Raw genomic sequence first — 56,882 nt, 5'->3', positions numbered from 1 at the left:
CCCACACAAGCGGATTGCTCGAGGTGCTGCCGTGGTCAAATCGCTCTCTCGGTCTTGGCGTCGAAAATCGAGGCCCGGTTCATGTTGATGTCGATCGGCAGTCTCTCGCCGGGACGACTGACGTCGTGCGCCTGCAGTTCCGCCATCACCGGCGCGCCGGCCAGGCGGAAGGTCGCATAGCTGCGCGAGCCGGTCGGCTGCAGCAGGTCGATCGTTGCGTCGTAGCGAAACGTGCCCTGCGCAGGTGTCGCAGCATGCGCGCGCGTCAGATGTTCTGGCCGCAGTCCAAGCAGCACCGCCTGTCCGTCAATGGCGCCATTCAGGCTCCGGCCGGGGGCGACCGGAAGCAGCGCCTCGGAGAGCCGGATGGCGGCAGCGCTGCCGTCCAACTTCAGCGTGCCCGGCAGGAAGCTCATCCGCGGCGAACCGAGAAAGCCAGCGACGAAGGTCGAGGCGGGGCGCTCGAACAGCTCGAGCGGCGCGCCCTGCTGCTCGATCATTCCGTCGCGCATCAGCACGATGCGGTCAGCCAGAGTCATCGCTTCGATCTGGTCATGGGTGACGTAGATCATCGTTGTCGCAATGTCCTGGTGAAGGCGCTTGATCTCGCCGCGCATCTCGTCGCGAAGCTGCGCGTCGAGGTTGGACAGCGGCTCGTCGAACAGGAAAATGCGCGGGCTGCGGACAATGGCGCGGCCGATGGCGACCCGCTGGCGCTGCCCGCCGGACAATTGGCGCGGAAAGCGCCCGAGCAGCGGGGTGATGCCAAGCATGCGCGCCGCCTCGGCGACGCGCGTCTCCACCTCCGATTTCGGCATTTTTCGCGCCTTTAGGCCGAAGCCAATGTTTTTCGCCACGTTCATGTGGGGATAAAGCGCATAGTCCTGGAACACCATCGCCACGTCACGGTCGCGCGGTCGGAAATCATTGACCACTTCGCCGCCGATCTCGATCGTGCCTTCCGAACTCTCCTCCAGCCCTGCAATGGTCCTCAGCAGCGTACTCTTGCCACAGCCGGACGGGCCGACCAGCACGGTGAACTCGCCGTCGCGAATGTCCAGGTCTATGCCGCGCACGGCATGGAAGGCGCCGTAGCGCTTGTGCAAGCCGGTGATCCTGACTTCGGCCATGCCGACCCTTTCTATCCGCGAACAGCGCCGAGCGTGAGCCCGCGCACGAGATGTCGTTGGGCAAGTACTCCCAGCGCGATCGACGGCACGAGGGAGACGATGGCCAGTGCTGCCGCCTCGCCATATTGCGCGCCCTGGAAACCGATGAAGGCGCGAAACACCGTTGGCAGCGTGAAAGCAGTGCGGCTGGTCAGAATCAGCGCGAAGAAGAACTCCGTCCAGCAGGCGATGAAGGCGAAGACCGCCGCCGCGACGATGCCTGGCGCGGCGAGCGGCACTGCGACGCGCCAGAACGCCTCCCACCGCGTGCAGCCGTCGACAAGGGCCGCCTCCTCCATCGATTTCGGCATGCCGCGGAAATAAGCGAACATCATCCATACCGACACCGGCAGCGTGAACACCGTATAGGCGATGATCAGGCCAATATGCGTGTCGTAGAGGCCAACGCCGCGGTAGATCAGGAACACCGGCAGCACGATGCCGATGGGCGGCAGGAAGCGCTGCGACAGCACCCAGAACGACAGATGCTGGCCGCCGGTGTTGTAGCGCGCCAGGCTGTAGGCCATCAGCGTGCCGAACAGGGCCGAGAGCACCGTTGCCGACAGCGAGATGATCAGGCTGTTGATCAGCCCGTCGAGGCCGCGATAGGCGAACAGCGCAGCTTCATAGTGGACAAGGGTGGGTGCGGTTGGGAACCAGACGGGCGGCACGGTGAGATAGTCGTCGCTCGGCTTGATCGAGGTGTTGAACATCCAGTAGAGCGGCCACAACACGAAGACCAGGAAGAAGCCGAGCAGCAGGATGCGGCCGACCGGTATCGACCGGCGTTTCGGGCGACGGACAGGCGCGACGGCCGCCATCAGACCGGCTCCGTCTTCAAAAGCCGTCGCACCAGCAGCATTACCACGAGCGCGGTGAAGATCAGGAACAACCAGCTTCCGGCGGTCGCCTGCGACAGATGGAATTGGGTGAAGCCGACCGTGTAGAGATAGTAGGAAGCGGTGTAGGTCCGCGTGCCTGGCCCGCCGCCGGTCATGATGAAAATAGTATCGAACATGCGGATTGCATCAAGCAGCCGAAAGGTCAACGCCAGCAGCATCATTGGCGCAAGATGCGGCAGGGTTATCGCCCAGAAGGCTTGCCAGGCATTGACCCCGTCGAGTTCCGCCGCCTCGTAAAGGTTCGGGGGAATGGCGGTAAGCCCGGCGAGCAGGATGACGAACATGAACGGTGTCCACTGCCAAACATCGGCGATAATCAGCGAAACATAGAGCCATGGCGATTCGGTCATCCAGCCGATCGTCACCTCCTGTCCCAGAAGTTGCGTCAAAATGTAGTTGGTCGGCCCGAAAGGCCGCTGCAGCAGCAGCGTCCAGGCCTGGCCCACGATGACCGGGCTGATGAACAGCGGCACGATCAGGATCGACATGATCACGCCGCGGCCCGGAAAGCTGCGAACCATGGTCAGCGCCACCAGAAGGCCGAGAACGAATTCGATAGCGACGCTGATCCCCGACAGCCACGCTGTCAGCAACAGCGACCAGCGCGCGACGGGATCGAACACCACGCGCTCGAAATTCTTCAATCCGACAAAGGCGTGGCCCGGCACCTGGAAATCATAATTGATGAAAGACACGACCAGCGAGAACAGCAGCGGATAGACCGACAGCGCCAGGATCAGCAGTACTGCGGGCGCCACCAGCAGCCATTTGAAGTGGCGGTCCGCCCATTGTGCGAAGCCCGACAGTCGTGGCGGGGCGCCAGCGGCCTTCAAGCGACTGATGGTTGCGGTATGCTGCATCGATGACATCCCAAAACCTGTCTGGCGGTTGCGACGAGGTGTTGCGGACCAAGCGCCCGCAACACCGATTTCGGTCAAGAATACCGGCCGGCGTCCCTGATGCAGGCCGAACTCAGAGGGTGACCGCCATGCCGAGCTTCTCCACCGTGTTGTCGGCAGTAGCGCCCGGCAGTTTCAGGAACTCGGTGTAGAATGCCTTCTGCGAATCCACGCCGAGCCGGTCGGTCGTCTCATTCCACTCGGCCGCCGCTGTTTCTAGCGACGCCTTCGGATCCGCACCGGCCCACACAGCTGTGCACATGCGGTCGATGCTCAGGAAATAGTCCTGCGCGCCTGGCATGATCGGGTCGAGGAGGCCGACATTGGCCGAGTTGTTAAGATTGCTCAGATACTCCTTGGCGCTCGGGAACAGCGCGCCGTAAAGCTCGGATTTGAAGTGGGAGATGCGGTAGGGATCGCGCAGGGCGTAGGGCAGCATGCAGCGCGCAAGCGAGACGGGTGGCGAGCAGGCCCATTGCATGAAAAGATAGGCCGCTTCGTGGTTCGCCGAATCCGCCGACAGCGCCTTGTTGTAGCCGGTCGCATGTTCAGGATTGCCGGGCACGACCGCGTAGCCGACCTTGCCGGCGATCTGCGATTGCGGGATGAAGTTGATTGCGGTGGCCGACTGCGAATAGTTCGCGGCCATGCGGCCAGACGGCGGCCAGGAGTAGATCATCGCTACCTTGCCGGTCAGGAACGCCGCCCACAGCGAGACGGCGTCGAGTTCATTGTTGCCGGGAATCGACGCCGCATTGGCTGCAATCATGTTCCGCAGCGTCTTCACGCCGGCATCCGAAACCAAGCCGGCCTTCATGTCGTCGCCGAACAGTTTTCCACCGTTGGCGCGGTACTGCTGCAGAAAGTCGAACTGGTTGCCGGGACTGCCCGCCTTGCGGAAATGGCCAGCGCCATAAACGTTCGGCGCCATCTGGTCGGTGATGAACTGGGCGATCTGGGCATATTCCTCCCAGGTCTTCGGCGGCGCCAGCTTGGCGTTGAACTTGGCCTGGTAGGCCTCCACCATCTTCGGATCCTCGAAGATGTCCTTGCGGTAGTAGAGAGCGAACATGTCGCCGTCGTCGAAGAAGCCCCAGATCTTGCCCTTGTAGGTCGGCAGCGCCTTGTAGAGCGGATGATAGTCCTCGAGGTCGGCCGGGTTCATGTATTTGGCGATGTAATCGTCGAGAGGTGCGATGACGCCGCCATCGGCCAGCGACGGCGTCCAGGCTGGCGAGATGTCGAGGACGTCATAGGCGCCTGAGCCGGCAATGTGCTCGGCAACGGCCTTGGAGTACTGGTCCGGGTTCGACAGTTCGACCACGTTCGACTTCATGCCCGTAAGCTGCTCCCACATCGGTCCACTGAAATTGCGCGGGTCGAGAGCCTGCAGGCCTGCCTCGTAGGTCATGTTCAGCGTGACGCCCGAATGCGCTTTGGCCGCCTCGACGGCGCGGAAGGCGGAACCATCCGCCGGGCCTTCCATCGACGCCTTCATGGCCGCCGCCTGCGCCTGGCCGAGCGGTGAAGCGGCGTCTGCCAGTTCGAGCTTCTGCTGCGCCAGCGCCCAATCCGTCATCATGGCGAGGATCGGTCCGGACGCCGCCAGCATGCCGGTCATCTGGCCGAAGCGGGTTATGAAAGTTCGGCGGGTGGTTTCGCCGCGCATAAAGGCGTCGACCTCTGCTTCGAGGCCTGCCTGAAAGTCACGTTTTTCATGATCGTTCATAGTACTTGGTCCTCCCATTTTCGTTTGCCTTCACTCGTCCGCGGGCGCGGCGGTCGAGCATTCCTCTCGTGAAGCCGCCGCGAAGGCGCGGCGGCGCGCCGAATGCTCGTACTCCTATGTCCCGAAGCGGGCGGCGAAACCGGCCAGCCGATTCTTCCATGCCTCGCTTGAAAGCACCTCGCGATTGACCACGCCGCGCGGCTCGCGGCCGTGCTGCACCTCGATGACCGCTTTGACGTCCGCAGCACCGTTTCCGGCAAAACACTGGTCGGTCCAGCAGAGCGCGTGCGGCGTCAGGATAACGTTGTCGAGCTTGAGGATCGGGTCGTCGGCATCCGGCGGCTCCTGCTCCAGCACATCGAGCCCCGCGCCGGCGATGCGGCCCTCCTGCAGCACTTTCGTCAGCGCCACCTGGTCGACGATCGGACCGCGCGCGGTGTTGATCAGGTAAGCCGTCCGCTTCATCAGCGCGAGCCGCTCGGCATTGACGATGTGGTGGGTCTGAGGCGTTAGCGGACAGCTCACCGACAGCACATCGGCGCGGCGGAACACATCCTCCAGCCCGACCAGTTCGATGCCCAGTTCGGCAGCGACCTTGCTGTCGGCGAATGGATCATGGGCGACGAATTTCATGTCGAAGGGCTTGGCCAAGCGAAAGACCTCGGCGCCTATATTGCCGATGCCGAGCGAGCCCAACGTACGCCCGACGAGACCAACGCCCATATGTTCCGAACGCTGATTGAACCCGGCAGGCCCCTTGCGGGTCAGCGCGTCCTTGGTGAGCAGCTTGCCGGTCAGTGCCAACATGAAGGTGATGACGGATACGGCGACCGGCCGCCGCACCCCATCGGGCGTGATGACCAGGGCGATGCCGGCGGCGGTGCAGGCCTCGACGTCGACGGTATCGTAGCCGACTCCGAAACGGGCAACGACGGCCAGTCGGCCGCTCTTCGGGACACTGGTCGCATCGAAGCGATGGGTGAGCAGGATCAGTGCATCGAAGTCCTCAAGCTGATCGCCGCGCAGCGGATTGTTCGGCTCCAGGAACGCCATCTCGATGCCGGGCGCATTGCGCAACGGCTCCAGGTCGAAGTCGGGATAGGTCGGCGCGCCGTCCGGCTTGCGAAAATCACCGGAGAGCGCCACCCTGAACATTGCGTTGGCCATCGTCTCCTCCGCCTCACTCGCACCCGGCCCGGATCTTTGAGACCGCGTCGGCCATCGCATCGTGCAGGACCCAGACGTCACCCGAATAACAGATGAAATCGAAGCCTTGCGCGTAGAAATCGTGACCCTGCTGGACGCTGGGTACCAGGCGTCCCAGCGATTTGTTGTGCGTCTTGGCGGCGGCAACGATCTTGTCCATCGCCGCGGTGAAGGTGGGATGGGCGAAGTCGCCGGGAACGCCGAGTGAGACCGACAGATCGAAATGTCCGACCCACAGACAGTCGACCTCGTCCAGTCCCGCGATGCCGTCGATGTTCTTGACGCCGTCGGCGGTCTCGATCAGGCAGATGAACACCGAGCGCTGGTTGGCCGTTTCGAATTTATCTGTGACCGAGCCCGGACGGTAACGGTCATGCGCGATCTGTAGCGCTACGCCGCGAGCGCCAGCAGGATGATACTTCATCGAGTTGATGATGTGCTGCGCCTGTTCGACCGTACTCACCATCGGCGCGATCAGCCCTTCAGCCCCCATGTCCATGGCGCGGGCGAGGAAATGATAGTCCTGCGACGGCACACGCACCATGACCGGCAGGTCGGCTGCCTCGAAATAGCGGATCGCGCTCTTCACCGTTTCCAGGCTGAAGCCCGAATGCTCCATATCGAAGAAGACGAAATCGCAGCCGGCGGATTTCAGAATGTGCCCGATTCCCGGCGTCGCGAATTCGGCGACGAGCGTGCCGAGCTTGACCCGTCGGTGCGCAGCCAACCCCTTGAGACTAGACTCTAACATGCGCTTCCCTCCCCTTCGCCCCGAAGGGCGCAATCCAATTATGCTTTGTTCAAGGCGTTGCCTCGAGAACGAGGTCGCAGATCGTCACCAATTTGGTGTTAACGAGCGGCGCGCTTTGCGTGTTGAATTCATCGAAATGCGCCGTCCGGCAGTGTTCATCGAAAGCGGCCTCGCTGTCATAAATCTCGTAGAGCACGAGCCGGTCCGGTTCGCCGCGCGCCTCCGTCACGTCAAAGCGGCGGCAGCCGACCTCGTTGCGTACCGACGCGGTCGCATTGGCGTCAACGAGCTTTCGGAAGCTGTCTCGGGCGCCCGGCTTGAGGCGGAAATCGACCCAGACGACGAAGCTGGTCATCACATGGGCCTCGCGATTTCCAGATACCGCCTCGACACATATTCCAGATGCCTGCGCATCGCCGCTTCGGACCCGTCCGGATCGCGCGCGGCGATCGCCTCGAAAATCTTTCGGTGGGCCTCGTAGGCCTTGCGGTCTTCACCTTCGGCCAAAGTCGTCCGCCGCTGTTCGAGCAGCCATTCGGCCAACGCCGCATGGACAGCTGTGAAGATCCGATTGCGGGTGATCACCGCCAGCACGTAATGGAAGTCCACGTCAGTGCGTTCGAAGCGCGTGAGGTCGCCGATCGACTGCCGGTTCATCTCTAGCGCCGCCTTGAGGCTTTCAATGTCCTCTGGCGTGGCATTCACAGCGGCGTTGCGGGCAAGCCCGACCTCGAAAAACAAACGTGCGCTCTGGAAGTCCTGAACCCCGCCCGGGGCCGAAATCATGTGTCGCGCCGGGCCTGAGAGGGCGTCGAGTACGAATTGGGGTGTGGGGCGGGTGACGCGGGCACGCTCACCGGACCTCACCTCGACAAGGCCCATCTTGCTCAGATGCAGCAGCGCCTCACGGATTGAGGGGCGCCCGACCCCGAATTGCCGCATGAGTTCCCGTTCCGACGGCAGCCGCTCGGCTTCGGCCAGTTCTCCCTTGCGGATCATCCGCTCGAGGTGTTCTGCAACCTCGTCCGAAAGCTTCCGCTGCTTGATCTGAACACCAATCACTTGGCATACCTTTGATACCAACACGCTATTGCCATGTTGCCCCCGTGTCAAACACAACTCAAATCGACAGACGCCCGTCTTCAAGCGCAAAACAAGCGAGCGAGGCTTTGGCTCTTTTTCTACAAGCAACTTGCTCACTAGCTGAGCGATCAGCCAACGCTGTCAGTTCGCGTCAGGATCATTTCGGATCGAACGAGATTGATCGGCAGCGGACGTCGACAATTCCGGTCGGTGGCATCGCAAACCTTGCGGACTAGCCGAAACACCCCTCCACTTCGTCATCCCGGGCGGCGCAAGGAGCGAGGCGACGCGGCGCAGCCCTGGGATCCATCATGCCGTTATCTCAGCCGAAGAATCCAGCAGACCAGAACCGAACGCTACCACCCCATGAAAAAGCTCGAACCACTCTGGATTGGACGGTCCGTTGCGGAAGAATATATGGACAGCCCTGTTCCAGCCGCCGCCGACTCGATTTGCAAATCGGCGCAAAAGCTCCCAATCTGGTCCCCGCCGCAGCAATGCTTGATACTTGTTAGACGGCGAAACAATGGGAGGAAACTCGCACATGAAAAAGACCTGTGTCCGTCTGGCGGCAACGGCAGTAATGCTCGTCTGTGCCGCCAGCTCGGCTTACGCCGACAGCCTCACCCTCTATTGCGCCGCCGACGAGGCCTGGTGCCAGCAAATCAAGACCAGCTTCGAGGAAAAGACCGGCATCACCGTCGACATGACCCGCAAGAGCTCAGGCGAGACATATGCCCAGGTGCGCGCCGAGGCCGGAAACCCAAAGGGCGACGTCTGGTGGGGCGGCACCGGCGATCCTCATCTCCAGGCCGCCGAGGAAGGACTGACCGAGGAATATATGTCCCCGATGCGCGGCGAACTGCACGACTGGGCGATCAAGCAGGCGGAAGCCGCCAATAACAAGACGATTGGCGTTTACTCCGGTGCGCTCGGCTTCGGCTACAACAAGGATCTGTTGGCCAAGAGCACCCTGCCGGAGCCGAAATGCTGGGCCGATCTGACCAAGCCGGAATACAAGGGCCACATCCAGATGGCCAACCCGAACTCATCGGGCACCGCCTATACAATGCTCGCGACGGTGGTTCAGCTGATGGGCGAGGACAAGGGTTTTGAGTACCTGAAGGCGCTCCACGCCAACATCAACCAGTACACCAAGTCCGGCTCCGCTCCGATCAAGGCCGCGGGTCTCGGCGAAACGACCCTCGGCATCGTTTTCATGCATGATGCGGTGGCGCAGACGGCAGCCGGCTTCCCGATCGTCACGGTGGCGCCTTGCGAAGGCACCGGCTATGAGATCGGCTCGATGTCGCTGATCAAGGGCGCCCGTAACCCGGAAGCAGCAAAACAGTTCTACGACTGGGCGCTGACCGCCGAGATGCAGTCGAAGGCCAAGGACGCGAAGTCGTTCCAATTGCCGTCGAACAAGAATGCCACCGCGTCCGAATTGTCGCCCGACCTGTCGACCATCAAGCTCATCGACTACGATTTCAAGAAGTATGGATCGAGCGCCGAGCGCAAGCGCCTGCTGCAGAAGTGGGATACGGAGGTTTCGACCCTGCCGCAGTGATCATGCGCGTCCGCACTGCTACGAGCGCGCTTCACCCGACCGTCGTCCTGTGGACGGCGGTCGGCTTGCTCGGCTATGCGCTGCTGCCTTGGTACGGGCTGGACAGCAATCTCTTCACGCTGTCCTGGCTGTTGGACGGCTATCCGCTTGACGATGACGTCGCGCCGGCGCTTTTCCTTGTGCTGCAAGGCGACAAACTCTGGCTCGCACCCCTCGGCCCGCTGCTTCTCGCGCCGCTCATGCTATGGGGGCGGCGCAAGTCCGACCCTTTCTTTGGCTATTTGCTGATCGCCGTCGGCGCGACCGGCGGCGCCTATTTCCTGCTTCAAGGCTTCGGCATTGGCCTGCGTGGCTTCCAGTGGCAATGGCTGAACTCGCTCTTTGGCGAGCTTGACGACCGCCAGTTTGGCATGGGCTGGGGCGCACTGCTGGTAGGCTGCGCGTTCTTGTTCCTGTTCACCCTCGGGCTTGCGGCGCGCGGCGCGGTGGCCGGCGACGAATTCGTCGCCGGCTCGATCGGCTTCGTTGTCGCCGTGGTCGCCATCTTCATCTTCATGCCGATCGGTCAAATGCTGGGGAGCGCGCTGCTCACGCAGGAGGGCGACTATTCGCTTCCCGTCTTTCTCGCGAAACTCTCCAGCGACCGGCTCTGGAGCCTCGGCTGCCTCACCAGTGGCCCGCGCTGCGGCGTCGCCTGGAATTCGCTCCTTCTCGCCGTGCTCGTCGGCGTGACGACCACCGCGCTCGGCCTTGTCTTTGCCTTGGTGGTGACCCGCACCGGCTTTCGCTACGGCGCACTGTTGCGCGCGCTGACCGTGCTGCCGATCATCACACCACCCTTCGTCATCGGCCTCGCCATCATCCTTCTGTTCGGCCTCTCGGGCGCCATCAATCTGGGTTTCGCCGAGCTGATCGGCGCCCAACCGACGCGATGGGTCTACGGCCTGCCTGGCCTGCTGATCGCCCAGGTGCTCGCTTTCACCCCGATCGCTTTTCTGGTGATGATCGGTGTGGTCGAGGGTGTGAGCCCATCCATGGAGGAGGCAGCGCAGACCCTGCGCGCCAATCGCTGGCAGACATTCATCACCGTCTCCCTGCCGTTGATGCGGCCGGGTCTGGCCAATGCCTTTCTGCTCGGCTTTATCGAGAGCATGGCTGATTTCGGCAATCCGCTGGTGCTCGGCGGCAATTTCGATGTGCTGTCCACCGAGATCTTCTTCGCCATCGTCGGCGCGCAATACGACCAGGCGCAGGCGGCGATCCTCGCGCTCGTGCTCCTGTTCTTCACGCTCGGGGCATTCTACGCCCAGCGATTCTGGCTTGGGAAGAAGTCTTACACGACCGTCTCCGGCAAAGGCGACGCCGGCGTTCACTCGCATCTGCCGGCAAAATTGCGCAACGTCGTCTTCGCGGTCGCCGCCGTCTGGACGCTGTTTACCTTGCTGATTTACGTCACGATCTTCTACGGCAGCTTCGTCAAGCTGTGGGGGGTGGATTTCTCTCTGACTTTTGAACACTACGTGACGGCGTTCTCCATCGGCTGGAACGAGTTCGGCATCCACTGGCGCGGGTCGGCCTGGAGTTCGTTCTGGACGACCATGGAAATAGCGTTGATCTCCGCGCCGTTGACCGCGGCTATCGGGCTGTTGACCGCCTATTTGCTGGTCCGCCAGGACTTTGCCGGCAAGGACACCTTCGAATTCGCAACGATGCTGTCCTTCGCCATTCCCGGCACTGTGATCGGCGTGTCCTATGTGATTGCGTTCAATGTGCCGCCGATCGAGCTCACCGGCACCGGCATTATCCTGGTGCTCTCCTTCATCTTCCGCAACATGCCGGTTGGGGTCCGCGCCGGTGTCGCGTCGATGTCGCAGATCGACCGCAGCCTCGACGAGTCGTCCCTCACTCTGGGAGCCAACTCCTGGCAGACCTTCCGCAAAGTGGTGCTGCCGCTGCTGCGGCCGGCCATCCTTGCCGCGCTGGTCTATTCCTTCGTTCGCGCCATGACCGCCATCAGCGCCATCATCTTCTTGGTCAGCGCCCAGTATGACATGTCGACCAGCTATATCGTCGGCCGCGTCGAGAATAACGAATATGGCGTCGCCATCGCTTATTCCGCCGTCCTTATCGGCGTCATGCTGGCGGTGATCGGTCTGATGCAGCTTGCCGTTGGCAGCCGCATGATCGGCCGGCGCGGTCTCGACGGCGATCTGGCGCAGTCGCGCACCAATGTCAGCCAGGCGGTCGTGGCGCGTCCACAGCCGGCGATCTCGGGAGGCGGATGAATGGCCGAAATTCGCGGCAATGCCGCCTCAGTAGAATTCAGGAATGTCACCAAGATCTACGGCAAGAGCAAGGCGCCCGCCGTCAACGACATCTCGCTGTTCATCGAGGCCGGGAAGCTGGTCACCCTGCTTGGACCGTCGGGCTGCGGCAAGACGACCACCTTGCGCATGATAGCCGGACTGGAAATGGTAACGAGCGGCCAGATCCTGATCGGGGGCGCCGACGTCACCCGGCTGCCGGCCACTGATCGTGATGTCTCCATGGTGTTTCAATCCTACGCGCTTTTCCCGCACATGACCGTGACCCAGAACGTCGAATACGGCCTGGGCTTTTCCGGATTCGACAGGAAGGAGACGGCCGAGAGGGCCAGAGCCGGGCTTGAACTGGTCGGCCTCTCCAATTTCGGCGACCGCCTGCCGAGCCAGCTTTCGGGCGGACAGCAACAGCGTGTCGCGGTGGCGCGGGCGTTGGTTCTGGAGCCGCAGGTGCTGCTCTTCGACGAGCCTTTGTCGAACCTGGATGCCAAGCTCCGCCGGCGCGTGCGCGAGGAAATCCGCGAGATCCAGCAGAAACTCGGCCTGACCGTCGTCTACGTCACCCACGACCAGGAGGAAGCGCTCGCCGTCTCCGATCGCATCATCGTCATGAACAATGCGGTGATTGCCCAAGACGGCACGCCACGCGACCTCTACGAGCAGCCCGCGAATGCTTTCGTGGCCGACTTCATCGGCGAAGCCAACATGTTCCAATGCGAGGTCGTGTCGGTCGAGGGCGACAGCGCCACTGTGCATCTGGGACCTGCCGTGCTGAAGCTGCCGGCTCGCGGCCGCAAACCGGGGCCGGCCAAGCTGGCGGCGCGACCGAGCCGCCTCGAGATTGGCGAGCCGAATGCGCCAGGCGCCTTGCCTGGCACGCTTGAAAAAGTGACCTATGTCGGCAGCCACCTCGAGTTCGTAATTGCCACGCAATTCGGCGAAGTCTTCGTGGTCTCGCCGGATGTCGATACCGCGTTTCGAGCGGGGCAGCCGGTGAGCATCGGCTTTCCCGAACGCGGACCCGTGCTGATCACAGACTGAACGCCTCTTTGCAGAGCGCGTGGACCTTGTCGAACACGCCCTTGCCGCCCGCGATGACCAGTGTTCCTTCCTCGAGAACCGTTTTCGGGTCGGGCGTGACGACCGACCCGCCGGCCTCTTCGACCAGAAGCATGCCGGCGAGGCAGTCCCAAGCATTCATATGCTCCTCGACATAGGCGAGCAGCCTGCCCGAGGCGACGTAGGCAAGCATAAGCGCACCGGATGCATTGCGGAAAAACACGCCGCCCTCCTGAAGCAGGAGATCGATCAGCTTGGCGACGGTGCGCGCTTCACGACGATTGGAGAAGCCGGTTCCGACCGAGCCTTGCGTCAGGCTCTTCGTCGGGCTTGTCTTGATGGGCCGGCCGTTGAGGAAAGCGCCACCGCCGCGGCGTCCATAAAATGTCTCGCCGGTAGAGGGTTCATGGATAACGCCCACGACCGCCACACCCTCCTTGACGCAGGCGATGACGACGGTCCAGGCCGGGATGCCGCGCAGAAAATTGGCAGTGCCGTCGATTGGATCTATCACCCATGTGTAACCCGATCCGCCGGCGAGTGCGGCGTGTTCCTCTCCGATAACACCGTCTTCAGGATATTGCGCCGCAAGCTCCCGGCGGATGAACGTCTCGACATTCCGGTCGGCCTCGGAGACCAGGTCCTGATGACCCTTGCTCTCGATTGTGAGTGTCTCCAGTTGTCGGAAATATTGCAGGCCGAGTTCGCCGCCGCGCCGCGCCAGCGCAGTCGCAAACAGCATCCGATCGTTATCGTCACCATTCACGCAGTGAATTCCGTCATTGTTTCTGCTTTCCATTCGTTCTCTGGCTCTTTGTATTCAAGGCCCAGTTATGCAGCGAAAGGTTGAGGTTAACGCTCGGCGACAGGTTGCCATTCGTGGATGATCTTGAAACCCGGCAAATCGAAAGCGAAGAAATGACCTTGGAAAGGTTGATCCCGACTGCGCGAAATTGGCGCATTCAGCAGCTTGCAAAGCAGGAGCGTGCCCACGCCGCCATGCGAGACGAAAGCAATGTCGCCGTCGTGATGGGTCGCAAGAATGCGAAACACGGCCCGCGCGACGCGATCCTGGGCATCGAGCGCGCGCTCCCATCCGCAAACGCTCTCATGTGGATTGGCGAAGAAGGCGTCAGCAACTCGTTCGAAATCGACGGGTGGAAGGAAACCGGTCGCGGAGCGGTCGTTCTCGCCAAGGTGCTCATCCACTTGGACGGGCAAACCAAATCCCGCCGCCAGCAGGCCAGCCGCTTCAATAGCCTTGGCCTCGGAGCTCGACCAGATGGACGTCAGGCCGGACAGCACCGCACAGCCCACGAAAGCCCTCATCCGGGTGACGCCGCGGTCCGAAAGCCGCCAAGCTGGAACTGGCGTGGCGGGATCAACGGAAACTTCCGGATGAGTGATAAAGAAGGCCGTCGGCATGCCGTTGCGCTCCGATAAAATCCTTCCGACGCCTAACAGAGCTGATCAAGCGCAGGAAGTATCAACACACACCAACCACATCATTGCACGGGCACTTTTCACAGCCTCAATGGATATCAGAAACAGGAACGTCTGTATCGCGCTGCCATGAGCGGACCTCCGGCCATCATAACCGCTACATTGTCTCCAAACTCGTCGCAGTTCATTCCGCGCACCGGTCTGCGATTGGCGTAGCGCCCGATCAAGGCGCCGAAATAGGGGGGCAAGGATTCGTAGTCGGCGAGTTCCTTGAAGCCGAGCACGACGTTGTCGAGCTTGCCCCAGCGGTCGGGCACATTGATCGCGGTGATTATACCCGCCATAGCGATGAACTTGATGGACGCGCCTCTGTCGTTGATGAGCGTGTAGAGATCGACGGCTTTGCCGTCCTGCGTGTTTCAGAATGGGGACTTGTCCACAGAGCCGATGCCGACGATCCCTCCTACCCGGGCTTGTAACAAAGTCGATCGAGCACGTCTCGAAGCGCAGTTGCGGCTTGGTCACGCTCGTCAGCAGACATCAGCTCGGGCTCAGCTTCCAGTCTGAGATGCGGCAGTTCGGTTCGAACGGCGCGACGGGCAGCGACAAGATTGGCCTTCACATCGATGACGCGATAAGTGGCGACCGGATAGGCGATCCCTTTGACGTGGATGCGCCCCAGTTCGTCGCAGTCAATCGTGTCCTTCACTTGCGCAAACGTCTCATAAGAAATGAGCACGGTCCCTGGCTGCGCCTCCTGCTCAAGACGTGAGGCGAGATTCACGGCGCCGCCGATTATCGTGTAGTCCATCCGGTCCTCGCTGCCGAAGTTGCCGACAGTGCAGTAGTCGGTGTGGATGCCGATGCGGCAGCGCAGTGGTGTTTCAATTCCAATGTCGCGCCAGACTTCGGCAAGTTCGCTCATCCGCTTCTGCATGGCGAGAGCCATCTGCACACCGGCGAGCGCGTCCTCCTTGACGCCGCGAGTTTCCGGATCGCCGAAAAACATCAGAATCGCGTCGCCGACATACTTGTCGATCGTCGCGCCATGATCCGAAGCAATTTTCGACATTTCCGTCAGATAGTGATTGAGGAGCTGGGTGAGGTCCTCCGACTCCATCTTGTCGGTGGTCTCGGTAAAGCCGGCGATATCCGAGAAGCATATTGTCAGCTTCTTCCGCTGGCTGGCGATCCTGACCTCCTGACGGCCGGTGAATATCGAGTTGTACACCTGGGGCGCCAGGTATTTCGCCAGCTTGCTGGAAAGCGCCTCGAGAGCCGCGGATTTCTCGGCGAGGTTCTCCTCCCGTAGCTTCAGCTCGGTGATGTCCGAGTAGACCGCGACTGTGCCGCCGCCGGTGATCCGCCGCTCGCTTATCATGATCCATCTTCCGTCGCCTCGCCGCTGCTCCCACGGTTCGCCAGGGTTGCGGTGCCGGGAGAGCCGCTCGGCGACCCATTCCTCGAATCGTCCCTCGGCATCCCTGATGTAGCCGCGCTCAGCGGATCGGCGGATGATGTGCTCGAATGTCGTACCGGGCGTCAATTCGATCGCAAGGTCGCTGTAGAGCAGTTCGCGGTAGCGGCTATTGCTAAGGATGAGCCGGTCCTCGCGGTCGTAGAGAGCGAATCCCTCGGAGATGCTCTCGATGGCATCGATGAGCCGCTGGCGCGCTTCGGCGACCTCGCGCAGGTTCTTTTCTTCGACCTCGACTGCAGTGTCCCGGAAGAGCCTGAGCGCCTCGGCCATGCGGCCGATTTCGTCGTGGCCCGCGGCAGGCAATGGCGCACGAAGATTGCCGCCGGCGATTGCGAGCATGCTTTGGCTCACCCCTCCCAGGCGGGCGAGGAGGCTGCGGTCGACATAGAGCCAAACAACAAGAACGGAACTCAAGAGGCTGAGAAAGGCGGAGCCAAGGACAACTCCGGTCCCGAATCGCTGGACGACCGCGGCTTCGAGACCAGATGCGGTGATCTCGCGGTCTGCCGCGGCGACCAGGCGATCGACGGCAGCGGTAAGACTGCGCGACAGCTGATTGTTTTCGGCCAGAAGCTCTTCGCCCTGCGCCAGGACGGCGAACTCGTCCTGCCGCGCCTTCGGGATGCTGTTTCCGCCGTCGATCAGTGCCTTGAACTCGTTGACCCGCTGCTGGAAACGGGTTCGCAGCCTATCGTCGATCTCGTTGGAAATCGTGTCCAGAACGGCGAGTGACCGGCGCAGCGGAAACAGGATCAACGCCAGATCGCCTGGCGTCGGCGCGTCCGCCGTGTTGACCAGCGCGTCATTGACCGCCGAGATCTCCTGCTGCGCCTTCTGCTGCGGGATGTAGGCCGCTATCGACTGGACCAGGTCGGCCGTCGCCTCCGCGCCTCGATCGGACGCGAGCGGCGTGTCGGCCGTGACCGCCCGCCATTGCTGGAGTTTGGAATTCATCACGAGCATGCCGGGCGCCACAAGGCGCTGGCTTGCATTTGTCGTAGCCGACAGGCGACGTAACAGTTCCTCTTTGCGCGCCACCACGGTGAGGCGGGCGGCGACAAGGTCGTCGAGGGCGTTGAGATTGCGCCGCAGACCAAGCACCGCAGCCTCGATCTCAGCCACTACCGCCGTGCTAGGCTTGGCGCCTTTGAGAGCGGCAAGCAGTTCCTCGAGGCGCGTCATCTCTGCCGCGATCGCAGTCGAGACCTCGTTATGCTGAGCCTTGCTGGTCGAAGCAAGTGCGGCGGGCGCAGTGGCGGCGACCCGCTCAGCCTGGCGCGACAGCTGGAGGGACGCGAGCGCCGACGGCACACGCTCCTTGGTGATGTGGTTGACGACCTCCCCCACCTCGAGGAAGGCATAAAGAGCGGCTGTTGTCGCGAGCACCGCGAAGGTGCTGATACCGAAAAAAGCGAGCAACAGACGGCCGCGTATGCCGAGACGCTTAAGCATCGCGGCGACGCATTGATTCAGGTGGCGCGGCCGATATGGTCTGCACAGATTGGCTCAAGGCGATTCGCCGGATCGGTGGTCCATTACTCCAACGGCACGTATTCGCCACCCTTCCAGACATACCATACCCAACTCTGAACAGTGAGGTCGCCTTTATTATCAAAGTCCATACGGCCCAACACAGTGTTAAATTGATTGCCGCGCAGCGATGCAATCACGGCTTGGAGTTCTAGTGAGCCTGCCTTCTCGACCGCCTGCGCCCAGGTCTGGGCGGCGCCGTAACTGTGCAGCGTCCAGGAATCGGGTTCGAAGTTCTCGGCTCGGAATCGTTCGACGACTGTGGCCGCTTCGGCGTTTCGACGCGGGTCGGGGACAAAGGTGAAGAGCGTGCCCTCGGCGGCAGGGCCGGCAATCAGCCCAAATGCCTCGGTCGCTGTATCGTCACCCGAGATCAGCTGAACCGAGTAGCCCCGGTCGCGCGCCGCACGAACCATGAGCGCGGCCTCGGTATGGTACCCGCCCAGATAGAGCACGGCGATATCCGCAGCCTGCAGCGTGGCGATCTCGGCCGAGTAATCGTCTTTCCCGGGAGCGTAGGCTTCGAAAATCGCTTCGGTCGTGCCGCGCTTGTTCAGCTGCTTCCTGGTTTCATCGGCGAGACCTTTTCCGTAGATCGTGTTGTCGTGGAGGATCGCGATCTTCTTGTCGCTCCAATGATCGGCCAAGTAGTTGCCGGCCTCGAAGCCCTGCGCATCGTCGCGACTGCAGACGCGGAAAACGTTGTCGCGGCCTTGTTCGGTCAACATCGGATTGGTCGAGGACGGCGAAATCTGCAGAATTCCCGCCGCCTCGTACACCTCCGATGCCGGAATCGAGGCTCCAGAGCAGTAGTGCCCGACGACGAACACTACACCGTCAGCCACCAGCTTTTGGGCAGCAGCCACCGCTTGCTCGGGATCGCAGAAGTCGTCGACCGTGATGAGTCGCACCGGCTCGCCGAGGACGCCGTCCGCCGCATTGATATCGGCCACAGCCACCTCTGCGCCGCGCTTCAATTGCGTGCCAGTCCATTCGAGCTTTCCGGTCATCGGGCCTGCGACCCCGATCAGCACCTCCGCCCGCGCAGGACAGCTAAGCGCCGCGGCCACGAGCGCGACAATAGCTACGGTGATGATACGGTGCATGGATGCACCCCAAAGGCCGTAGCTTACGCCAATCCCGTCAGCGCCGACAGTCTTTTTCCGCGAGCGTCGCATGCGCCCCGACAACCAGAGTCGAGGAAGATACTCGCGTCCCGTCCTGTGCCTCTGCATGTGCGAGCAATCAGCGAGCAGCTGAGGGGCATCGTGGAACCGCGTTCCCCGCCGCTCGTTTCTTGGTCAAACCGAGGTGGGAGTATCCAATTGTCGGCACGTTGTTGAGCAGATGACCTAGGATGCAACTGGTTGTGAAACCAAGCAGCAGCAGAAGGAGTTGGATCGATGAAGCTTTATTCTGCACCCGGGTTCACCAGCCTGGCCGACCATATCGCGATGCTGGAGGCTGGAATTCAGTTCGACGTGGTCACGGTCGATATCGAGACCAAGCAGATCGAAGGGGGTGGCCGCTATATCGATATCAATCCGAAGGGCTATGTGCCCGCTCTCGTGTTCGACGACGGTGAGGTGCTGACCGAGAATGTCGCGATCCTGGCTTGGGTCGCGGATCGCGCGCCGGAGCTCGCGCCGCAGGGTCATCTGGGCCGCTATCGCCTGCTTGAGATGCTGAGCTTCATCGCGACCGAGATTCACAAGCGCTTTCCCACCTACCTAATGCTTCCTGAAGACGTCAGGGAGCCGATCGCCCAGGAAATACTGCGATGGTTCCGCTTCGCCGCAGGCCGGCTGGAGCGGGGGTATTTGTTCGGAAAGACTTTCACCGTCGCGGATCCCTATCTCTTCCAGCTGGCGCGCGGCGCGGCGGAGATCGGATTTCAACTGCCCGAGCCGCTTCGCGATTACATCGCGCGCATCGAAGAGCGGCCTGCCGTACAAGCGGCTCTGCGCCGCGAAGGACTGGCATGAACGAGCTGGTGATCCGTGCCGATGGGGTCGAGCTCGCAACGCAGAGCTTCGGCAATCCGGCCCAGCCGCCGATACTTCTCATCATGGGCGGGATGGCCTCGATGCTCTGGTGGCCGGAGGAATTCTGCCGCCGACTCGCCGCACGGGGCCGCTTCGTCATCCGCTACGACCAGCGAGACTCCGGTCTTTCGACCAAATATCCGCCCGGTCGGCCGGGCTATGGCTTTGACGATGCGGTCGAAGACGCCCTTTGCGTGCTCGACGGCTACAGGATCACGGCGGCGCACGTCGCGGGCTTCTCCCAAGGCGGAATGGTCGGCCAGGGTACGGCGCTCAAACATCCAGAGCGGGTGCTTTCACTGACGGCGATCAGCACCTCGCCGATCGGGGTGGACCGGTCCAGCCTCCCCAAGAGCGGTAAGGCCTGGTTGGAACATATGGCTGTGGACGTGGACTGGTCGAACCGGGCGGAGACCGTCGCATATTGCGTCGAGGACGCGCGACTGATCGCAGGAACAGCACACCCGTTCGACGAAGCCGAGACCAGAGCCTTCATCGAGCGGGACTTTGACCGTTCTGGCGGCTATCTCAGCGCCACCAACCACAGTGTTCTCTTCGAGATCGGCAAGGCCTGGCAGGGCAGGCTCGCCGAGATCAAGGTACCGCTGCTCGTCATTCACGGCACCGCCGATCCAGTCTTTCCGGTTGAGCACGGCGCAGTACTGGCCGAGGCAGTCGCGGGCGCACGGCTCCTGAAGCTCGAAGGCGGCGGGCACGAGCTGAACCCCGGCGATTGGGACCGGATCGTCGAGGCGATCGCCGAACACACGGGTTCGAAGCGAGCCATCGACCGGCGCTGACAAGACTCTGCCATGCGGCGCGAAGCGGAAATCCAACGCGAACGCAGGGAAGACGGCAATGGGTCATCATCGTTGGTTGCGCCCAATGATAGCTATCGGGGAAGGAAATCGGCACATAAAGGTCCGGACCGGAGACAATCCTTCGCGTTCGGCAAGGACTCGGATGCGCGCCAGAAGGAGCCTTCAGTGGAAGGCAATCACGCTCAGGATGACGCACACCTCCAGACTAGGTAGTCGGGCCGGGCCACGTCGGGGTCAGGGCTACGAGACTGCGTCATATGGGCAGGCCTGCCTTGCGGTAGCCCTCAAGCCAGCGTTCGCGGTCTTCTTGATGAGCGATCATGCGCATCTGCGAAGCAATCATGGTCTTTGGGTCCGGCTTGGGGCCTGGACTTCGATGGAAAGCCGCGACAGCCGCTTTCGACTCCTCGATGCGACCCAGCTGTGCGTACGCTGCAGCTTCGATCAGGTGCATATAGGCCGGCACATCGTGCCTGTGCCTGAGGATCCCAATTACTGTCTCGTATTCTCCCAACATGAAGTGGCAGTCGCACAGCACCTCTGATCTGGCATCATCCGGCGCCAAAGGGTCGATCCTCTGCATTTGGGAGAAGATTTCGATCGCCTCGGATGGTCGACCCAGATGGGCGAGAACAAATCCGCGGCTGAAGAGAGCCGATGCATCATTCGGATTGCTCGCCGTTGCACGCGCGGAGTGAAGATCGGCAAGCTCATGCATGCCGCTCGTGATATAGGCGGAAGCGGCAGCCGAATTGACTTCGGTATCGCCGCCGTCGAGCGCCACTGCGCGCGCCGCATGATGGCACGCGCGTTCGATCGCAATCTCCGGTTCAAGGCCCAACGCATAGATGCCATAGGCAAAGGCGGTGGCGATCTGCGCGTGCGCGGCCGCATAGTTCGGATCGGCCTCGATCGCTTTCTCCAGATGAACCAAGGCACTTTGCAGACCATCAGTGGAGTGAAACAGAGCCCAACGTCCCCGCAGCAAATGGTCGAAGGCTGTGAGGTTCGCCGGCGGCCTCCGGCGCGCGTGCTCGACTGCGATTCGACCAAGATGCCCCGGTATTGTACCGACGATTGCTTGCACGACCTCGTCCTGGACCTCGAAAATGGAGTCGAGCGTGCGGTCATAGCGTTCCGCCCACACGTGCGCCCCAGTCGTTGCGTCGATTAGCTGGGCCGTTATGCGTACCCAGTTCCCGGCCTTGCGCACGCTGCCTTCGACTATCCAGCGCACGCCGAGTTCGTGCCCGACGTCCTGGATCCTAGGCGACCGCCCTTTGTATAAAAATGAGGAATTGCGCGCGATGACCAAGAGGCTCTTGAAGCGCGAGAGTTCCGTGATGATGTCTTCGGTCATGCCGTCCGCGAAGTACTCCTGCTCGGGATCACTGCTCATGTTCACAAACGGCAAGACGGCGATGGCAGGCTTCTCGGCTGTGACTCGGGGCGTCACGACCGCAACAGCCGGTGTTCCGGCGACCCGATAGATCCGAACCGGCTCGGCGATGTTCTTCAGGTTCTGCGTACCGAGATCGTCGAAGCCTACTTGGACTTTGTTCCTGATGTGGTCATGCGCGGTCCCGGAGACCAGGATGGAACCCGGTTCGGCGATGCTTTCGAGCCTCGCGGCGATGTTGACGCCGTCGCCATAGAGATCACTGCCTTCGACAATGACGTCACCCAGATTGACGCCGATGCGCAGCACGATCCGCCGCTCCTCAGGCTGATCGCTGTTTGCGGCGGCCATGCCCTCCTGGAGCTCGACCGCGCATTGCACGGCGTTAACAGCGCTGGCGAACTCCACCAGCACGCCATCGCCGGCGACCTTGAAGATGCGTCCGCGATGCTTGGCAACCAGGGGCCTCAGCACCTCCTTGCGGCGGATCTTGAGGGCAGCCAGCGTGCCGGCTTCGTCGACCTCCATCAGGCGGCTAAAACCGACTACATCCACTGCCAGAATCGCGGCCAAACGGCGTTCCATGCTTATCCCTGGAAAGGCTGACCAGACGGGCACCATACCATCTAACCGTCGTGCTGTGTGCACCGATGCGGTGGGCTCTCATTCTGTTTCGATCGCCACGTCCGCCTCAGGTCACGGCCTGCCGTCGGGCGGCCGCGAAGGGAAGTAGAGAAGCGTCATATCGTCTCGTGGGACTGGTTGTGATGGATGGCGACCCGGCACCCCGGGGCGGCCGCCGATCCAGCGGGTACTATCCGGCGACAGTCCCCCGCCAGGCACGATAATGTGAACATGCGGGTGATGCGTCAGCGCCGATCCCCAGGTGTGCAGCACGCTGGTCATGCCGATGCGTGCGCCGAGGCGCTTGGGATCGGCCGTGATCGTGGTCAGCGTCTCGGCCGATGCCCGAAACAGCAGGTCATAGACAGCCTTCTTGTTCCAATAAGTGATCTGCGCGATCTCGGCAGGCAGGGTGAAAACCACGTGGAAATACTCCACGGGCAGCAGGTCTTCGGCACCGGCGGCCATCCAGTCCCGCGCCGCAAAGGACGCTCTTTGAACTTTGCGCACGGTCCTGTCCGGACCGAAGGTAAGCACAGCAAAGCCGGTACCGGCTTCCGGCGTCAAGCGCCAGGCAGTCTGAACCGGTATTCCGTCACATGGTGGTAGATCTGGCCCGGCCATAGCGTGGCCTGCGGGAAATACGGCCGGTTCGGTGCGTCCGGCCAGACCTGCGGCTCCAGGCAGAAGCCCGAATAAGCCTTGTAATGAACTCCCCCGAGCCCCGGCGAAGCTGGCGCCAGATACTGGCCGGTATAGAGCTGCACGCCCGGTTCCGTGGTCCACAGCTCCATCTCGACGCCGGAATTCGCGCCTTGCGCCCATGATGCCAGCTTGAGTGACCCGCGCGTCGAGGCAAGACAGAAATTCTGGTCGTAGGGGAGCTGCCTGCCCTCGCTCTCCATGCGCAGCGGCCGCGCCTGACGGAAATCGAACGGCGTGCCGTCGACCGGCTTCACGACGCCGGTCGGGATCAGGTCGCCATCGACCGGAAGATAGGCGCCGGCGTTCAGCATCAGCCGGTGATCGAGGACATCGCCGGCGCCGCCGTCATCCAGGTTGAAATAGGAATGCTGGGTGAGATTGCACAGCGTCGGCTCCTCGCAGGTGGCGGTCAGCTCGACGCTGAGCGTGCCTGGGATTTTCAGCCTATAGGTGCGCTGTTCGCGAAGATCGGCAATGGTCAGCTTGAAATTGGTGTTACGATGGAACCCAAAATGCGTTCGGCGACCAGACGCTGTAGCCGCCATAGATTGCTGTCGTGGATGCCGCGCTCTTCCAGATGCGTGATGGTATTATAGAGATACTCGGCGCACGAGCCCAAGTGGCCGCATGCCTTGGCCATAATGTCCGCCACCTCATCAGGCGGGAGCCTGCCGGTGTATGCGCCCGCCTCTCGGTTCATCACGAAGGCTAGGGCGCGGACAGGCCCCTGATCCGTCTTGACGGCAAGCCAACGGGGCGGGTTGCTGGGTGGTTTCGCCTTCATCTCTCGGCGGACCAGCTTGCCGAGGTGCCATTCCACTGTGTTGCCGGCGAGCCTATAGAGCATCCCCCGGCACTGGCCGCCTCGGTCGAGGGCCATCATCAGGCCAGGCTGCTCCCTCGTGCCCCGCCACCGGGTCATCTTTAGGCAGAATGAACGATGCCAGCCGTGAGCCGTGCCAATGCGCTCCTCAGTGTGCTCAACTTCCGGCTTCCAAATCAGTGAGCCATAGGCGAACAACCAAAGGTCTTCGCCTCGGGGATGCGAGGCGAGCGTCTCATGCACCGCCGCATCGTAGTCCTCCTCGGTGTGGTAATCGAGACCAGGTGCCGAGCCGGGGTCCTCTAACACCCGATGAACGCGCGCAATAATCTCCGGCGTAAGCGCCATCTTCCGAGCCAGCCTGGGCATCTTCTCCCTCATATGCCGTTCCGTTCTTTTGCTGCCCCGCGCTTCTTGTAAGAGCCACGTTTCGCTGGGCTTGCTTAGCAGTCCAAGAGCGCCATGATATCATCAGTCTCCCAACGGCGAACCGTCACCAAAAGCCAGCTGGTGTCGCCCAGCTAGATTTCAAACTGACCCACTACCGAACATTGCGGTTGGGTGGATTCGCCAGTTTGGTTTCAGGTAGAAACGTGCCCCGCTCCCCGTCATCAGGTGCGCCGCGGCCAAGCATCATGAATCCAGTTTCATCAGCGCCAGCGCTGCTCGGCCGTTGGGCCAGTAGGGGTTGCCGAGCGATTCCGCCATCTCCTGATGGTGGTAATTGAGTGCCTCTATTATCCCGACCGTCTTTCCTGCCGCCTCCGCTGCAGCGGCAAAATCGCGACTTTGGTGCTGGAACTCCGGCGTTTCGTAAGTGCCGTAAGTAACAACTACCGGCGCGTTCAACTCGTTGATATGCCGCTGCGGGCTCATTTTCCTCCGCCATCTCATCGGTGAAATTGACATAGCCGCCACGCCATGAAAGTCGCACCGGCTTCATCTCAAACAGGCCACTCATGCAGAGACCGCCTTTGATCGTGCCGGTGGGCAAGCCGAATTCCTTCATCCAATCCGTAGTGAGAGCAACGCCGCACAGATGGCCGCCGGAGGAATGACCCCCAACGTAGAGGCGATCTGGATCGCCGTCGAAAGTTGCCGCGTTTTCGTGCACCCAGGCGATCGCTCGGCGCACCTGCGCAGCGAGCACGCCGAGATCGCCATTCACGTTGGTCACTGAGGCGAAATCGATCGCGATAAAGTGCGCACCGGCCTTGACGAACATTTCCGCAGCATAGGCGCAATCCCTCGCCGAGCCGCCGCGCCAAGTGCCCCCGTGAACAAACAGGAAGATTGGCGCCTTGGGGCGATCGGTACGGAAAATATCGAGCTTCTCGACTTCGCTTGGTCCGTAAGCGACGCGAAGTGGCAAGCCAATCCGGTCCCGGGCGGCTGCGCTGTTCGCGAAGATCCGATTGGTTGTCCGGCCTTCCAGCGGCTCGTAATGTACTTGGCTGTACGCTGCGTCGAGCTCGACCTGGTCATAGTCCCTGAAAACGAGCGGACCCTTCTGGTGGGATGGTGGTCCGATCTGGCAGCGCTGCGCCGCAGCTGGTGTCGCGACTGTGGCAACGGCAACCGCGAGCAGTGTCCTGCGCGTGATATTTCCATTGTATGATCCGAATCTGATCTGCATCATATCCTCCCTGTGCACGGATGGTCCGAGAGCTACGGAAGCATACTCGACAAACCCGTGCGCTCCCCTCGAACTCTACGGCAGCACTCACTCCCCCAACGCCGCCGGGGTCGGCGCCACGTCCACGAGATCGACCACCGCAGCGGGAATGGCGTCGCTGACAACGAGCGCATCACCATCGCGCAGAATCTCGAAATCGATCGACGGCTGGCCGGCCGACTGGGGCACGGAAATGGTCACGCGCTGCCCGGGGGCGAGCGTGGAGATCATCCGCAGCGGCAGCGCGTCTGCTCCCGATGCCAACGTCGTCACGATCCGGTAGCCGTCCCGCTCGACTGTATAGTAGACGATGCCGTCGAAGGCGGCGAGATGAACGCTATGCCCGTTGCCTGGCGCCAGTTCGGCCGCAGCCGAGATCCCGGTCCAGGCGAGGCCGGCGAATGCGAATGCTGCGAAAAATCTGGTCATGGTCATTTCCTCCATCGGGCGGACGCACACAGACAATCGTTGCGTTCCGCCTCTTTCTCGACTCCACGCAGGATGAGCCCGACGGCACCATTCGTAACGAGAGCAGCACGATGGGCTGACGAAATCGGACGAAATCTTCCGATCGCCGACTAAATCCTCGACGATTGCTGGAATGACGGCGGGCTTTGCTGTAGATTGACCGCAACGAGACCCAACCGGCCTCGCCCCGCGGGGAACGTTCCGATGGACAGTTCGGCGCTGACGCCGATTCGCCTGAACGGCCGCACGGTCGACCTTCAGCGCGGCTGCATCACGGACCAGAGCGGGCATGTTATAGCCCTGCGGCCGCAGGCCATCGAGGTACTGAAGGTGCTGGCCGCCCGGCCAGGAAAAATCGTCACCAAGGATGAACTGATGCAGGCGGTGTGGGGAAACCTCGCCGTCACCGATGATAGCCTTGTCCAGTGCGTCATCGAGATCAGGAAAGCGCTCGGCGACGAGCGGCACGAGATCGTCCGGACCCTGCCGAAGCGCGGCTATGTGCTAGAGGCGGAAAAGGCGATCGAAGATAGCAGGAAAGTTGCCGGCGCTCGGTTGCGCGGGCTACGCAGCAAATCCTGGCTGGGCCTCGCCGCCGGTCTCATGATCCTGATCGGTGCAGCCGCCGCCTATCTCCTTCCGACAACGAAATCTGGCGCCGAGGCACCGGCTATCGCCGTGCTGCCCTTCGAAAACATCAACGGCGACGACAGGTGGGACCGTTTCGCCACCGGCGTGACTGAGGACATCATCACCGATCTGGCCCGCTACCGCGATATATCGGTAATCGCCCGGACCTCCGCCGAATTCTATCGCGGCAAGGCCCACGATGTGCGCGAGATCGGCGAAGCGCTTGACGTCAAATATGTGCTGGAAGGCAGCCTGCAAGTAGATGGCCACCGCATGCGGGTGACGGCACAGCTGATCGATGCCGAGACAGGAGCACATGTCTGGTCGGAGCGCTACGATCGCCTCGCAGCGGAACTGCTCGAAGTTCAAGACGAGATCACGCAGAAAATTGCGACCACGCTTACCGGCTGGCAGGGTCAGGTGACGGAGGCCGAGCGCACGCTGGCGCGACGCAAGAATGCAACTGGCCTCAATGCGTATGATTACTGGCTGCTGGGCATCGAAGCGAAGCACAAGATGACCGTGGCGAGTCAGCTCGAGGCGCGGGCGTATTTCGAGAGGGGGCTGAAGCTCGCTCCCGATTTCATGCCGCTGGTGCGCGACATGGGGATCACCTATGCGATCGAGATGGAAATCGGCTCGGTCATCGACTTTCCAGCATGGGTCGATGCCCAGCGGAAGTATGCAGAAAGAGCGCTCGCCCTAGACCCGAACGACTCCACCGCAAATTTCACGATGGCGGTGGCCTACGCCTACCAGAACGACAGTGAACAGGCGGAACGCTATCAGAAGCTCGCGCTGCAGTTTGGTCCTAATAATGCCGACACAATGATGCAGCTGGCCTGGACTTACGCCGGCTGGCAGACGGAGCGCGCCCTGGAGCTTGTGGAACGGACGCTGAAGCTCAACCCGCGCTATCCCTCCTGGTGGAATTTTCCGATCACGCAAACCTATTTCGCGGCGCGCCAGTTCGATGAAGCTTACACGACGGCGAAGCAGCTCGGCGAGTCGCCCAGTCAGGCCGCCTTTGTCGCCATGAGCGCCGCGCAGATCGGAAAGAAGCAGGAAGCAGCCGCCGCCGCGGCCAAGGTGCTGCGTATGAAGCCCGACTGGACGGCGGAGAGCATGTTTCCGTATCCAGCCTTCTCGGACGAAACCCTACTGGCCGAAAGCGCCGCCAAGGCCGGACTTCCGGTCTGCATGACGGTCGAGCAGGCCAAGACCGATACCGGCATGTTCCGCATGAAGCAGTGCGAAGCGGAGCGCGTGAGGACCGCGCTGAATTAGCGCCGGTCTCGCTGTATCTGGGAAAGACTGGCCCAGACCGACACAGACGGCGGACATGACCCTTTCCAAACCGAAGGTGGAATCGAAAGACCGGCTTCCAGCGTTAGGCGTCAGGCAGTCGGAACCGGTATTCCGTCACATGGTGGTAGATCTGGCCCGGCCATAGCGTGGCCTGCGGGAAATACGGCCGGTTCGGCGCGTCCGGCCAGACCTGCGGCTCCAGGCAGAAGCCCGAGTAAGCCTTGTAATGAACCGCCCCGAGCCCCGGCGAAGCTGGCGCCAGATACTGGCCGGTATAGAGCTGGACGCCCGGTTCCGTGGTCCACAGCTCCATCTCGACGCCGGAATTCGCGCCTTGCGCCCATGACGCCAGCTTGAGCGGCCCGCGCGTCGAGGCAAGGCAGAAATTCTGGTCGTAGGGGAGCTGCTTGCCCTCGCTCTCCATGCGCAGCGGCCGCGCCTGACGGAAATCGAACGGCGTGCCGTCGACCGGCTTCACGACGCCGGTCGGGATCAGGTCGCCATCGACCGGAAGATAGGCGCCGGCGTTCAGCATCAGCCGGTGATCGAGGACATCGCCGGCGCCGCCGTCATCCAGGTTGAAATAGGAATGCTGGGTGAGATTGCACAGCGTCGGCTCCTCGCAGGTGGCGGTCAGCTCGACGCTGAGCGTGCCTGGGATCTTCAACCTGTAGGTGCAGGTCACGTCGAGCGCGCCGGAAAAGCCCATCGTGCCGTCGGGATCATGCAGCGTCAGCGTGACAAAATCCCTGCCATGCAGCGAAACCTCCCACGGCCGGTGCGAAAAACCTTGCGAGCCGCCATGCAGCGTGTGCTTGTCGAGGAAGTTGCGCTCGGTCTGGTAGCGCTGGCCGGCGATGGTGAAGCGGCCATCGCGGATACGGTTGGCATAGCGTCCGACGACGGCGCCGAAGAAGGCCGTATCCGTTTCATAGGGCTCAAAACTGTCATAGCCGAGCACCAGCGGCGCATCGTGGCCGGCCAGCCGCAGATCCTGAATGATGGCGCCAAGCCCGATGATGTTGGCGGTGAGGCCGCCGCCGCGGATGCTGAAGCGGCGGATGGCCTCGCCCGCTGGCGTCGTACCGAAAACCTCGCCGTCCTTCATCGCCATGCCCGAAACGCCAGTTGGTTGATCGATCCCCGCCCGGCCTCTCGGGCCGGTTTGGGTCCATTGGCAGTCAATGGACCCCTGCCCGATCAGAGGCCGAGGCCGCCGATGCAGACATATTTGGTGTCGAGATAATCCTCGATGCCCTGATGTCCGCCTTCCTTGCCGAGGCCCGATTCCTTGACGCCGCCGAACGGCGCCTCGGGCGTGGTGATGAGGCCTTCATTGACGCCGACCATGCCGTATTTCAGCCCTTCCATGACCCGGAAGGCGCGGCCGAGATCGCCGGTGTAGAAATAGCAGGCGAGGCCGAACTCGGTATCATTGGCCAGCGCGATCGCCTCCTCTTCGGTTTCGAACTTGAACACGGGCGCTACCGGGCCAAAGATCTCTTCCTTCATGAAGCGCATCTTCGGCGTGGCATTGGCGATCACCGTCGGCTGGAAGAACGAACCGCCGAGCGCATGGCGCTTGCCGCCGGCGACGATCTTGCCGCCCTTGGCGGTGGCGTCGGCGATCAGTTCCTCGACCTTCTCGACCGCCTTCTCGTCGATCAGCGGCCCCTGCTGCACGCCGTCATCGAGGCCGGAACCGACCTTCAGCCCGTCGCTGGCGGCGGCGAGCCTTTCGACGAACTTGTCGTAGACACCAGCCTGGACCAGGAAGCGGTTGGTGCAGACGCAGGTCTGGCCGGAATTGCGGTATTTGGCGGTGATCGCGCCGGCGACGGCGCGCTCGATATCGGCGTCGTCGAAGACCAGGAACGGCGCGTTGCCGCCGAGCTCCATCGACACCTTCTTGACGGTGACGGACGACTTCTGGATCAGGATCTTGCCGACCTCGGTCGAGCCGGTGAAGGTGATCTTCTTGACCAGCGGGTTGGCGCAGATCTCGTCGCCGATCTCGCCGGCGGCGCCGGTCAAGATGTTGATGACGCCCTTGGGGAAGCCGACTTCCTCGGCGAGCGCGCCCCAGGCGAGGCCGGAATAAGGCGTCTGCGACGCCGGTTTGACGACCGCGGTGCAGCCGGCGGCAAGTGCCGGGCCGAGCTTGCGGGCCAGCATCGAGGACGGGAAATTCCACGGCGTGATGGCGGCGATGACGCCGACCGGCTCCTTGGTCACCAGGATGCGGCGGTCCGCCCAAGGCGACGGCACGACATCGCCATAGGTGCGGCGGCCTTCTTCGGCGAACCACAATATGTACGAGGCCGCCGAACCGATCTCGCCCTTCGATTCGAACAGCGACTTGCCCTGCTCGATGGTCAGCAGCTCGGCCAGCACGTCCTGGTTGTCCATCATGGCGTCATGCAGCTTGCGCAACAGCTTCGAGCGCTCGAGCGCGGTGGTCTTGCGCCATGTCTGGAAGGCGGCGTCGGCAGCTTCGATGGCGCGGCGCGTCTCGACCTTGCCCGACTTCGGCACGGTGCCGATCTTGAGGCCGGTGGCCGGATTGTTGACGTCGACCGTCTGGCCGCTGTCGGCCTGCACCCACTCGCCGTTGATGAGATTGGCCTGGCGCATGAAATGGCTGGTTTTCTGAAGCATGGTCTAGCCTCCGTTCGGCGCGCTGACGGGCCGCTATCTGGATTTCCTTGACGGGCGTGCGCACTGGCATCGATGCCGGCACGCCTGGAGCCACTGCTCTTTACCTAGGGCAAGCCCCGCAATCAATCGCAAGATGGCATATAGGGTTTGGGCCAGCACAAGGCGAGGCCGATTTGCGCTCCCGTTGTTGCTTGAGGGTGTGTGGGAAACGACCGGACCGGTGGCTCCCGAGAACCGGAACGGAGCGTAACGTTTGGGTATATGAGTACCGGAAGTACCAGGAAACCGCCCTTCGCAGGCATCAATATCGATCATACCTATCCAAACACGTGGACCACCACCGTCAGCCAAAAGGCCGTGGTGACGACCGCGCAGGCGGTGGCGATGGTCATCTGGTTCGATGCCAGCGCCTGGCCGGTGTTGAACTGCGTCGCAATCAGGTAGGAATTCACCCCGGATGGCAGCGCGGCGGCCACGACCGCAACTTTCGCCGACAGCGGCGGCAGGCCAAGCAGCCAGACCAGGCCGAGCGCGACGGCCGGCATCAGCATCAGCTTCAGCGCCGACAGCGCCAGCGCCGGCCGCACATTGCCGGAGATGCCGAAACGGCACAGGCCCAACCCCATAGCAAACAGCGCGACCGGTCCGGCGATGTTGGCCAGCGCGTCGACCAGCCGGACCGCCAGCGCCGGCAATGGCAGGCCGGTGATACGCCACACCCATCCGGCCAGGATGCCGATGATCAGCGGATTGGAGAGCAACTTTCGAAAGAAGCGCCGGATGATGCGCAGCGGATGCACATGCTCGTCACCGCGGCCAAAGATCTCAAACAGGATGATCGATGCCATGATCATCGTCGGCAGATGCACGGAAATCAGCAGCGACAGCACTTCGAATCCACTTGGCCCGAATGTGCCGAGGAAGAACGGGATGCCGAGCAGGACGAGGTTGGAAAAAGCCGACGACACGCCGCCGACAACCCCGGCACGCGAGTCGCGCCCGAACACCCGGGTGATGACCAGGTGGCCTGCGGCCCACGTCACTGCGGCAGCCGTAAAATAGGCTCCCCAGAACAACCAGGGCGCGGTGCCATGGAAATCGGCGTTGACCATGGTGCGGAACAGAAGCAGCGGCATCGCCACCCCGACGGCGAATTCGGCGATGGCCCCACCCGCCTCGGCCTTCAGATAGCCGGTGAGCCCGGCCAGATAGCCGAGCGCGACAAGGCCGAAGACAAAAAGGACGGTTTCGATGAGTGGGGACATTTTTCCCCTGATAGGCGAGCCGGGATTTGAGCGCAACCGCCCCGCCTGGCAAAGCGGTCGGTTCTCGCAAACAGCCGGGATAGGTGATGCCTTGTTTTTCAGCCCGCTTTGCCGTCCCTATATGCGGTCACCGGAACCCACCTCCGGTGACCGGAAAAGGACGCCTGATGCTTCGATCTGTGCTGGCTCTATTGCTGCTCGTCATTCCCGCCGCGGCCCACGCGACCGAAGCCGGTTGGGCGCTGTTGCGCGACGGCGGACATGTCGTGCTGCTTCGCCATGCCATGGTCACCGGCACCACCGATCCGGCGAATTTCGACATCGAGAAATGCGCCACCCAGGTCAATCTCTCGGTGCGCGGCAAGCAGCAGGCACGCAAGATCGGCGCGCTTTTCGACGCCCGCGCGGCGCCGGTCGAGCGCGTGCTGTCCAGCCGCTATTGCCGCGCCCTCGACACGGCTCGCACCGCTTTCAGGGAAGAGCCCGAACCCTTCGCCCCGCTTGACCTGCTGAAGACCGACGCCAGCGGGAAAGCCGCCCAGCTCGAGGCGATCATGAACGAGATCAGCGCCTATTCCGGCTCCGATAATGTCGTCATGGTCACCCATCTGGAGAACATCATGGCGCTCACCGGCATCTCGCCGCGCGAAGGCGAAGCCGTGATCGTCGAGCCGCAAGGCGACGGCCTGCGCGTGCTCGGCCGCGTCACTTTTTGATCAGCGCTGGAGCCGGTTTAGTTTAAACGTTCGCCAGTGGTGAAATCTAACGCTTGGTCCCTAAACGGAATACCGGTTCCGACCCCTAGCGGAAGCTCGTTCGTTCGGCCTCGGCCGAATCCATAAGGCGACCGTCATGGCGCTTCCTCAAAGCTGCCTTCGCGCAACGGCTCGAGTCGGACCTATAGCTGACCTTGGGCGAGCGGTTTGAAGACGTTGTCATTGCCAGCCGCCTACGCCTCGTCCGCGATCCATTCGAGCGAGGCTCCATGCGGGTCGGTCCAAGCGACAGGGGAGCCGTTCACAGATAGGAGGAAGCGGCCTGGCGGCCAGCTTTTTCCGACGCGTGTGGCGATGGACGGGAATACGCGAGGGAACTCGTTCGATACCCAATACGGAGAAAGACGCATCACCTGCTCTGCGAAGGCCTCTCTGTCTGCCGGATCGGAGACATAGTCGAGGACGGCCGTGTGAAAGACAACGAGGGTAGCGTCCTTTGGCGCTTCGCTGCAGAGCCGCACGAGGTCGCTTCCGCGCAGGTCGCCCTTCACCACCCGAGGCTTGACTGTGGCAGCGATCTTTAGGGCCGCCCGCAGATTGGCAAGCCGCGCCGTCTGCTCCGGCCAGACCAGCGTCTCAAGCCATGCGACTTGCGAGGGGTTTGAAGCATCAATCGGACTCAGGTCCAATCCCGCTCGCCAGACGACATGCGGCGGGGCCGTCGGCAATGGCGTTGTCTCGCTGGCCGAGCATCGGAAGACAGGCGGTTCCGGGGCCATGACGGGTGCGCGGAGCACCGTGCGCCCGTAGTCGTAGCTGTAGAGGTCGGGCATAAGGCAGAGCCCTGCGGAAGTCCCGACCTCTAGGAGGGCCAGCGGCTGCGGCAGGCGCGCCAGGACGGGCAGCAGTGTGGCGCACCTTCCCGGCTCGTTGGTTTGCGTCGAGCGCTCGAGCATGAGCGAGCGGACAAGCTCGGGGTGCGCCAGAAGCGCATGGCGAAACTCGGTCCACCCTGTCGGTGTGCCGAACAGGTGACGCACCACGGCAAGCAGAAGATTCGGTTGCCGCTTCACGTCCGGGAGGGTCGACAGGAAGCCGAGTGTCTCACGGTCCCCTGCGACAGCACGAGCCAACTCCTCATAGAGCGGTGAGCGACTGCGAGCTTCCGTGTCGGCGAAGCGAAGATACCGGGTTGAGATCTCTGCCAAGCCCTCCTCGCCCATGTCCGCTGATCCCCGATCCCGACGTCTCGTCGCAGTACACGATCTACGGATCAGATTGGAGCCAGGCGCGGGTCCCGTCGTCAAGATGGCGGGTGTTACGCTTTTGCGGCAGCCCAATGCCTCGTCACTTCCGGCTGCCCCTCGAAAGAGGCCTCGAAGGTTGGCGCGGCCAGTATGGCCTGCATGTGCAATGTCGCGCTTCCGGTATTGCGAAAGCCATGCCAGCGGCCAGCCGGCACGATGACTGACTGTCCCGTCGATACTGTTTCTCGTTCATCATCCACAGCTCGGCTTGGCCTTCCAGCACGGTCAAGACTTCCTCGACGGGATGGGTGTGAGTACGTGTGCCACTTCCTGGTGCGACCCACTGTTCGAATATGCACAGCGTGGCTGCCTCGGTGACCGCAGAAACGCGCATTCTGGTCGACAGGCCGGGACGCCACTCTTCTGTCGGCTGAAGGTTATGATCGATAATCTGCATGATCCCCTCTGTTGGCAGAGTAGCACGCCGCCGTCAGCATGAAGCCGGCAACCGGTGGTTCATCAAGTTAGTAGAGCCGGTCGCGATTACCCGTGTCGATGATCGTTTGCATCTCCTCAACCGTCTCCGCGAGTTTGCCGTGGGCGACCAACATCTCCGCAAACGAGGGAAGGTTGCTGGTATCAGGCCACGCATCCGGCTGCCACAAGCCCGAGCGGACCATGCACTTCGGGCAATGAGAAAGTACGTGCGAGATCTCGATGACGAGTATGTGCTCAGGGAGCTTGCGGTTGACAGCCATGGCCTCACGCAGTTCAGCATCGCGGACAATGAGCGCCTTGCCGGCCACGCGAAGGGCGTAGGTCACACCGGGGATTACGAAAATCAGGCCGACATTCGGGTTGCTCAGGACGTTACGGAAAGTATCGAGTCGACGATTGCCGGGGCGGTCTGGAATGGCGAGAGTTCTCTCGTCCAGCACCTTGACGAAGCCGGCGGGATCACCCTTTGGCGAGATGTCGAGCATGCCATCGGCGCCGGCGGACGCTACGAACACAAAAGGCGCATGAGCAATGAAGCGGCGAGCATGTTCGTCAATTACTCGAACGACCTTGGCAACCGCTCGATCTGTGGGGGCCCCCAAAACCGCTCGCAATTGCTCTTCGCTCGTGATGACATCGCGGAAACGGCGCCGAGGACTGCTCTCGTCGTCTTGCATGATGCCGGCCCCTTTCCGCGTACCTGCGTAGTATGACGCAAAGGATCGCGCGTGCGCAACTCCATTGACGAGCCATTCCCTGCCGGCGTCGCGTTCTGGCATTGAGCCGTTCAGCCGTGCGACTGAAAGTCGGTTCACCACCCCAGCCAGTCGTCCGACGCTCATCTCGGGCGTTCTGCGGCTCAGGTATTTGAACCACGGGACGCGCCATTTGCTGACATCTGTGGCGCTTCTCAAAAGCTGCCCTTCGCGCAAGAGCTCAGGTCGACCCTCCTTGCGCTTCCCATTGAGATGACCTTCGGCAAGTCTGACCCAATGGATGTTCCCAATTGGGAACAGGATATCCCTGAACTTCTGTGTTCATTTGAAATTCAATCAGCTACGTTCTAGCCGACCATCAACCCTCCGTCCGAAAGCAGGCCGCATGGCGTGTATCTGGCTGATTACCACCGGAGGTACCATAGCTTCGCGGCGTGTTGATGCTGAAGATCATGTCGTATCGACCATCGACGGCGAAAAACTTCGGGGCACGATTCAAGACATTCCTCCCGGCGTCGACATTAGAGTTGACGACTTCATGAATATCGTCAGTTGCGCAATGACGCTGCCAATGGCGTTTGGTCTGGCTCAGCGGATCAACTTGCATCTTGTTGAAGACGATTGCATCGGCGTGGTGGTCACCCACGGTACCGATACGATGGAGGAAAGCGCCTATCTCGCGGATTTGCTTCTAGCGAATGAAAAGCCAGTGGTGTTCACTGGCGCACAGCGCAGCGCAGATGATTCAGCCAGCGACGGACCGCGCAATGTCACCGACGCCGTCCGGCTTGCGGCATCGCCGTTGGCGAGGGCTCTCGGCGCGGTTGTGCTCCTGGAACAACACTTCCACGCCGCGCGTGACGTCACAAAGGCTCATACGTCCCGGGTCGACGCATTTGTTTCGCGAAACCACGGCAAGCTCGGCGAAATCGACGGCGCCGCTGTAAGCGTATCGCGCCGACCTATCCTTCGGAAAACTTTTGCGGCGAGCGCGATCGAACCGAGGGTGGATCTCATACGCATGGTGCTTGGCTCCGATGACCGCGTGATCCGCCATGCGGCGGCAAGCGGCTCGCGGGCGATCGTGCTCGAAGGCTTCGGCAGGGGAAACGCGACGCCCGCCGTCGCAGCGGCCGTTGGAGACATCATCGCCGACGGCGTTCCGGTATTCGTGGCGTCGCGATGTGGCGAAGGTCGCGTCTCGCCGATTTATGGCAATGGCGGTGGCAAGGATCTGGAGAAAGCCGGGGCAGTCTTTGCCGGCGATCTCACCGGACCCAAGCTGCGGATCCTGGTTTCCGTGTTGTTGGGGATGGGAATGACCCTAGAGGAAATGCGCCCCGAACTTGCTGCAATAGGTGGGTGAATGTGCTTCCTGCCAGAGGCTCTTCCTTATCGTCGGACCCGAAAGGAAACACGCTATGCAGTTCGTAAACAGTCGGTTGGCAGTTGTCAGATCGGTGCGATCGTCGATCGCCGGGCTTAGGCTTCTTGACATCGGCTGCGGTACCGGCGGCTTTGCAGGGCAGCTTGTTGCCGAGGGCGCTGACCTGAGCGGCATCGATCCGGCGGCAGATGCCAATGGGGAAGCGGCGGCGGCGGTTCCGCAGGCGAGCTTCGTTGAAGGTGGGGTGGAGGCATTGCCTTTTGACGACGCAGGTTTCGACATTGCCGTTGTGGTGGCGCGGCGCTGTTCCGGGAGACGAAGCGAAGGGTAAAGTTCCACCCTTAGCGGCAGTTAGTTTAAGGCACCTGGCGTTAGATTTCACACTTGCAGCCGCGCATCAATACGGAGCTTCCATCCCTCGATCATCTGCGCGAATGCCTCCTCCGTCAGTTCGGACAGATACGATGTTCCTGCCGTGTTCAGGGCAGTGAACGTGTAGGCAATCGACGCCTCCGTGCCTCCGTCAGCGGTCGGGCGGCAGGCCACCTCGACAAATCCGAAACGCGTATCCGGCGTCACCCGGACATAGCGGATGCGATGCGCGACGGGGTCCCAGTCCGTGCAGGCCCAGAGCGTGGTCTCATCACCGTGAGTGGTCCTGAAGACCATGCCCTGGCGCGTCTCCCCGTCTTGTGGATGCAGAAACTCCGGATCCCAGCCGTCCACCCACAGGGTCTCCCCAGTCGGCGTGAACAGCGGAAAGACGCGGTCGATCGGCCCCGAAAGCACGATGCTGTGGCTTCGCTCAAGATGGTTGGTCATCCCCCTCCCCGGCGATTTCCACCAGACGGTGGCTGTCCGCTGCGCCAACCTCCATTCCGTAGATGCGCTTCAATTGGCCGATTGTTTCCAGGGTCGTCGGGGAAAACGGCGTCTGGCCTTCGAAGGCATGCAGCACGATGCCCTCGATGAGTTCACCCAGGCTCATGTCGCGATGCTCGGCCAAGGCCTTGAGCACCTTCACCAATCGTTTTTCCAGGCGCACCCCGGTCTGCACGCGTTCGATGGTGGTCATAGGATTTCCGTACCATGGTACACTGGTACATGCAATGACCAGAGATGGGGTCGTTGCGGCATTTCGCCGGGAGGGTCGCCAACGGCTCTTCTTGCGTTTACGGAGTGGGTATCCCATCTGCGCCCGGCGTTCAGGCCTTTTCCTGTCCGGAAAAACCGATTAGACAGCGCGCAAACACCAGCGGACAGATTCCGCCCGCAACCGAAGGAAAAGCCCTTGTCCACCACGTTCGACAAAGTCGCCAAGATCATCGCCGACACCAGTGAGATCGATATCGACACGATCACCCCTGAAAGCCACACCATCGACGATCTCGGCATCGACAGCCTCGACTTCCTCGACATCGTCTTTGCCATCGACAAGGAATTCGGCATCAAGGTGCCGCTGGAAAAGTGGACGCAGGAGGTCAATGACGGCAAGGCCTCGACCGACGATTACTTCGTCATGAAGAACCTGTGCGCCAAGATCGACGCCCTGGTCATGGCAAAGAACGCCTAAGACCCACAACAGCCGCCCTATGAACCCTCGCCCATGAGCTCCCACGACGTCGTCATATCAGGCATCGGCCTTGTCTCTTCGCTGGGAGAAGGCCCGGATGCGCATTGGCGCAAGCTCGTCCAGCCCGGCCTGGAGCCGGTGCTCGAAGCCGCCCGCTTTTCGCCCTACACCGTCCACCCGCTGCCGGAGATCGACTGGAACCTGCAGATCGCCAAGCGCGGCGACCAGCGGCAGATGGAAACCTGGCAGCGGCTCGGCACCTATGCCGCCGGCATGGCGCTGGACGACGCCGGCATCAAGGGCAATGACGATCTCTGCACGACGATGGACATGGTGGTGGCTGCCGGCGGCGGCGAGCGCGACGAGGCGGTCGACGCCGACATTCTCGCCGCTTCGGAAAGCCGCAACGACCGCGACGTGCTGCTCAACGAAAAACTGACCACCGAATTGCGGCCGACGCTGTTTCTGGCACAGCTTTCCAACCTGCTCGCCGGCAACATCTCAATCGTCCACAAGGTGACCGGCTCGTCGCGCACCTTCATGGGCGAGGAAGGTGCCGGCGTCGCCGCTGTCGAGACAGCCGCCGCGCGCATCCGCTCCGGCCAATCGACGCATATCCTGGTCGGCGGCGCATTCCAGACCGAACATTCCGACATGCTGCTTGGCTATGAGCTGGCCGGCTACTTGCATCGCGGCCCCTGGAGACCGGTCTGGCAGAGACAGGGCCTGGACGGCGGCGGCGTGGTGACTGGATCGGGCGGTGCGTTTCTCGTCCTGGAACAGCGCGAGCACGCGATCAGCCGCGGGCGAAAGATCTATGCCGAACTCGGCCCGGTCGTATCCGGACGCGCCATACGCCGGCAGGGCGAGCTCGATGCCGAGATTACCGCGCTGCTCAGCCAGGCGGCATTGCCGAACGGCGAGCTGCTGACGATTTCAGGCGCTTCGGGTGCCCATGCCGCGACTGTTGCCGAGAAATCGGCGCTCGACGCCAATCCGGCGATTGCAGCACGCGGTTTTTCGACGCTGACCGGCCACATGAAGGAAGCGCAGTTTCCCTTCGCCGTGGCGCTGGCTGCATTGGCTGTCGAACGCAAGGCCGCCTACCCGGCTTTTGACGCCGCCACCGAGAAGCCGTTCAACGGCATTCCCAGGACCGTGCTTGCAACGGCGATCGGCTATCACCAATTCGAGGGCATGGCGTTGGTCAACGCCGCCTAGAGGGTTTCGGGACAAAAACATGGCCAATCTGAACGACCACATGGGCAGGCCGATCGTTGCCGTTACCGGCATCGGCGTGGTGACGTCGCTGGGCGTTGGCAAGGCCGACAATTGGGCAGCGCTCACCGCGGGCACGTCCGGCATCCATCCGATAACCCGCTTTCCGGTCGACCATCTGAACACCCGCATCTCCGGCACGGTCGATTTCCTGCCGTCGAGCTCCAAGGGCGCTTCCCTTCTTACCTACGACCTCGCCGAGATAGCCGCGCAGGAAGCCGTGGCCGAAGCCGGCCTCGATTCGGGCGATTTCGGCGGGCCGCTTTTCCTCGCCTCGCCGCCGGTCGAGCTCGACTGGAGCGAGCGCTTTTCGCTGTACAATTCCGACAAGCACGACATCGGCGCCGAACGGCTGCTTCGCGTGGCGCGCGGCTTGAAGGGGCTCGATGTCTTCGAGACCACCCAGTTCGGTTCGATCGCCGACCGGCTCGCCGACCGTTTTGGCACGCGTGGCCTGCCGATCACGCTGTCGACGGCCTGCGCCTCGGGCGCCACCTCGATCCAGCTCGGCGTCGAGGCGATCCGCCGCGGCGAATGCGACCGGGCGCTGTCGATCGGCGCCGACGGCTCGGCGACCGCCGAGGCGCTGATCCGTTTCTCGCTGCTTTCCGCACTCTCCACCCACAACGACATCCCCGAAAAGGCGTCAAAACCGTTTTCCAGGGATCGCGACGGTTTTGTCCTCGCTGAGGGTTCTGGCGCGCTGGTATTGGAATCGCTGGAGGCGGCACTCGCCCGTGGTGCAAACATCCTCGGCATCCTGCGCGGCTGCGGCGAGAAGGCCGACGATTTCCACCGCACCCGCTCGAAGCCGGACGGCTCGCCGGCGATCGCGGCGGTTCGCGCCGCGCTCGCCGATGCCGGCTTGGGCGAGGACGAGATCGATTATGTCAACGCCCATGGCACCTCGACGCCGGAAAACGACAAGATGGAGCATTTGTCGCTGTCGACCGTGTTCGGCGAGCGGATCGGCTCGATGCCGATCTCGTCGAACAAGTCGATGATCGGCCACACGCTGTCGGCCGCCGGCGCCGTCGAGGCGGCGTTTTCGCTGATGACCATGCGCGAAAGCGTCATCCCGCCGACCATCAATTACGACAATCCCGATCCGGCGATCGTGCTCGACGTGGTGCCGAACCAGAAGCGCAACGCCGAGGTCGGCACGGTGCTGTCGAACTCCTTCGGCTTCGGCGGCCAGAACACCTGCCTTGTCATGGCGCGGGAACCGGTCTAATGCATGTCGCCCAAAAGTGCGAAGCGGTTTTGGGACAACGACATGCATAAAAAACAAAAGCTTAAAGCGCGTCGGCTGAATCCGTTTCAACGCGGCGCGCTTTAAGCGACCGTTCTTCGCCAACAGAACCGACAGGCCCAATGCGTGCATTGCAACTTATCGAGGACCGCCGCCTTGAAACGGTGGACCTGCCGCTTCCGCCGCAGCCTGCGCTGGGCGAAGTGACGCTGCGCATCAAGGCCGTGGCGCTCAATCATATCGACGTCTGGGGCTGGCGCGGCATGGCCTTCGCCAAGCGCAAGCTGCCGCTGGTCGTCGGCGCCGAAGCCTCGGGCGAGGTCGAGGCGGTCGGCCCCGGCGTCTCCAGCCTTGTGCCGGGGCAGCTTGTATCGATCTACGGCGCGCGCACCTGCGGGCTTTGCCGCGCCTGCCGCGAAGGCCGCGACAACCTCTGCGAGCATGTCTCGGGCGTTCACGGCTTCCATCTCGACGGCTTTGCGCAAGAGAAGATAAACCTGCCGGCGCGCCTGCTGGTCCCTGCCCCGCCCGGCGTAACCGACGTCGGCGCCGCGGTCGCGCCCGTCACCTTCGGCACGGTCGAGCACATGCTGTTCGACAATGCCAGGCTGCAGCCCGGCGAAACCATCTTGATCCATGCCGGCGGCTCGGGCATCGGCTCCGCCGCGATCCAGCTGGCCAAGAAAATGGGCTGCACCGTGATCACCACGGTTGGCTCGAACGACAAGATCGACAAGGCGAAGGCGCTTGGCGCCGATCACGTCATCAACTATCGCGACGACCGTTTCGAAGGCGTCGTGCGCAAGCTGACGAAGAAGAAGGGCGTCGATGTCGTCTTCGAGCATGTCGGCGCCGACACCTTTGCCGCCTCGATGCTGTGCCTGAAACGCGGCGGCCGCCTGGTGACCTGCGGCTCGACCTCGGGCGTGTCGACGCAGATCAACCTGATGCAATTGTTCCAGCAGCAGCTGAAGCTGCTCGGCTCGTTCGGCTGTCGCATGCAAAACATGGCCGACGCCATGCAGAAAATGGCGGCGGGGCTGGTTTCTCCGGTTATCGACACCGAAGTCGGCTTCGACGGCATCGAGACCGCACTGAAGCGCATGGAAGGCCGCGACGTGTTCGGCAAGATCATCCTGCGCGTCGGCTAGACCATGATGCTGCTGTCTGAAAAAACCATGGTCTAGGAATGATCGGCAACGCCTTCAAGAAGCTCCGCCGGGACCTGGCGTTCCGCTACGGCAGGCGGCTGCGCCAGTTCAACTACTGGCTGCTGGCGCGCCTCGCGATGACGATGATTTGGCTATTGCGTCTGCTGCCGGTCGACAGCGCGCTCAATTTCGCCAACCGCGCCGCCCGCCGCATTGGCCCTTGGGTGGGGCGCCATAACGTCGCCATTTCCAATCTGCGCAAGGCTTATCCGGAAAAGAGCGACAAGGAGATCCAGGCCATCGCCTCCGACATGTGGGGCAACATGGCTCGCCTTGCCGCGGAATACGTCTTTCTCGATGCCCTGTTCGACTACGATCCCGCCGCGACAAAACCGGGCCGCATCGAGGTCAAGGGGGTCGAGCACTTCGTGCAAATCGCCGGCGAGCAAAAACCGCATATCATCTTCACCGGGCATCTCGGCAATTTCGAGCTGCTTCCGGTGGCGGCAGCCACGTTCGGCATGAACATCACGGCGCTGTTTCGTCCGCCCAACAACCCCTACCTTGCCGACTACATCCTCTCGACGCGCCGCTCGACCATGGGCTCGCTGCTGCCCTCCGCGACCGGCGCTTCATTCGCGCTGGCGGCCATCCTGGAGAAAGGCGGCAATATCGGCGTGCTCGTCGACCAGAAATTCTCGAGCGGGCTCGAAACGACTTTTTTCGGCCGCCCATGCGAAAGCAACCGGGTCCTGGGCACCCTGGCGCGGCACTATGACTGCGATGTCTATCCGGCGCGCTGCGTGCGCCTGCCGGGCAACCGCTTCCGGCTCGAGATCGAGGACAAACTGACCTTGCCGCGCACCGCCGGCGGCAGTGTCGACGTCCATGGCACCACCCAGTTGCTCAACGACGTGGTCGAGCGCTGGGTGCGCGAGGATCCCGGCCAGTGGATGTGGTTCCACAAAAGATGGGAAATCAGCGGCCCGCGCGGGCAGCACAAGCGGGCGAGGAACCGCGGCGAAGCCGCCTGAGTAGAAGTGAGTGACAGCAATTATGCTATTGTTGGCAATGTTCTAATTGCGCCACCGACCCCGCCCGGTTGCCGAGGCGGGTTTTTGTTTAGTCACCGATCACTCTGTGGCCTGTCCTGGCAAGACCAATCAGCCAACCGAAGGGGCGCCATAGCGAAGTCCATCCACCAGCAAGCCAACCATCCGTCGTGCCTGGTCGGGGCCTCCGCCATAGCGGTCTGGTGAGCAGAGCCTGGCAATCGCGAACAATAATTCCTTAGCATCAACGTCCGAGCGAACATCGCCTGCTTCGGTCGCGGCATCCAGCAAGCTCTGCAGCGCGGGCCGAAGTTTCTCAAGAAAATACAGCGGCAAGGACTCATATGCCGGATCGCCGGAGGAGAAGGCCGCGGCGAGTCCACGCTTGGCAGCGATAAAGTCCACGTAACGCTGCATCCATCGGGCGAGCGCTTCGCCGGGTTCATATTCGGCGGCAATGGCAGATGCAGCATTTGCGCAGGCATCCACTTCGTTACGGAAGACCGCCACGATCAGGTCCGAACGCTGCGGAAAATGCCGATAGAGCGTACCCACGCCAACGCCGGCCTTATCGGCGATCTCTCGCACCGGAGCATCGACCCCCGAAGCCGCAAACACTGCCATTGCCGCTTCGAGCAGCGCCTTGGAGTTGCGTTGCGCGTCCGCACGCACGCGTCGATCCGTCGAGTTTACGGGCTCCAAGTCACCACCCCGCTCCTCCGATTTGTCGTCCATGATTTTTCCACTTGATAAACGGAACGATGTTCCGTATAAAACGGAACGCAGTTCCGATTGGGAAAATTAGCACAGCATGGCGCCGTTGCCTACACGTCAATGAAAAAAGAGGAGATCACCATGCGGGTCAAACCTATTGCCCTGGTCACTGCGGCCAACAAGGGAATCGGCCTCCAGATCGCCAGGGATCTGGCGACGCACGGCCTCACCGTGCTCGTAGGGTCGCGCAAGCTCGAGCATGCGGAGACGGCCGCAAACAGCATCGGCGCGGATGCCCGCGCCGTCCAACTCGATGTCACGAAACAGGCCTCGATTGCCGCCGCGGCAAAGCGCATCCGTAACGAGTTCGGTCGCCTCGACGTCCTGGTGAACAATGCAGGCACTTCCGATGCGGGAAAGCAGGGCATCTCGCATGCGGCGCCCCTCGAGGGACGCGCGGTGTTCGAGACCAACGTGTTCGGCGTCGTCGCCGTCACGCAGGCGATGTTGCGGCTGCTTGGTGAAGCGCCGGCGGCACGCATCGTCAGCGTCGACCCGTCCAGTCCACAGCGCGCGTTGTTCGGCCCTGTTTACAGCAGCTCGGAGACTGCCCTCGATGCGACGACGCTCGCCTTCGCCATCGAATTTGAGGATGCCGGCGCCGACGCTGCCTGCCCCGGCTTCACTTCGACGAACCTCAACAGCTTCGAGGGCACGGCCGACCGGGCCGCGTGAGTCCTTCGCCTCGCGCTCCTCGACGCTAACGGGTCCCGATGGGGCATGTTCCCCCAGGATCAGGCGGCGCACCCTGGCTCCGGTGCCGATCGAGCCCACGTCGTGATCTGCGATCTTGGGGCGGGTCGAAAGGGTCTATCGAGATTGATACCGGAAAGCCGCGACAAAGGCTGCAAACGCCGGCGATTGATTGCGTCGGCTGGGATAGTAAAGATGATAGCCTTGAAAGGTCGGGCACCAGTCGGCAAGGACTTCCTCGAGCCGACCACCCTCAACATGGGGTTGAACAAGAGCCTTCGGCGCATAGGCCAAACCGATGCCGTCGAGGGCCGCGTCAAGTGCCGGCGCGATATTGTTCAGGGTCAGCTGGCCGTCCACACGGACGCTGAACTCGCGTCCGTTCTTCCTGAATTCCCAGGCAAATAGCGCGCCTGAGCTGGGAAGCCGCAGATTGATGCAGTTGTGGTCGGTCAAGTCCTGAGGGCTTTTCGGCGCAGCCCGACGAGCGAGATAATCGGGTGAGCCGGCGACGCAATAGCCGACATCGGGACCAATGCGAACGGCCACCATGTCGCGGGCGATTGCCTCGCCAAGTCGAACACCGGCATCGAACTGACGCTCGACGATGTTGGTGAAGCCGTTGTCGACAATGAGCTCCACATTGATGTCCGGGTAGTTTCGCAGGAACGCTGGCAGCCTGGGGCGAAAGACCAAATTGACGGCATCATCGGGGCACACGATACGGATCTGGCCCGAGGGCTGGCCGCGCAGGGCGCTGATCGCGCTGATCCCGGCGGCAATGCTTTCGAAATGCGGCTCGATGCTTTCGACGAGGCGTTCTCCGGTCGCCGTGGGCGCCACATCGCGGGTCGTGCGAGAGAGCAGACGGACGCCAAGCCGTTCCTCCATTGCCCTGATCGTATGGCTGAGGGCCGATCGGGTAACACCCAATTTGGCCGCCGCTCGCGTAAAACTGCGCTGCCGAGCGACCTCAAGGAAGGCTCGCATCTCACTGAACTCGTCACGCGGTATTGGTGAGCTCCGTTCACTACGACATGCAGATTATAGCTGCTAGTCTGACAAGACCAGCCCGGCTACCTAGTCTGTCGACGGACAGGAGCGCACGAATGGCTATCGAACTGACACTGGATGACACGCTGGCGGCTGAAGGGGCAGTAACGCCATGGGCCGCCGTCACCTGCCTCTCGCTTTTGACCTTTCTCCTGGTCGGCCTGGAGTTCATGCCGGTGAGCCTGTTGACTCCGATTGCGCAGGGCCTGGCCATCTCGGAAGGCCAGGCCGGACAGGCGATCGCCGTGTCGGGGCTTTTTGCCGTGATCACCAGCCTGTTCGGCAACGCGCTGCTGGCCAGGTTCGACCGGAGAACGGTCGTCCTGCTGTACACGGCAGTGCTGGTCGCATCGAGTTTGGCTGTTGCCCTCGCTCCCAACTTCCTGGTGTTTCTGGCCGGACGGGCCCTGGTCGGGATCGCGATCGGCGGCTTCTGGTCGCTCTCCACGGCCATTTTGGCGCGCCTGGCCTCAGGCTCCGACCTGCCCAAGGCGATCGCCCTGCTGCAGGGCGGAACTGCATTGGCGATCGTCATCGCCGCACCGCTCGGCAGCTTCCTCGGCGAATTGATCGGGTGGCGGGGCACGTTCTTCGTCACAGTCCCGGTCGGCCTCGCGGCGCTCGTCTGGCAACTGGCCGTTCTGCCGAAGATGCCGCCGATGGAGGCCGTTTCGGTATCCAGCATGTTCCGTCTGCTGCGCAATCGGACATTCATCATCGGCATGGCCGCAACTGGACTTGCATTCATGGGAATGAATTCGCTGTCGATCTATCTGCGCCCATTCCTTGAAAGCGTCACCGGCCTCGACGTGAACGTCCTGTCGCTGGTGCTCCTGGGCCTCGGCCTAGGCGGCCTGGCGGGACTGTCCATCGCCGGCTTTGTTCTCCGGCGAAACCTCACCGCCGTGCTGATCGGGCTGCCGAGCGCGCTTGCGCTCCTCGCCCTGCTCCTGATCGCAGTGGGACCGGTGCTTTGGGCCACGGCTTCGCTTCTGGTTCTTTGGGGGCTGTTCAACACCCCGATTCCGGCGGCGTGGGGTACATGGATGGCTCAGATCATTCCCGACGATCTTGAAGCTGGAGGCGGGCTGCAGGTCGCATTGATCCAGTTCGCCATCGCCAGCGGCGCTTCCGCGGGCGGCATGCTGTTCGACGCTGCCGGCTGGTGGAGCGCCTTCCTGCTCGCCGCCGCCCTGCTGGCGGGCTCAGCCCTGCTCGCCGCCGCCGCCAGCCCTCGCGCTGCTGCGTGCAGAACCTTTGATCGCGGAGGGACAGCGCCCGGACAGCGCCCCCCTCTGTCCGGCAGGACAGAGGGGGGCGCGAAGGATCACTACAGAGCGCTTTTATTCTGAACCGCCGCATTCTTGGCTGGGCTGGGCATTGCTGCGCTGCCCGACTTCCTTACCGACGTGCCGATCGCGGAGGGTACATTGAGACAAGTGATGGCGGATTATCCCTCGCCAGAGGCGGGGATCTATGTGGTGCGGCCACCTGGCGGGATTGCGCCCAGAAAGGTGCGTGCGCTGATTGACATCCTCATCGAATGGTTCGGCGCCCGTTGAGCGCAATCATTGCGACCTTCGGGTGGTGATCGCGGCGCAACGGCGAGAAAGCGCAGCCAACACCGGTCCCTTCGCCATCTCGGGCCAAAATTTCGATGGACTTAGAGCGGGTGGTTTTAGCCGCATTTCTGCGACGCCAGGAGAAAAGTGATCCTGATCGGTCAAAGCATTGCCTCATCGGCCGTAAGTGCATGCTCTCGCGTGCCGGAGACGATGATCTCCAGGACCTCATGCTCGTCGGTGTTTTTGATGTAGCGATCGCCGACGTTCTCGCCGCGCTTAAGCACCATCACGCGGTCGCCCACAGCGAAGATGTCAACGAGGCGGTGGGAGATGATGATCTGGGCAACGCCCTGCTTTTTCAGTTCCAGCATGGTTTCGAGCAGCCGCTCGGTCGCCATCACCGAGAGATTGGCGGTCGGCTCGTCGAGTATCACCACGCGCGGCTGAAAGGAGATAGCGCGGGCAATCGCGACCGATTGCTGGCGGCCGCCCGAAAGGCTCTCGACCTTTTGATAGACGGAGTTCACGTCGACCTTGAGCCGCTTCAGCACACTGTCGGCTTCCGCGTACATTTTCCGCCGATTGACGAAAAGGCCCCTGCGCGGCCAACGGCCAAGAAAGATATTCTGACCGACATCCATATTCCCGCAAAGAGCGAAATCCTGGTAGATCATCTCGATGCCGGCGTCGCGGCTTTCGTGCGGGCTCTTGAAGTGCACCAGCTGCCCGGCGACGAAGATCTCGCCGCCCGCGTCGCGCTGGTAGGCGCCGGTCAGGATCTTCATCAGCGTCGACTTGCCGGCCGAGTTGTCGCCGACGAGGCCCAGGATCTCGCCTGGATAGAGCACGAGGTCGACGTTGCGGAGCGCCTGCACCGCACCGAAGGCTTTTTCGATGCCCCGCATTTCTACGATCGGTGCGGGCCTGGTCGCGTCACGCATGGGTCGTTTCCGCCGTTCTTGTGCGCCGCGCGAGGCGCGCCCGCAGGCGGCCGAAGATGTTGGCCTGGCGCACCCAGATGTCGATCAGCACCGCCACGATCAGGATGCCACCGATGAAGACGTTGATCCAGTGCTGCGGCATGGTAAAGCCTTGGACGTTGAGCTGCAGCAGCGCCCGGATCAGGGTGATCACCGCCGCCCCGGCGAGCGCCCCGATCACGGTGCCGTAGCCGCCGAAGATCGAACCGCCGCCGATGATCACCGAAGCGATGGCGTCGAGCTCGCGGAACTGGCCGGCTACAGGGTTGAAGCTGCGGAAGTAGGCGACGTTGATGATCCCGGCCATTGTCGCGCAGAGCGCCGCCAGCATGAGCGCGAAGAACCGCACCCGGTTGGTGTTGATCCCGGCATAAGCGGCGGCGCGAATGTTGCCGCCGGTCGCATAGACCTTCTGCCCGAACGGCATGTAGGCTAGCACGACGCCGGCAATGAGGGCGACCAACAGCATCCAGATGGTCTGGATGCTCACCACCTCGGCGATCGAGCGCAGCAGCCCGTCCGGCAGCGAGATGCGGAAGTGCAGCAGGATGTCGTTCACCTTGCGGCCAAGCAGGTTGTAGCCCTCGGGCCAGCCGGTGAGCTGCTGCCCGGCGACGAACCAGGCGGCGAGGCCGCGGGCGATGTAGAACATGCCGAGCGTGGCGATGAAGGCCGGCAGCTTGAAGCCGACGGTGACGATCGCGTTGACGAGGCCGGCGCACATGCCCGCCAGCAGGCCCATCGCCACGGCGGTCACGGGGTCGGCGCCGAGGACCTTGAGGAAATAGGCGGCTGTGCTGCCGGCGAGGGCAAGCACCGCCCCGACGGAGAGGTCGATATCGCCGGCGGCGATGACGTAGGTGAGCCCGATGGTGATCAGCGCAAGCTCGGTGTAGTTGAGCAAGATAGCGAAGCTGTTGGACAGGTTCCACCAGTAGTCCGGCCGGAGCGCGAGGCCGGTCAGCCACAGGAGCGCGGTCAGGATGATGGCGAGCGCGTCGCGCCGGGCGAGGAACTTGCCGAACCCGGTGGCCGACAACGCCATGTCGGTCGCCATCGCGCCCTTGGTCTGCACCCCCTCGATCGCGATGCCGCCGATCTCGTAGGCCGGTGGCGGCGGCCGGCCGCGGAGCCAGGCCCAGAGGCGCCCTGCCACCTGGCGGCGGATGAGATAGGGCTCGATGAGCACAGCGACGACGAGGAGCAGCCCGAGGAACACCGGCACCGCGCCGACCGGTAGCGAAAAAACGGCGTTGACCGTGATCTCCTCGTCGCCGATCTTGATGATGCGCGTGATCGGCCAGCCCTCGCGCAATACCTTGTCGAGCAGCACCACCAGAAGGGCGCCAAGGCAGGATCCGGCGACCCGGCCGCGGCCACCGAGGATCGAGGCGCCGCCGATGATCACGGCGGCAATGACGGTCAGCTCACCGCTGACGCCGTAGAGCGGCGTCACGCCCTTGTCCTGCGCAGCTGACATCAAGCCGGCCAGCGCCGCGCAGAGCGAGGAGATCAGGAAGGCTCGGATGCGCACCCAGTTGGTCGGGATGCCGGCATAGGACGCCGCCTGCTCGTTGCCGCCGGTGGCGAAGGTCTCGTAGCCCCAGCGCGTCTTGGCAAGCACATAGGCGCCGATCACGGCGACAACGAGGAAGATCACGATCTGGTTGTTGAAGCCGAGGAGGTTGGTCTCGCCGAGGTGAAAAAAACCCGGATAGCCGGTCGCCTTGGCAGGGTAGTAGATCGCCTGGCCGTGAGTGAGCGCCAGCACGAAGCCGCGGCCGATGAAGAGGACGGTCAGCGTGGCGATGAACGCCGGCACCTTCAGGATGGTGACGAGCACGCCGTTGATCAGCCCGATCAGCGTGCCGAGCAGCAGGCAGAGGATCGCCGACGTGACGACGCCGAGGTCATGGAAGTTCGGCGCGAACAGCCTGGCAAAGACGACGGCGACTAGGCCGTAAGTTGAACCGACCGAAAGATCGAGGTCCTTGTTGACGATGACGAAGGTCACTCCGACCGCGATGATGGCAACCCGCGAGGTGTCGCGGAGCAGCGAGTGAAACGCTCCTGTTGACCCGAAGAACGCGGGATTGACGAGAGCGCCGCCGAGATAGAGCAGCAAAAGCAAGGCAACGAGCCCCACCTCCCAGCCGCCGACAATCTGGGACGGCGCACGGCCGAGCGATGTGGTCGCGGTAAGCGCCATGGTCTCTTCTGGTCGATTTCCTGCTGCCGCATTGCGGGAGAGCCTGCGCTCTCCCGCAATGATTTCAGACGTTCCGAGTGGACTCAGTTCTCGAAGCGCTTGCCGACATCCTCGACGGTCTCCTTCGTCACCAGTTGGGCGCGTGTGTCGAGGTTGGCCGCCGCGATGCCGCGGTCGATCTCCAGATAGAGCTGCATGACCGGCCAGAAGCCCTGCAAGAAGGGCTGCTGCCCGAGCGCGCCGGTCAGATCGCCGCTCTTCATCGCGTCCTGCTGGGCCGGGCCGAGGTCGAAACCGTAGGCGCAGATCTTGCCGGTCAGTCCGGTCTGAGCGACGGCCTTGGCAAGCGCCGGCGTGAACACGTTGTTGCCGGCGAACGCGCCTACGACGTCGCCGCGCGATTCGAACAGCGTCACGATGCCGTTCACCGGGTCATTCGGATTGGTGTCTATACCGGTGTTCTCCGGACCCGCGTCGACCTTGAAGGCATCAAGCTTGCCGGCATCCTTCAAGCCCTTGACGATGGCGTTGAAAGCCGAAGTGACGCGGTTGTTCACCTCGATGTTGCCCATTGCGGTCGACGACGGCAGGACGATCGAACCCTTCTCGATACCCTTGTCCGCGAGGCACTTGACGAGCGCCTCGCCGGCGATTGCGGCAGCGGAGGCGTCCTGGCCGGTGTGGCCGATGCCGCTGCGGTTGAGGAGCGTGCCGTCAAAGGAATTGGTCGTAGCGACCGGTATGCCCTTCGCCTCGGCGGCCTTGACGATGTCGTTGTAGGCGCCGACCTGGGGCGTTGTCATGATCAGCCCATCGATCGTCGGATCCTGCACGATCTGGTTCAGGATTTCGATCTCGCGGGCAGGGTCGTCAGTCGGCGATTCCGAGCCGAGCAGCAGGACCTTGGCGCCGATCAGGTTGCCGGCGACGGTCGCGCCGACGTAGACCGGATCGAAGAAGCCATTGCCGGCAGTGTGTGTCACGATAGCGAATGTGAGGTGACCATCGGCCGAATGGAAGTCCTTGGTACCGGGGGCCTCCTTTGCGGCTTCTTCGAAGCTGTAGCCGCCGACCGCCTTGTCGACGCCGCCCGATTGTGCGTAGGCGTTCGATACGCCGAGCGATAACGCCGCGGCACATGCCGCGAGCGAGAAAATACGTTTCATGATTATCCTCCCTTGCAACCAACGGTCGGAAGCCGTTCGGGCGCATTTATTCAGGATTCCGAATGCTCCCTCCCACCCCGTATATTCTGCCCAAAGCTCGCCCACGTAAATAGTGCTAGCGCTACGCGGTGTCAGACAGACGAGGAGACTTGGTGTATTGTGATCCCTACCTGGGCCGCATTTCAAAAATGAGCGACACGGAGAGCACCAAAAATAAAGTTTCACAAACGCGTAGGAAGGATACCGCGATGAATCTGCGACCAGACCCCACATTCTATCCGTCACCTCGGCTGGCTATGGAAGGGCCGCCGGAAACTCTGGCCTACACGTTGATGCTTAGCCCGGACTTCTCGCAACCCGACGGTTTGGCTGTGGTGAATGTCGATCCAAATTCGCCGGATTTCGGCAAGATCGTCCACACTGTGATCATGCCAAACAAGGGCGATGAGTTTCATCACTTCGGCTGGAATGCGTGTTCTTCGGCGCTATCACCACTGACTGGCCACGCCTTTTTGGAGCGTCGTTATCTGATCATTCCGGGCATTCGTTCGTCGCGCATCTACATAATTGATGTGAAGGGCGGGCCGACAGCCGCCAAGATTCACAAGATCATCGAACCCGCAGAAGTCTTTGCCAAGACGGGCTATTCCCGCCCGCATACGATCCACTGCGGACCCGAGGGCATCTATGTCTCGACCCTCGGCGGCGGTGGCAAGGACGGTACCGACGGTCCTCCGGGCATTTTCATCATGGATTGCCAGACCTTCGATGTCATTGGCCGCTATGAGATAGATCGTGGCGCCCAGGACAAGCACTACGATTTCTGGTGGAACCTGCCGCGCGACTACATGGTCAGTTCCGAATGGGCCCTGCCGCCGCAGTTCGAAAACGGCATCGTCCCTGAGGATCTACTGTCCAACAAGTACGGCCACCGCATGCATTTCTGGGATCTGCGTGCGCGTAAGAACATTCAGACCATCGATCTGGGCGCCAATCACCAAATGGCGCTCGAAATCCGCCCGGCGCATGATCCAGTCCAGCAATACGGCTTCTGCGGCGTTGTGGTCGATACCACCAATCTCGAAGGCTCGATCTGGACTTGGTGGCGCGACGCAGATGGCAAGTTCCAGGCCAAGAAGACGGCGGTCATCCCGCCTCAACCGGCCAATGCCGACGATCTGCCGGATCTTCTGAAGGGTTTCTCGGCGGTGCCCCCTCTGGTCACCGACATCGACCTCAGCCTCGACGACAAGTATCTCTATGTGGCTTGTTGGGGTACGGGTGAAATGCATCAATACGATGTCAGCGACCCGATGAAGCCGGTTCTGGCGGGCAAGGTCGAACTGGGTGGGATCGTCAAGAAGACCAAGCACCCCTGTGGCAAGGACTTCGGCTATGGGCCACAAATGGTCGAGATTAGCCGCGACGGCAAGCGTGTCTATTGGACCAATTCGCTCTATTCGACCTGGGACGATCAGTTCTATCCCGGTGAGCGCGGCGGGGCGATGGTGAAGGCCGATGTTGGCGCCAATGGTGGCCTGACGCTCGACACCAACTTCTTCGTCGAGTTCCCCAAAGGCTATCGAACGCACCAGATCCGGCTTGAAGGCGGCGACTGCTCTACCGACAGTTTCTGCTACCCATCGGCCTAGGTGTCGCCCGAACTCCTTTCGACCACAGCCGGCCTCTGGCTTGCTGTGGTCGCCAGCGGGATTTACCATGGCGTAAACCCGGGTATGGGCTGGCCGCTTGCTGTTTCGGCCGCCCTGATGGAACGGCGAGCCCATGCGCTGCCGGGCGCACTCCTGGCGCTGGCGTTCGGGCATCTTGTCGCCATGACGGTGGTCCTCTTGCCCTTCGCGCTAATGACCATGCTGGTTGATTGGCAAACCGAGATCCGCGTTGGCGCAGGTCTAATTGTCGTCGCGCTCGGAGTCTGGCTGCTCTTCAACCGGCGGCATCCTAGATTTCTGGCGCGCGTGCCGCCGTCGCGACTGGCGCTCTGGTCCTTTCTCGTCGCCGTCGCGCATGGCGCCGGCCTGATGCTGGTGCCGATCTACCTCGGCCTGTGCGGCGTCGTTGAAACGGATGCCGGGCACCGTGCCGCGACCGCCCTCATTGCACGAACTGCAGCGCTCTCGATCGGCGTGGCAGCGGTCCACACCGGCGCGATGATCACTGCGGGCGGCGCTTTGGCCTTCGGCGTCTATCGGTGGCTGGGATTAAGGTTTCTTTCGAAAAGCTGGTTTGATCTGGATGTGATCTGGGCGCTAAGCCTGGTTCTGGTCGGGGCGATCGGCGTGTTTTCCGCGCTCTAGTTGGTCACCACGATCCGCGTGTTGCGAAAGCCGGCCTGCCGCACCATCGAATAGAAGGCGGCGGCATTGGACGGGTGCAGCCGCACGCAGCCATGCGACGCCGGGCGCCCGAGAGATTTTACCGCCCCTGTGCCATGGATGGCATAGCCGCCACGGTAGAACACCGAATGAGGCATCGGCGACATGTCGTATTTGCGCGAATACCACATCCGTGCCGTTCGTTGCGGCCGGTAGCTGCCGCGCGGCGTGATATAGCCTTTGCGCGCCGTGGATACGCGCCATCGGTAGACCGCCCGGCCGTACCTTACAGTCATCGTCTGCGATGACACGTCGATCCTTGCAACCAGCTTGGCTGCCCAGCCCTCGACCGAAGAACCGAACAGCATCGTTGCCAGTGCCGCTGCCATGAGAACGGTCTTTTTCATGCGATCAAACCCCTTTGATTGCCCTTGCCTGCCTGCCTTCACGCTATTCTTCATCCTTTAATCGCAAGTGAATGAGGTAACCACACACCTCTGACGAATTCACCAATCCAAAGCAGCGAATTTGAACGGTTTCCCCGCGATAGTTGCCGTGGCGACATGTAACCACATAACTAGGGCGCGACCCGCCAACAGGCTTGCCAAAACGCACCGTTGGCTGCTCAATTCGTCGAATGAACGAACTCCTGCTGAAAGCGGTCGATGATCGGGTCGACGACCTGGTCGCGCTGACCGCGGACCTGATCCGCTTTCCGACCATCAACCCGCCCGGCGAGGCCTATCGGCCATGCGCCGAATACGTCGGAAAGCGGCTGAAAAAGCGCGGCTTCGAAGTCGAATTCATCCGCGCCGAAGGCACGCCCGGCGACACCGACCGCTACCCGCGCGTCAACGTCGTCGCCCGCTTCGATGGCCGCTCGCCCGGCGCCTGCGTGCATTTCAACTCGCATATCGACGTGGTTGAAGCCGGCGACGGCTGGAGCCTCGATCCCTTCGCCGGCATCGTCAGGGATGGCAAGGTCCATGGCCGCGGCGCCTGCGACATGAAGGGCGGCCTGGCCTCCTCGATCATCGCCGCCGAGGCCTTCATGGAGGTTTTCCCCGACTTCCCGGGCGCCATCGAGATTTCGGGCACGGTCGACGAGGAGTCCGGCGGCTTCGGCGGCGTCGCCCATCTGGCAAAGCTCGGCTATTTCTCCAAGCCGAAGGTCGACCACGTCATCATCCCCGAGCCGTTGAACAAGGATCGCATCTGCCTTGGCCATCGCGGCGTCTGGTGGGCGGAGATCGAGACCAAGGGCGAGATCGCGCACGGCTCGATGCCGTTCCTCGGCGACAATGCGGTGCGCCATATGGGCGCCCTGCTAAGGGCGTTCGAGGACGAGCTGTTCCCGGCGCTCGACCGCAAGGTAACGCGCATGCCGGTCGTGCCCGACGGGGCCAAGCGCTCGACCATGAACATCAACTCGATCCATGGCGGCCAGACCGAGGATTTCCGGCCTGGCCTGCCCTCGCCCAATGTCCCCGATTCCTGCCGGCTGACCATCGACCGCCGCTTCCTGCTCGAAGAGGATCTTGGCACGGTCAAGCGCGAGGTGACCGATATCCTCGACCGGCTGAAGCGCGAGCGCAAGAAATTCGACTACGAGATCCGCGATCTCATGGAGGTGCTGCCGCTGATGACCGAGCGCGATGCGCCGGTGGTCAAGGCGGTGGCGCGGGGCATCATGGAGGTATTCGACCGCGAGCCCGACTACGTGATCTCGCCCGGCACCTACGACCAGAAGCACATTGCCCGCATCGGCCACATCTACGACTGCATCGCCTATGGCCCGGGCATTCTCGACCTCGCCCACAGGCCCGACGAATGGGTGGGGATATCAGACATGGTCGAATCGGCCAAGGTGATGGCGATCGGGCTCAACGTGCTGCTGAGGGGCGCGGGCGCTCGGTAGCCGGTGATGGGCGGAAAAACATTCCTGCCGGCGCCGCCGGAAAGCACGAAACGCAATTTACTCCTTGGTGAAATCACGCTTCTATCCACCGGGTTTCGAGCATGTTTTTGAGCATATCGGGAGTTGCACGATGAAATTGTGGAAAACCATTCTCACCGCTGCGGCCCTGGTGCTGTCTGCCGGACCATCGGCATTTGCCGCGCGCGATCTGGTCATCGGCATCACGCTCGAACCTCCGCATCTCGATCCGACCGCAGGTGCTGCGGCGGCGATCGACGAGGTGCTTTACGCCAATGTGTTCGAGGGGCTGACCCGCATCGGCCCGAACGGCGAGGTGCTGCCGGCTCTCGCCGAAAGCTGGACCGTTTCCGACGACGGCAAGGTCTATACCTTCAAGCTGCATAGCGGTGTGAAATTCCATGACGGCACCGACTTCAATGCCGACGACGTCAAATTCTCGCTCGACCGCGCCCGTGCCGACAACTCCGTCAACGCACAAAAGGGCCTGTTCGCCGCCATCGATACGGTCGAAATGGTCGATCCGGCGACGGTCAGGATCACGCTGAAGAACCCGCAAAGTTCGTTCCTCTACAATATGGGCTGGGGCGACGCGGTCATCGTCGCGCCGGAGACAGCCGACACCAACAAGGAAACGCCTGTCGGCACCGGCCCGTTCAAGTTCCAGACCTGGGCCAAGGGCTCGTCGATCACGCTGATCAAGTCCGACGCTTACTGGGGTGCCCCGGTCTCCCTCGACAAGGCCGAGTTCCGCATCGTCACGGATGCCGCAGCCGCCGTTCCGGCGCTGCTTTCCGGCGATGTTCAGGCCTTCCCGTTCTTCGATCCCGACAGCGTCGCCCAGATCCAGGGCGACCCGCGCTTCAAGGTGGTGATCGGCGCGACCGAGGGTGAGACCATCCTTTCGATGAACAACAAGAAGCCGCCTTTCGACCGGCTGCAGGTCAGGCAGGCGATTTCGTTTGCGCTCGACCGCAAGGCCATCATCGACGGCGCCTCGGCCGGCCTTGGCGTGCCGATCGGCTCGCATATGTCGCCCGCCAACAAGGCCTATGTCGACCTCACCGGTCTCTATCCGCACAATGTCGACAAGGCCAGGGAACTCTTGAAGGAAGCCGGCCTGGAGAACGGCTTCAAGGCGACGCTGAAACTGCCGCCACCCCCCTATGCGCGACTTGGCGGCGAGATCATCGCGTCGCAGCTTCGCGATGTCGGAATCGATCTGCAGATCGTGCCGGTGGAATGGGCGCAGTGGCTGGACCAGGTCTTCACCAGGAAGGACTACGACCTGACCATCGTTTCCCACACCGAGCCCAACGACATCGATATCTATTCGCGCAAGGATTATTACTTCAACTACGACAACCCGACCTTCGACAAGATCATCGCCGACCTGAACCTCACCTCCGATGAGGCCAAGCGCATGACGCTGCTCGGCGAGGCGCAGAAGATACTGGCCGACGATGCCGTGGTCGGCTTCCTCTACGAACTGCCGAAAGTCGGCGTCTGGGACGCCAAGCTCGAGGGTTTTTGGGAAAATGCGCCGATCCAGGCCAATGATCTGACCAAGGTGAAGTGGACGGAGTGAGGGGCTGCTGGCCAAAGAGGCGAAACTTGCAGCCGGTGGCACCCCCCTCGGTGGGGGGCGGGCCGTGGGGGGGGGGCCGGGGGGGGGGGGGGGGGCGCCCCCCGCCCACCACGGGGGGGGGGGGCCCGCCCCCGGGGGGGGCCCCCCCC

Annotated in this window: 50 protein-coding genes and 5 pseudogenes (1 of these 55 only partly in view); 21 read left to right on the top strand and 34 right to left on the bottom strand. The window is 62.4% G+C overall.

Annotated elements, in window-relative coordinates; all coding sequences use genetic code 11:
- From AC0L2V_RS26710 to nanR, 9 genes are all read right to left on the bottom strand, one after another.
- A protein-coding gene (locus tag AC0L2V_RS26710) for a D-apionate lactonase family protein (protein WP_473521644.1) crosses the window boundary here: on the bottom strand, positions 1-39 show its start. Its footprint begins 1,941 nt before the window's first position; only the first 39 of its 1,980 coding nucleotides appear in the window; the start codon lies at positions 37-39; the stop codon falls past the left edge of the window.
- Entirely contained in the window at positions 36-1,130 is a 1,095-nt protein-coding gene (locus AC0L2V_RS26705) for an ABC transporter ATP-binding protein (protein WP_091598167.1), read from the bottom strand. The genes AC0L2V_RS26710 and AC0L2V_RS26705 overlap by 4 nt, the downstream gene beginning before the upstream one ends.
- 11 nt (positions 1,131-1,141) lie before the next feature.
- Positions 1,142-1,990, bottom strand: coding sequence for a carbohydrate ABC transporter permease (locus tag AC0L2V_RS26700; protein WP_128246859.1), 849 nt, complete (start codon positions 1,988-1,990; stop codon positions 1,142-1,144).
- On the bottom strand, positions 1,990-2,931 hold the full coding sequence (locus AC0L2V_RS26695) for a carbohydrate ABC transporter permease (RefSeq protein ID WP_254026370.1): 942 nt from the start codon (positions 2,929-2,931) through the stop codon (positions 1,990-1,992). The genes AC0L2V_RS26700 and AC0L2V_RS26695 overlap by 1 nt, the downstream gene beginning before the upstream one ends.
- Positions 2,932-3,043: 112 nt before the next feature.
- Positions 3,044-4,699 (bottom strand): extracellular solute-binding protein, encoded by a 1,656-nt coding sequence (locus tag AC0L2V_RS26690; protein ID WP_473521643.1) that lies wholly within the window; start codon positions 4,697-4,699, stop codon positions 3,044-3,046.
- A gap of 114 nt (positions 4,700-4,813) precedes the next feature.
- Positions 4,814-5,866 (bottom strand): NAD(P)-dependent oxidoreductase, encoded by a 1,053-nt coding sequence (locus AC0L2V_RS26685; RefSeq protein ID WP_473521642.1) that lies wholly within the window; start codon positions 5,864-5,866, stop codon positions 4,814-4,816.
- Between the two features lie 13 nt (positions 5,867-5,879).
- A complete protein-coding gene (locus AC0L2V_RS26680; protein WP_473521641.1) occupies positions 5,880-6,656 on the bottom strand; it encodes an HpcH/HpaI aldolase family protein in 777 nt (258 codons plus the stop codon).
- A gap of 49 nt (positions 6,657-6,705) precedes the next feature.
- Complete coding sequence (locus AC0L2V_RS26675; RefSeq protein WP_473521640.1) at positions 6,706-7,011, bottom strand: putative quinol monooxygenase; 306 nt, start codon at positions 7,009-7,011, stop codon at positions 6,706-6,708.
- Positions 7,011-7,718: a transcriptional regulator NanR gene (gene nanR / locus AC0L2V_RS26670; protein WP_128246900.1), complete on the bottom strand. Its 708-nt coding sequence runs from the start codon at positions 7,716-7,718 to the stop codon at positions 7,011-7,013. The genes AC0L2V_RS26675 and nanR overlap by 1 nt, the downstream gene beginning before the upstream one ends.
- 604 nt (positions 7,719-8,322) lie before the next feature.
- Here nanR and AC0L2V_RS26665 point away from each other — a divergent pair.
- The 3 genes from AC0L2V_RS26665 to AC0L2V_RS26655 are packed head-to-tail and all read left to right on the top strand — an operon-like array spanning position 8,323 to position 12,671.
- Positions 8,323-9,309, top strand: a complete 987-nt coding sequence (locus AC0L2V_RS26665) for an ABC transporter substrate-binding protein (protein ID WP_473521651.1) — start codon at positions 8,323-8,325, stop codon at positions 9,307-9,309.
- Between the two features lie 2 nt (positions 9,310-9,311).
- Positions 9,312-11,594, top strand: a complete 2,283-nt coding sequence (locus tag AC0L2V_RS26660; protein ID WP_473521639.1) for an ABC transporter permease — start codon at positions 9,312-9,314, stop codon at positions 11,592-11,594.
- Positions 11,595-12,671 carry an ABC transporter ATP-binding protein gene (locus tag AC0L2V_RS26655; protein WP_091598197.1) on the top strand — a complete coding sequence of 359 codons (1,077 nt, stop codon included), beginning with the start codon at positions 11,595-11,597 and terminating at the stop codon, positions 12,669-12,671.
- Here AC0L2V_RS26655 and AC0L2V_RS26650 read toward each other — a convergent pair.
- The 5 genes and pseudogenes from AC0L2V_RS26650 to AC0L2V_RS26630 form a co-directional block, all read right to left on the bottom strand.
- Positions 12,661-13,431 (bottom strand): inositol monophosphatase family protein, encoded by a 771-nt coding sequence (locus AC0L2V_RS26650; protein WP_091598200.1) that lies wholly within the window; start codon positions 13,429-13,431, stop codon positions 12,661-12,663. The two genes, AC0L2V_RS26655 and AC0L2V_RS26650, sit on opposite strands and share 11 nt — an antisense overlap.
- 110 nt (positions 13,432-13,541) lie before the next feature.
- A complete protein-coding gene (locus AC0L2V_RS26645; protein ID WP_473511530.1) occupies positions 13,542-14,114 on the bottom strand; it encodes a histidine phosphatase family protein in 573 nt (190 codons plus the stop codon).
- A gap of 116 nt (positions 14,115-14,230) precedes the next feature.
- A pseudogene (locus tag AC0L2V_RS26640) lies at positions 14,231-14,515 on the bottom strand (aldose epimerase family protein); the annotation flags it as partial.
- 80 nt (positions 14,516-14,595) lie between these two features.
- Positions 14,596-17,064, bottom strand: a complete 2,469-nt coding sequence (locus tag AC0L2V_RS26635) for an adenylate/guanylate cyclase domain-containing protein (RefSeq protein ID WP_473511532.1) — start codon at positions 17,062-17,064, stop codon at positions 14,596-14,598.
- 83 nt (positions 17,065-17,147) lie between these two features.
- Positions 17,148-18,248 (bottom strand): branched-chain amino acid ABC transporter substrate-binding protein, encoded by a 1,101-nt coding sequence (locus AC0L2V_RS26630; RefSeq protein WP_473511534.1) that lies wholly within the window; start codon positions 18,246-18,248, stop codon positions 17,148-17,150.
- Between the two features lie 297 nt (positions 18,249-18,545).
- Here AC0L2V_RS26630 and AC0L2V_RS26625 point away from each other — a divergent pair, with 297 nt between their 5' ends.
- Together AC0L2V_RS26625 and AC0L2V_RS26620 are read left to right on the top strand one after the other, a co-directional pair.
- Positions 18,546-19,127, top strand: coding sequence for a glutathione S-transferase N-terminal domain-containing protein (locus tag AC0L2V_RS26625; protein ID WP_473511535.1), 582 nt, complete (start codon positions 18,546-18,548; stop codon positions 19,125-19,127).
- On the top strand, positions 19,124-19,987 hold the full coding sequence (locus tag AC0L2V_RS26620) for an alpha/beta fold hydrolase (protein WP_473521638.1): 864 nt from the start codon (positions 19,124-19,126) through the stop codon (positions 19,985-19,987). The genes AC0L2V_RS26625 and AC0L2V_RS26620 overlap by 4 nt, the downstream gene beginning before the upstream one ends.
- A 274-nt stretch (positions 19,988-20,261) precedes the next feature.
- On the opposite strand, the gene AC0L2V_RS26615 is transcribed toward AC0L2V_RS26620, so the two are convergent.
- The 6 genes and pseudogenes from AC0L2V_RS26615 to AC0L2V_RS26590 form a co-directional block, all read right to left on the bottom strand.
- Positions 20,262-21,992, bottom strand: a complete 1,731-nt coding sequence (locus AC0L2V_RS26615; protein ID WP_473521637.1) for an adenylate/guanylate cyclase domain-containing protein — start codon at positions 21,990-21,992, stop codon at positions 20,262-20,264.
- Positions 21,993-22,193: 201 nt separating this feature from the next.
- A pseudogene (locus AC0L2V_RS26610) lies at positions 22,194-22,511 on the bottom strand (IS91 family transposase); the annotation flags it as partial.
- Between the two features lie 83 nt (positions 22,512-22,594).
- Positions 22,595-23,188, bottom strand: a pseudogene (locus AC0L2V_RS26605) (aldose epimerase family protein); the annotation flags it as partial.
- Between the two features lie 26 nt (positions 23,189-23,214).
- A complete protein-coding gene (locus tag AC0L2V_RS26600) occupies positions 23,215-23,940 on the bottom strand; it encodes a gamma-glutamylcyclotransferase (RefSeq protein WP_473511540.1) in 726 nt (241 codons plus the stop codon).
- A 160-nt stretch (positions 23,941-24,100) separates the two neighbouring features.
- Complete coding sequence (locus AC0L2V_RS26595) at positions 24,101-25,195, bottom strand: alpha/beta hydrolase (RefSeq protein WP_473511541.1); 1,095 nt, start codon at positions 25,193-25,195, stop codon at positions 24,101-24,103.
- An 87-nt stretch (positions 25,196-25,282) separates the two neighbouring features.
- On the bottom strand, positions 25,283-25,663 hold the full coding sequence (locus AC0L2V_RS26590; RefSeq protein WP_473511542.1) for a hypothetical protein: 381 nt from the start codon (positions 25,661-25,663) through the stop codon (positions 25,283-25,285).
- Positions 25,664-25,906: 243 nt separating this feature from the next.
- On the opposite strand from AC0L2V_RS26590, the gene AC0L2V_RS26585 reads away from it, so the two are divergent.
- Positions 25,907-27,619 carry a winged helix-turn-helix domain-containing tetratricopeptide repeat protein gene (locus tag AC0L2V_RS26585; RefSeq protein WP_473511544.1) on the top strand — a complete coding sequence of 571 codons (1,713 nt, stop codon included), beginning with the start codon at positions 25,907-25,909 and terminating at the stop codon, positions 27,617-27,619.
- Positions 27,620-27,722: 103 nt separating this feature from the next.
- On the opposite strand, the gene AC0L2V_RS26580 is transcribed toward AC0L2V_RS26585, so the two are convergent.
- From AC0L2V_RS26580 to AC0L2V_RS26570, 3 genes are all read right to left on the bottom strand, one after another.
- On the bottom strand, positions 27,723-28,754 hold the full coding sequence (locus tag AC0L2V_RS26580) for an aldose epimerase family protein (RefSeq protein ID WP_473511545.1): 1,032 nt from the start codon (positions 28,752-28,754) through the stop codon (positions 27,723-27,725).
- Between the two features lie 86 nt (positions 28,755-28,840).
- A complete protein-coding gene (locus tag AC0L2V_RS26575) occupies positions 28,841-30,298 on the bottom strand; it encodes an NAD-dependent succinate-semialdehyde dehydrogenase (RefSeq protein ID WP_473521636.1) in 1,458 nt (485 codons plus the stop codon).
- A gap of 317 nt (positions 30,299-30,615) precedes the next feature.
- Complete coding sequence (locus tag AC0L2V_RS26570) at positions 30,616-31,563, bottom strand: AEC family transporter (RefSeq protein ID WP_287219327.1); 948 nt, start codon at positions 31,561-31,563, stop codon at positions 30,616-30,618.
- Positions 31,564-31,730: 167 nt separating this feature from the next.
- On the opposite strand from AC0L2V_RS26570, the gene AC0L2V_RS26565 reads away from it, so the two are divergent.
- Positions 31,731-32,279 carry a histidine phosphatase family protein gene (locus AC0L2V_RS26565; RefSeq protein WP_287219326.1) on the top strand — a complete coding sequence of 183 codons (549 nt, stop codon included), beginning with the start codon at positions 31,731-31,733 and terminating at the stop codon, positions 32,277-32,279.
- 233 nt (positions 32,280-32,512) lie between these two features.
- Here AC0L2V_RS26565 and AC0L2V_RS26560 read toward each other — a convergent pair whose 3' ends face one another.
- From AC0L2V_RS26560 to AC0L2V_RS26550, 3 genes and pseudogenes are all read right to left on the bottom strand, one after another.
- The gene (locus tag AC0L2V_RS26560) at positions 32,513-33,502 is read right to left on the bottom strand and encodes a DUF2332 domain-containing protein (protein ID WP_473521635.1); all 990 of its coding nucleotides are present in this window, start codon (positions 33,500-33,502) and stop codon (positions 32,513-32,515) included.
- Between the two features lie 95 nt (positions 33,503-33,597).
- Positions 33,598-33,920, bottom strand: a pseudogene (locus AC0L2V_RS26555) (cupin domain-containing protein).
- 130 nt (positions 33,921-34,050) lie between these two features.
- Positions 34,051-34,956, bottom strand: coding sequence for an MSMEG_1061 family FMN-dependent PPOX-type flavoprotein (locus tag AC0L2V_RS26550; RefSeq protein WP_473521634.1), 906 nt, complete (start codon positions 34,954-34,956; stop codon positions 34,051-34,053).
- 169 nt (positions 34,957-35,125) lie between these two features.
- Here AC0L2V_RS26550 and AC0L2V_RS26545 point away from each other — a divergent pair, with 169 nt between their 5' ends.
- Both AC0L2V_RS26545 and AC0L2V_RS26540 read left to right on the top strand, forming a co-directional pair.
- Positions 35,126-36,106, top strand: a complete 981-nt coding sequence (locus tag AC0L2V_RS26545; protein ID WP_473521633.1) for an asparaginase — start codon at positions 35,126-35,128, stop codon at positions 36,104-36,106.
- A 55-nt stretch (positions 36,107-36,161) separates the two neighbouring features.
- Positions 36,162-36,458, top strand: coding sequence for a class I SAM-dependent methyltransferase (locus AC0L2V_RS26540; protein ID WP_473521632.1), 297 nt, complete (start codon positions 36,162-36,164; stop codon positions 36,456-36,458).
- Between the two features lie 47 nt (positions 36,459-36,505).
- On the opposite strand, the gene AC0L2V_RS26535 is transcribed toward AC0L2V_RS26540, so the two are convergent.
- Positions 36,506-36,949: a hypothetical protein gene (locus AC0L2V_RS26535; RefSeq protein ID WP_473521631.1), complete on the bottom strand. Its 444-nt coding sequence runs from the start codon at positions 36,947-36,949 to the stop codon at positions 36,506-36,508.
- Complete coding sequence (locus tag AC0L2V_RS26530) at positions 36,933-37,202, bottom strand: hypothetical protein (RefSeq protein WP_473521630.1); 270 nt, start codon at positions 37,200-37,202, stop codon at positions 36,933-36,935. The genes AC0L2V_RS26535 and AC0L2V_RS26530 overlap by 17 nt, the downstream gene beginning before the upstream one ends.
- A 216-nt stretch (positions 37,203-37,418) precedes the next feature.
- Here AC0L2V_RS26530 and AC0L2V_RS26525 point away from each other — a divergent pair, with 216 nt between their 5' ends.
- The 5 genes from AC0L2V_RS26525 (at position 37,419) to AC0L2V_RS26505 (ending at position 42,415) form a co-directional block, all read left to right on the top strand.
- Complete coding sequence (locus tag AC0L2V_RS26525) at positions 37,419-37,700, top strand: acyl carrier protein (protein ID WP_023802974.1); 282 nt, start codon at positions 37,419-37,421, stop codon at positions 37,698-37,700.
- 33 nt (positions 37,701-37,733) lie between these two features.
- Complete coding sequence (locus tag AC0L2V_RS26520; RefSeq protein WP_473521629.1) at positions 37,734-38,921, top strand: beta-ketoacyl-ACP synthase; 1,188 nt, start codon at positions 37,734-37,736, stop codon at positions 38,919-38,921.
- A 19-nt stretch (positions 38,922-38,940) separates the two neighbouring features.
- A complete protein-coding gene (locus AC0L2V_RS26515; protein ID WP_236386415.1) occupies positions 38,941-40,212 on the top strand; it encodes a beta-ketoacyl-ACP synthase in 1,272 nt (423 codons plus the stop codon).
- Between the two features lie 140 nt (positions 40,213-40,352).
- Positions 40,353-41,381, top strand: a complete 1,029-nt coding sequence (locus AC0L2V_RS26510; RefSeq protein ID WP_236377154.1) for a zinc-binding dehydrogenase — start codon at positions 40,353-40,355, stop codon at positions 41,379-41,381.
- A gap of 38 nt (positions 41,382-41,419) precedes the next feature.
- Entirely contained in the window at positions 41,420-42,415 is a 996-nt protein-coding gene (locus AC0L2V_RS26505) for a lipid A biosynthesis lauroyl acyltransferase (protein WP_473521628.1), read from the top strand.
- Between the two features lie 129 nt (positions 42,416-42,544).
- Here the strand turns inward: AC0L2V_RS26505 and AC0L2V_RS26500 are convergent, their stop codons facing one another.
- On the bottom strand, positions 42,545-43,168 hold the full coding sequence (locus AC0L2V_RS26500) for a TetR/AcrR family transcriptional regulator (protein WP_473521627.1): 624 nt from the start codon (positions 43,166-43,168) through the stop codon (positions 42,545-42,547).
- Positions 43,169-43,288: 120 nt separating this feature from the next.
- On the opposite strand from AC0L2V_RS26500, the gene AC0L2V_RS26495 reads away from it, so the two are divergent.
- A complete protein-coding gene (locus AC0L2V_RS26495) occupies positions 43,289-43,882 on the top strand; it encodes an SDR family NAD(P)-dependent oxidoreductase (RefSeq protein WP_473521626.1) in 594 nt (197 codons plus the stop codon).
- A gap of 135 nt (positions 43,883-44,017) precedes the next feature.
- Here the strand turns inward: AC0L2V_RS26495 and AC0L2V_RS26490 are convergent, their stop codons facing one another.
- Positions 44,018-44,914: a LysR family transcriptional regulator gene (locus AC0L2V_RS26490; protein ID WP_473521650.1), complete on the bottom strand. Its 897-nt coding sequence runs from the start codon at positions 44,912-44,914 to the stop codon at positions 44,018-44,020.
- A 95-nt stretch (positions 44,915-45,009) separates the two neighbouring features.
- On the opposite strand from AC0L2V_RS26490, the pseudogene AC0L2V_RS26485 reads away from it, so the two are divergent.
- Together AC0L2V_RS26485 and AC0L2V_RS26480 are read left to right on the top strand one after the other, a co-directional pair.
- Positions 45,010-46,194: pseudogene (locus AC0L2V_RS26485) on the top strand (MFS transporter); the annotation flags it as partial.
- A 123-nt stretch (positions 46,195-46,317) separates the two neighbouring features.
- The gene (locus AC0L2V_RS26480; RefSeq protein ID WP_287257832.1) at positions 46,318-46,515 is read left to right on the top strand and encodes a LysR substrate-binding domain-containing protein; all 198 of its coding nucleotides are present in this window, start codon (positions 46,318-46,320) and stop codon (positions 46,513-46,515) included.
- Positions 46,516-46,676: 161 nt separating this feature from the next.
- On the opposite strand, the gene AC0L2V_RS26475 is transcribed toward AC0L2V_RS26480, so the two are convergent.
- The 3 genes from AC0L2V_RS26475 to AC0L2V_RS26465 form a co-directional block, all read right to left on the bottom strand.
- Complete coding sequence (locus AC0L2V_RS26475; RefSeq protein WP_473521625.1) at positions 46,677-47,459, bottom strand: ATP-binding cassette domain-containing protein; 783 nt, start codon at positions 47,457-47,459, stop codon at positions 46,677-46,679.
- Entirely contained in the window at positions 47,452-49,707 is a 2,256-nt protein-coding gene (locus AC0L2V_RS26470; protein WP_473521624.1) for an ABC transporter permease, read from the bottom strand. Before AC0L2V_RS26470 ends, AC0L2V_RS26475 begins: the two co-directional genes overlap by 8 nt.
- An 83-nt stretch (positions 49,708-49,790) precedes the next feature.
- A complete protein-coding gene (locus AC0L2V_RS26465; protein WP_091598261.1) occupies positions 49,791-50,873 on the bottom strand; it encodes a substrate-binding domain-containing protein in 1,083 nt (360 codons plus the stop codon).
- A 248-nt stretch (positions 50,874-51,121) separates the two neighbouring features.
- On the opposite strand from AC0L2V_RS26465, the gene AC0L2V_RS26460 reads away from it, so the two are divergent.
- Positions 51,122-52,525: a selenium-binding protein SBP56-related protein gene (locus tag AC0L2V_RS26460; protein ID WP_473511668.1), complete on the top strand. Its 1,404-nt coding sequence runs from the start codon at positions 51,122-51,124 to the stop codon at positions 52,523-52,525.
- 117 nt (positions 52,526-52,642) lie between these two features.
- A complete protein-coding gene (locus AC0L2V_RS26455) occupies positions 52,643-53,191 on the top strand; it encodes a hypothetical protein (RefSeq protein WP_473511562.1) in 549 nt (182 codons plus the stop codon).
- Here AC0L2V_RS26455 and AC0L2V_RS26450 read toward each other — a convergent pair.
- A complete protein-coding gene (locus AC0L2V_RS26450; protein WP_023802989.1) occupies positions 53,188-53,616 on the bottom strand; it encodes a L,D-transpeptidase in 429 nt (142 codons plus the stop codon). The two genes, AC0L2V_RS26455 and AC0L2V_RS26450, sit on opposite strands and share 4 nt — an antisense overlap.
- Before the next feature lie 230 nt (positions 53,617-53,846).
- On the opposite strand from AC0L2V_RS26450, the gene AC0L2V_RS26445 reads away from it, so the two are divergent.
- Entirely contained in the window at positions 53,847-55,127 is a 1,281-nt protein-coding gene (locus AC0L2V_RS26445) for an acetylornithine deacetylase/succinyl-diaminopimelate desuccinylase family protein (RefSeq protein ID WP_473521623.1), read from the top strand.
- A gap of 130 nt (positions 55,128-55,257) precedes the next feature.
- Positions 55,258-56,733: an ABC transporter substrate-binding protein gene (locus tag AC0L2V_RS26440; protein WP_473521622.1), complete on the top strand. Its 1,476-nt coding sequence runs from the start codon at positions 55,258-55,260 to the stop codon at positions 56,731-56,733.
- Positions 56,734-56,882: the final 149 nt, after the last annotated feature.

The sequence above is a fragment of the Mesorhizobium sp. WSM4814 genome (genome assembly GCF_055811595.1).
Note: the sequence above shows the minus strand (reverse complement) of the source record. Positions and strands in the feature narration are given on the sequence as shown.

Coding starts and splice junctions, on each gene's coding strand:
- AC0L2V_RS26590 (WP_473511542.1), bottom strand. CDS start 25,663: ATGACCAGATTTTTCGCAGCATTCGCATTCGCCGGCCTCGCCTGGACC.
- AC0L2V_RS26560 (WP_473521635.1), bottom strand. CDS start 33,502: ATGGGCGAGGAGGGCTTGGCAGAGATCTCAACCCGGTATCTTCGCTTC.
- AC0L2V_RS26460 (WP_473511668.1), top strand. CDS start 51,122: ATGAATCTGCGACCAGACCCCACATTCTATCCGTCACCTCGGCTGGCT.
- AC0L2V_RS26530 (WP_473521630.1), bottom strand. CDS start 37,202: ATGACCACCATCGAACGCGTGCAGACCGGGGTGCGCCTGGAAAAACGA.
- AC0L2V_RS26515 (WP_236386415.1), top strand. CDS start 38,941: ATGGCCAATCTGAACGACCACATGGGCAGGCCGATCGTTGCCGTTACC.
- AC0L2V_RS26505 (WP_473521628.1), top strand. CDS start 41,420: ATGATCGGCAACGCCTTCAAGAAGCTCCGCCGGGACCTGGCGTTCCGC.
- AC0L2V_RS26520 (WP_473521629.1), top strand. CDS start 37,734: ATGAGCTCCCACGACGTCGTCATATCAGGCATCGGCCTTGTCTCTTCG.
- AC0L2V_RS26635 (WP_473511532.1), bottom strand. CDS start 17,064: ATGCTTAAGCGTCTCGGCATACGCGGCCGTCTGTTGCTCGCTTTTTTC.
- AC0L2V_RS26570 (WP_287219327.1), bottom strand. CDS start 31,563: ATGTCCCCACTCATCGAAACCGTCCTTTTTGTCTTCGGCCTTGTCGCG.
- AC0L2V_RS26685 (WP_473521642.1), bottom strand. CDS start 5,866: ATGGCCAACGCAATGTTCAGGGTGGCGCTCTCCGGTGATTTTCGCAAG.
- AC0L2V_RS26625 (WP_473511535.1), top strand. CDS start 18,546: ATGAAGCTTTATTCTGCACCCGGGTTCACCAGCCTGGCCGACCATATC.
- AC0L2V_RS26455 (WP_473511562.1), top strand. CDS start 52,643: ATGGAACGGCGAGCCCATGCGCTGCCGGGCGCACTCCTGGCGCTGGCG.
- AC0L2V_RS26510 (WP_236377154.1), top strand. CDS start 40,353: ATGCGTGCATTGCAACTTATCGAGGACCGCCGCCTTGAAACGGTGGAC.
- AC0L2V_RS26495 (WP_473521626.1), top strand. CDS start 43,289: ATGCGGGTCAAACCTATTGCCCTGGTCACTGCGGCCAACAAGGGAATC.
- AC0L2V_RS26650 (WP_091598200.1), bottom strand. CDS start 13,431: ATGCTGTTTGCGACTGCGCTGGCGCGGCGCGGCGGCGAACTCGGCCTG.
- AC0L2V_RS26565 (WP_287219326.1), top strand. CDS start 31,731: ATGCTTCGATCTGTGCTGGCTCTATTGCTGCTCGTCATTCCCGCCGCG.
- AC0L2V_RS26445 (WP_473521623.1), top strand. CDS start 53,847: ATGAACGAACTCCTGCTGAAAGCGGTCGATGATCGGGTCGACGACCTG.
- AC0L2V_RS26450 (WP_023802989.1), bottom strand. CDS start 53,616: ATGAAAAAGACCGTTCTCATGGCAGCGGCACTGGCAACGATGCTGTTC.
- AC0L2V_RS26645 (WP_473511530.1), bottom strand. CDS start 14,114: ATGCCGACGGCCTTCTTTATCACTCATCCGGAAGTTTCCGTTGATCCC.
- AC0L2V_RS26655 (WP_091598197.1), top strand. CDS start 11,595: ATGGCCGAAATTCGCGGCAATGCCGCCTCAGTAGAATTCAGGAATGTC.
- AC0L2V_RS26585 (WP_473511544.1), top strand. CDS start 25,907: ATGGACAGTTCGGCGCTGACGCCGATTCGCCTGAACGGCCGCACGGTC.
- AC0L2V_RS26615 (WP_473521637.1), bottom strand. CDS start 21,992: ATGGAACGCCGTTTGGCCGCGATTCTGGCAGTGGATGTAGTCGGTTTT.
- AC0L2V_RS26595 (WP_473511541.1), bottom strand. CDS start 25,195: ATGCAGATCAGATTCGGATCATACAATGGAAATATCACGCGCAGGACA.
- AC0L2V_RS26580 (WP_473511545.1), bottom strand. CDS start 28,754: ATGGCGATGAAGGACGGCGAGGTTTTCGGTACGACGCCAGCGGGCGAG.
- AC0L2V_RS26575 (WP_473521636.1), bottom strand. CDS start 30,298: ATGCTTCAGAAAACCAGCCATTTCATGCGCCAGGCCAATCTCATCAAC.
- AC0L2V_RS26680 (WP_473521641.1), bottom strand. CDS start 6,656: ATGTTAGAGTCTAGTCTCAAGGGGTTGGCTGCGCACCGACGGGTCAAG.
- AC0L2V_RS26705 (WP_091598167.1), bottom strand. CDS start 1,130: ATGGCCGAAGTCAGGATCACCGGCTTGCACAAGCGCTACGGCGCCTTC.
- AC0L2V_RS26540 (WP_473521632.1), top strand. CDS start 36,162: ATGCAGTTCGTAAACAGTCGGTTGGCAGTTGTCAGATCGGTGCGATCG.
- AC0L2V_RS26535 (WP_473521631.1), bottom strand. CDS start 36,949: ATGACCAACCATCTTGAGCGAAGCCACAGCATCGTGCTTTCGGGGCCG.
- AC0L2V_RS26545 (WP_473521633.1), top strand. CDS start 35,126: ATGGCGTGTATCTGGCTGATTACCACCGGAGGTACCATAGCTTCGCGG.
- AC0L2V_RS26630 (WP_473511534.1), bottom strand. CDS start 18,248: ATGCACCGTATCATCACCGTAGCTATTGTCGCGCTCGTGGCCGCGGCG.
- AC0L2V_RS26620 (WP_473521638.1), top strand. CDS start 19,124: ATGAACGAGCTGGTGATCCGTGCCGATGGGGTCGAGCTCGCAACGCAG.
- AC0L2V_RS26690 (WP_473521643.1), bottom strand. CDS start 4,699: ATGAACGATCATGAAAAACGTGACTTTCAGGCAGGCCTCGAAGCAGAG.
- AC0L2V_RS26465 (WP_091598261.1), bottom strand. CDS start 50,873: ATGAAACGTATTTTCTCGCTCGCGGCATGTGCCGCGGCGTTATCGCTC.
- AC0L2V_RS26470 (WP_473521624.1), bottom strand. CDS start 49,707: ATGGCGCTTACCGCGACCACATCGCTCGGCCGTGCGCCGTCCCAGATT.
- AC0L2V_RS26675 (WP_473521640.1), bottom strand. CDS start 7,011: ATGACCAGCTTCGTCGTCTGGGTCGATTTCCGCCTCAAGCCGGGCGCC.
- AC0L2V_RS26475 (WP_473521625.1), bottom strand. CDS start 47,459: ATGCGTGACGCGACCAGGCCCGCACCGATCGTAGAAATGCGGGGCATC.
- AC0L2V_RS26600 (WP_473511540.1), bottom strand. CDS start 23,940: ATGAGGGAGAAGATGCCCAGGCTGGCTCGGAAGATGGCGCTTACGCCG.
- AC0L2V_RS26500 (WP_473521627.1), bottom strand. CDS start 43,168: ATGGACGACAAATCGGAGGAGCGGGGTGGTGACTTGGAGCCCGTAAAC.
- AC0L2V_RS26695 (WP_254026370.1), bottom strand. CDS start 2,931: ATGCAGCATACCGCAACCATCAGTCGCTTGAAGGCCGCTGGCGCCCCG.
- AC0L2V_RS26665 (WP_473521651.1), top strand. CDS start 8,323: ATGCTCGTCTGTGCCGCCAGCTCGGCTTACGCCGACAGCCTCACCCTC.
- AC0L2V_RS26660 (WP_473521639.1), top strand. CDS start 9,312: ATGCGCGTCCGCACTGCTACGAGCGCGCTTCACCCGACCGTCGTCCTG.
- AC0L2V_RS26700 (WP_128246859.1), bottom strand. CDS start 1,990: ATGGCGGCCGTCGCGCCTGTCCGTCGCCCGAAACGCCGGTCGATACCG.
- AC0L2V_RS26440 (WP_473521622.1), top strand. CDS start 55,258: ATGAAATTGTGGAAAACCATTCTCACCGCTGCGGCCCTGGTGCTGTCT.